Genomic DNA, 57,671 nt, shown 5'->3' with positions numbered 1-57,671 from the left:
CAATTTAGAGCAAGCCGCCAGTTAGGTGGGGGAGAGCCTGTGGACTGGTTGAGTGCCGACACCGAAGCGAGTGAAGCAGGAAGTAAGCATCAAGCTAAGTTTGACTACGGTTGATTAGCTTTGATTCGGTCTTATGTAACGGTCTTCAAGGGTCACGCGCCATGCCATCGAGGGTCTTCAAAACTCAAAACTCAAAACTCAAAACTCAAAAATTACTCCCTTAATGTTGTAATATAAAGTATTTGGGTAAAAATTAGTCAGGTACACAAGGAAGTTCTATGTCGCGATATCGAGGTCCGCGCCTGCGGATTGTCCGTCGTCTGGGCGATCTGCCCGGTTTGACTCGCAAATCCCCCCGTCGTTCATACCCACCCGGTCAACATGGTCAAGCTCGCCGGAAGCGGTCAGAATATGCGATTCGATTGGAAGAAAAACAGAAACTCCGCTACAACTACGGAGTCACAGAAAAGCAATTGCTTCGCTATGTTCGCAAAGCACGTAGGGCAACGGGTTCCACGGGTCAAGCGTTGCTAGAACTGCTAGAAATGCGACTGGATAACACCGTATTTCGTTTAGGAATGGCAGGTACTATTCCAGGTGCGCGTCAGCTTGTGAATCACGGTCATGTGACGGTCAATGGTAGGGAAGTGAATATCGCTAGCTACCAATGCCGTCCCGGTGATGTGATTATGGTTAAAGATAATGAGCGCTCTCGGGGTTTGGTGGCAAAAAATCTGGAATACCCCGGATTGGCAAATCTACCGAGCCATTTAGAGTTTGACAAGAAAACATTCACGGGTAAGGTCAATGGTGTGATTGAGCGTGAGTGGGTCGCTCTGCAAATTAACGAACTGCTGGTGGTTGAGTTCTATTCACGGAAAGCGTAGATTGGTCATTGGTCATTGGTCATTGGTCATTGGTTAATGCTTGATCACGTAAAAAACGTTGGTCACATTCACTACCAAGAAAAAACAAAGGACAAATGACGAATGACGATGACTATCCACCAATTTGTGACATGGTGCGAGTGTAGTAACCATCAGTGCCAGAGTCTCGCTGTTTAAAGTTGATATCTGGTTTAATCGCTAGTAACTGCTGCACTCGCGCTCTTAACTGGGCGAGATCAACGCCGCTACGCAGAGCGCTTTTTAAGTCAATCTGACCCGTTTCATTGAGTAAACAGGGGCGCAACCACCCATCAGCGGAGAGGCGCATCCGGTTACAGCGATCGCAAAAACATTCGGACATCTGACTGATAAAGCCGAGAGTCCCCAAGGCATTAGGAATCTGGAATACATCAGCCGGTCCATTTCCGCGCACATTTGACTCAACTAAGCCCCAGCGATCGCGGATTTGCTGGCGTAGTTCCTCAGAAGGAATCCAGGCGCGATCGTTAAATAATTCAGGATTGCCAATGGGCATAAACTCAATAAAGCGAATGTGCCAATGGCGCTCAAGGGTAAGTGCGGCTAAATCCAGGACTTCTGAGTCATTCACCCCTGGAATAACGACGATATTCAATTTCAGCGGATCAAACCCAACCCGATGTGCCGCCTGAATTCCGTCCCAAGTTTGCCGCCAGCGCGATCGCCCCCGATTCCCGATAATTTTGTCAAAGGTATCAGGATTGAGAGAGTCCAAGCTAATATTAATCCGCCGCAATCCCGCATCATACAAGTCTTGTGCCATGCCTGCGAGTAAAAAGGCATTCGTTGTCATCGCTAAATCTTCGGTTTGATCCAGTGCAGCAATTTCTCTGACCAACTCTACCACCCCTGGACGCAGTAGCGGTTCTCCACCCGTCAGGCGAAACTTTCTAAACCCCACCGGGATAAACACCTCTTTCAATAGCGTCAGCAGCTCCTCATGGGTGAGGAGTTCCTGTTGCAGGATATAGTCAAGTTCTGACCCGTCCGGCATACAGTAGTGACAGCGGAAGTTACAGCGGTCAATGAGGCTAATCCGGAGATAATCGACAGTGTTCATTATATTTTCTAGTTATCGTACAAGACTCCAGGGGCGAAAACTGCCAATATAATTCCCTCTCCCCCATCGATAAGCGGCTATTGTTCTATGATAGGTATCTTCAACTCATCGGAAGCTAAGGATTATGTATTCAATGCATAGAGCAGAACAAAAACTAAATTGGCACAATCCTGGCACACCTATCCTGTCGGTGTATGTAACTATTAACATGTGAACGTTGAGGCGCATCACTCCTATGTTAGGCAAGTTATTGGATGGTCGTTACCAAGTCAACCAAGTCCTCGGTGCAGGAGGATTTGGTCGCACGTACCTGGCACAAGATACCCGGCGTCCCGGTAGCCCGATTTGTGTGGTCAAACACCTTCAGCCGGCTAATCGTGACCCCAATTTCTTAGAAACTGCCCGACGCCTGTTCAACAGCGAAGCAGAAACCCTAGAAGTGCTGGGCAATCATGACCAGATCCCGCGTCTGCTTGCCTACTTTGAAGAAGACCAAGAATTTTATCTGGTTCAGGAATATATTGAAGGGCATCCCCTCAGCAAAGAGTTGATACCGGGTCAACCGTGGGATGAGACGCGAGTTATTGCTCTGCTGCAAGAACTCTTAGAGGTTTTAGAGTTTATTCATAATCGTGGCGTGATTCACCGGGATCTTAAGCCAGATAACTTAATTCGGCGTAATTTAGATAAAAAGTTAGTCTTATTGGACTTTGGGGCGGTTAAGCAAATCCGGACTCAACTGGCGACTTCTCAGATGCAGATGAGCAATACGGTTGCTGTGGGGACTCCGGGTTATATGTCCAGCGAACAGGCTTTGGGTCAACCGCGTCCCACCAGCGATATTTACGCCTTGGGAATTATTGGTATCCAGGCAATTACGGGTCGTATGCCTGCCGAATTGCAGGAAGATTTAAATACAGGCGAACTGATCTGGCAGCATTTTGCACCCGTGAGTCCAGGGTTGAAGAATATCCTGACCCGGATGGTGCGCTATCATTTCAAAGACCGCTACCAGTCAGCCACAGAAGCCTTGCAAGCGGTGCGATCGCTCACAGCCTCCCCTTCTACTCCGTACAGTCAGCAGATTCCGCCTTCTAGACCAACGCCACAACCCACACCCCTATCGGAACAAGGCACTCTGGCAGTTTCCCCAGCAGCACCACCTCGACAACCTGCCCCTCCTCCCCCTCCTCGCCCTCCTGAACCCACACCCCCATCTGAACCGAACCGCGCCCCATTAGTCATTGGTATTGGTTTAGCCGTGGCTATGGCAGCCGCAGGCATGGCGTATGGCATTCGTCAGGGTTTATCCGGTCAAGGAGTGGCACGAGGGAATTGTACGGTGACGGCTCAAACCTTGAACGTGCGGTCAAACCCCAATGCAGCGGTTGTTGGCACGGTTAATAAAGGCACAAACTTATCCCTAACTGGCACCAAGCAAGGGGATTGGGTGGAAATTCGTTCACCGAAACAAGGGTGGGTTTTTGGGCAGTATATCGATTGTGCCTCTGTGGATACCATTGCTGAACAACCTGCTAGCCCTACCCCAGAAGAAACTCAACCAAGTCCGACTCCAGTTGAGGCAAAACCCAGTCCCACCCCCGCCGAAAAACCAACTCCAACCCCGCAAAAATCCCCCGATCAACCCAAACCCGATAATGGGGCAAAGGTCTTGACAGAAGCGTCAGAAGAGTATCAACAGGGTAACTTAGATCGAGCGATCGCGGCGGCTCAATCGGTTCTCCCCAGTAGTCCGGCGTTTGAGGATGCTCAAAAGAAAATCGAGACTTGGCAAAAGGAATGGTCAGACGCTAAAACCAAATTCGATAAGATTGAGCAAGCCTACAATGAAGGGCGCTATGTTGATGTGATCATTTATGCCGCAGACAGCGATTTTCCGGAACAACGCTATTGGCGAGAAAAGTTGAATGAATTAGTGCGCCAAGCTACCCAGCGTAAAAATCAAGGGGATACAAATCAGCAAACCCCGCCGTCATCCGAACAGTCAAATCCCCAAAACCCTAAACCGGACACACAACAACCCGTTCAACCCTCACCTAAACCCACAGGGGACAATTCAGTGCCAATTTGTGAACCGGAAGCCGAAGAAGCCTGTTGATATAGCAGTAGACACATCGATTAGGACTTTCCGAACAGTGGTAGAGACGTTGCATGGAACGTCTCTACACGCAATTTTTCAGTTGCTCTACGTGGGTTTGATGTAGCTCTGTTAGTTCGCGCAGGCGGACGAAAGTTTGTGTAGCTGCTATTTCCTTTTCAACAGGGCTAAGAATAATACATTGGTGGGTTACGGCGGATATCTAATTAAAGGATTGGTTTTGTTCATTTAATTCCGCCTAACCCACCCTACTAGCTACTAGCGTGGCACACCTAAAATGGTGGATTAGTATTGTAGGGGCGCACGGTGTGCGCCCAATTTCACCGTCAAATCTATTCCACAATTTTAGCTGTGTCAGTCCACTACACCCAATACTGCTCGGATAAGCCTTGAGTACAAGGGCAGGTAGGTTGGTTTGAGGTAACGAAACCCAACGTTTTACTGGGTTTGTTGGGTAACGCTTGCGCTCTACCCAACAAACAATTTTTCTTAACCGAGCAGTATTGACCCTACACCTGTATAGTGTTTGTTCTCATTCTCTTAACTACCAAGGATTTCCCACCAGGGTAAACGCACTCCAATAATAAGGATGAGTTAAATTAAGATCACCTTGGTTTAGTAATTCCTCTGGTAAGGAAACCCTAACAGATGGCGTGACTAATTCATCTCCGTCTAATTTAACTTCCCCCCGCATCATTGCCAGTTGTGCTTGTCGCAAGGCTTCAGCTTTAATTGGGGCTTGTTTTAACTGTTGATAAAATGTGGTCATCAGTCCTAATGTCCCAGTATCACTGACATACCAGAGACTACCCAATGCCGATTTTACCCCAGCTTGTACCGCTAATCCGGTAAATCCTAACTCCGCTTGTTCATCCCCTAAAGCTGAACGACAGGCACTCAATACCATCAGTTCGACTGGGGGATTATCTAATTGCAACTCTCGCAACTTATCTAGGGTTAATCGAGTATTCCAAAACTGAATATAGGAGTTATTTGGTTTTCCCGGTTTAAATTCTCCATGGGTAGCGAGATGGAGAATACCAAACGGTTGATTAGCGCGGGCTTGTTTGAGATTTTCTAGGGTAAAGGTTTGGTTAAGAAAGGACGTACCTGACCACAACTGATTGGTAATCATCGATAACTCTTTGGGGACAGCAGGTAAAGGGTCTTGTTCCTCAAACTGAGACGCGCCCATGGCTAATATATCAGCATTTCGGATATCCACATACCGGGTATCGGTGAGGCTAAAACTGGGCATTAACCCCACGCTGTAGTTCTCGATAATAAATTGGTTTCCGTCATAAAGTGTAGCGATGGGGAGGGAACGCAAGCCACTATCCATAACGAAGCTAAGATTATTAATTTGTTGGGCTTGTAATTCTTCTGCGATGGGGGAAATTAACCAATCATAAAGTTGTTGTGCAGACGGTTTATAAGGACGAGGAATACGAACATCGGTGACAGCGCGACGTAATTGTTGCACTTGTTGCAGAACTTTCTCTCGTGTTGCGCCCGGTACGGGACGACGAATTACGTCTCCAGAGGCGGTAACTAGGACGAGTTCTAGTTGGTCAGTGGGTTGAGGATTGGGGTTACTGGAAAGTTGTTGGCGTTGAGGGGTGGAAGCATTAAATTGCCAGAGGATTTCGGTTTTGTCTTTGGGATTGGGTTTTTCGGGGGTGGGGGTTTGGGGTTTAAAGAAGGCGTAAATTAGGGCAGGTTTTATGCCAGTTTGTTGTTCAATTTGACCCAGTGTTGTTTGCACTTGTTCAGGCGTAGCCGTGGGGGTATTACTAATCCCTAGGTAACTTTCATAAGCATTTGTGAAATTGCCTTCTTGTTGAGTCAGTTCAGCTTCAGCCGTTGGGGTGGTAGTGTTGGTTGTGGATGAGACAGCGACTGGACTACTTTCGTCTGAAATGCTATCTTCCTCGGCAGATTCATTACTCTCAGTCGGTTGAGTGAGATCAACTGGATTTATCGGCGGTTCATCAATGGTAGTGGTGGGAATATCACCGCGAATAATCGCAATATTTCCTTCTCGGTGAGTTAGGGGAAAGGAACGCGGCGGGATAATACTAATGTCTCCGCTGGTGAGAACGCCAGCCGTACCATTAATTTCTGCATCACCGACTTTAAACGGTGTGAGTGCGTCACCCCCATGGCGAATGGTAATATCTCCTCCACCGTTACCACCAGCCGTGGAGATACTGGCGTCTATCCCATTTTGGTCAGTAAATGTATCTGTAGCGCGGAAGTATTTGCCTGCGGTGATATCGACGTTACCCCCTGTACCATTCTCCCCACCTTGAGCATTAATCGAAGTAACCTGAATATCACCGATAGGGTCAAGGGTCACATTACCACCGTCACCAGAACTTCCACTGGTATTAATTGCACCTGTGGTTATTTCAAATTCAGCTTGAACAACAATATCACCGCCACTCAATCCAGAACTAATCAGATTTCCGATCGCCAATTTACCCGAATTTGCGTTAAGATATATGACTCCCCCCTTTCCCGTGGGGTTATTGGTATTTAAGGTAACCCCACCCCCTTCAAAATCACTCGTGCTGATATTAATGTCTCCCCCACGGGTTTGCACGACGCCGGAACCGGAAAAGGCGATAGGATTAGAACTACTCACCGAAATATCACCGCCATTGGTTGTCAGCGCGATCGCACCTGCGGTAAGATTGCCTGTAGTAATCGCACCATTGTTGCTGGTGATGATAAGGGCGCGATCGCGATTGATAATGTCACCTGTAATAATATCCTGATTTGCCAGCAAGGTAATCGTTGCATTCCCCTCTCCCGTGATGGTTCCCCCGGTGGTATTGATGGAACCTGAACCCACGGGTGCTTGCAATGTGACAGGGGTTTGGAATGTAATATCATCGGTTAGGGTAATTGCACCACTGCTAGTTGTCCCCCCAATCGTGATTGAGGTAAACGTATTTTGTAGGGAATTAAGTTCCGGTGCGGTTAAATCTAAAATACTATTACTACCACTATCCACACCCCCTAGCTTAATCTCTTGGCTTGAGGTTAAAGGATGAAGGGTTAAATTCCCAGTTCCAGAGATATTTCCTGTAAAATTAAGCTCATCACCGATGAGGGTAAGATTTCCTGCACGCCCATCGATATTGCTGCTGATATTCGCTGCGTTATTGAATTGGAAGGTATCATCTGAGTTTCCACCCGTCAGGTTAGAAAAGCCACTAAAGTTAAGTCCGTTAACTGTACCGCTATTGCTTCCGGTAATCGTCCAATTATTCGCGGTGTTATTAGCAATTAACGTACTGGTTGCGTTGGCGGTTCCTGCAATCTGTTCAATATTTACCCCACCCAATGCGGCTAAGTTTACCGTTAGGGAACTGGTATAGGCGGAGTAGTCTAAGGTATCTATCCCCGCGCCACCGTCAACTGTTCCGGTAAAAGTTACCCCATCATTGAAGTTGAATGTATCATTATTATTGCCACCTCTTAGATTAGAGAAGGTGCTGAAATTAAGTGTGTCATTAATTGTGCCACTATTGCTATCTGTAATCGTCCAAGTATTCGCTGTGTTATTAGCAACTAGAGTGCTGGTAGCGTTGGCAGTTCCTGCAACCTGTTCGATATTTACCCCACCCAATGCGGCTAAGTTTACCGTTAGGGGACTGGTATAGGCGGAGTAATCTAAGGTATCTATCCCTGGCCCGCCGTCAACTGTTCCGGCAAAGGTGACGCCATTATTGAAACTAAATGTGTCGTTATTGTTGCCACCTGTTAGGTTGTTAATTGAGGTAAAGTTACTACCATTAATAATGCCAGCATTGGAGTTGGTTAAATTCCAGGTGTTCGGGGTGTTACTAGCAATTATTGTATTGTTGCCTCCACCTCCGTTAACGCTTCCCATAAAGGTAACGTTATCATTGAACTCAAATGTATCGTCACTACTCCCTCCGGTCAGATTTGAGAAAGTATTGAAATTAAGTGTGCCATTAATTGTGCCGCTATTGCTATTCGTAATCGTCCAATTATTCGCGGTGTTATTGGCAACTAAAGTACTGGTAGCGTTAGCAGTTCCTGTAACTTGTTCGATATTAACCCCACCCAATGTGGCTAAGTTGACGGTTAGGGGACTGGTATAGGCGGAGTAGTCTAAGGTATCTGTACCCGCACCGCCATCAATGGTTCCCGTCAATATAACACCATTGTTTAATTGGAAGATATCATTAGCATTACCACCACTCAGGTTGGTAAAATCGGAGAAACTAAAGGTTCCATTAACTGTTCCAGCATTATTAGCGGTAATATTCCACGTATTTGCTGTATTTGTGCCAATTAATGTGCTACCCGTATTACCAATCGCGGCTTCAATATTTTCACCGCCAATAGCGGCTAGATTAACGGTGACTGGATTTTGATTACTGGAGTAGTCCAGGGTATCTATACCCTCACCGCCATCAATCGTGCCGCTAATAGTCGCATTGTTCGTGAATCGAAATGTATCATCTCCATTACTGCCAATTAGGTTTTGAACATTCCTAAATGAAGAGATTCTACCACTTATTGCGTCGAGATCAAGGAATGTAGCATCACCAGCATTATCTTCCGTGATATTCCAACGGTTAATTGTATTACCAATCAGAGTATTGTTTCCACCGTCACCGTCAATATTCAGGTTAAAGAAACTTCCATTCCTGTTGAAAATGAAGGTGTTATCGCCAGAACCACCACCGATAGTAATTGAGCTAAACCCATCCCCTAGTCGATTCAGTTCTGTTTCTGTCAGATCTAATGCCGATGTATCATTGTTATCTCCACCAATAACAATATCTTGATCAGGTGTAAAAGGCTCAAGCCGAATAGTTCCGTCATTGCTACTTGCACCAATATCAATTTCATCGCTGGTGACAATAATATTCCCGCCACCTAAAGAACCTGTGGCATTGATATTGGTAATAATACTCGTTGCAGCTTCAAGAGTGACATCGCCACCTGTACTATTACCACCAGAACACTGATTGGCTACACCGGAACAGGAGAGTATTTGACCTCCAGTTCCCCCAAAAAACGTGGTGTCTATTGTGCCACCACTGGTGAGATTTATAGTTCCGCTACTTTGGGAACCAATTGACTGTATATCATCAGTGTAAATATTGCCGCCTGCATCAAAGGTAATATTGCCCCCATTACCATTATCAGTAAATGATAGAACATCAGTATTAATAGAAATATCACCACCCGCTTTGACAGCGATATCACCACCATTACCTGTTGTTGAACCTTGCCAAATCGTCAAAATTTGTGATGCAGTAATATCCCCTGAAGCTTCCAAATTGACAGAACCACCATTATCACCATTGGTTGTCGTGTTAGTTCTGATGCTTCCAGCTTCAATACTAGCGGCGGGTTGTGTGGGAGTACCTATGGTAATGGAACGACCGGGATTTGTGATATTTCCCGTGCGAATTGTTCCCCCAGATAGCAACGTAATCGTGGCATCGTCTGATCCAGTTATAGTACCACCTGTAGCGTTTATTGATCCGTTAGGCGATCGCCAGGTAACCGGGTCATTGAATGTAACATCACCAGCTAGGGTAATTGTACCACTACTGTCAGCTCTTCCGATAGTGATAGAAGCAAAACCATTAGTGATATTAGCGAGTTCATCAGTATTTAAGAAGGTTGTTATCGGATTACCTCCTCCACCGAGTTCTAGATCGAGATTTGCAGTTTCTGGTTGCAAAATGAGATTACCACTACCCACAAGTTCAGGATTACCAAAACCGCTCATTTCAATCCTATCAGCCGTGATAGTAACAGTCCCAGTCCCTGAATCAATTTGATTAAAAACCTCGATGCCGCTATCGCTAGGATTCTGGGTTGATCCTGTAAGGCGAATATCTCCACCTGCTGAGTTAAGGGAACCAACACTATCAAGTACAATACCATTACTCCCCTCAGAACTGTTGCCAGAACCAGTGATGGCAATCTCTCCTCCTCCTGAACTTACCAAGCTATCAATCCGAATACCAAGACTATCACTACTAGAGCCAATCAAGGTAATATTTCCCCCCTCGGAATTAATAGGATTATCGAAGGGATCTGTATTAATACCACGACTACCGATACTAGAACCAGTAAGGTTTATATTCCCACCTCCTGAATTGATTTGACCATTATCAAAGAGATTGATACCGTCTTCCCCATTTCCCGTTCCAGTTATGATAATATTTCCGCCACTTGTCGAAATTATCTCTCTGATTTCAACTCTACCTTCGGCATCATTATCCATATTTGCATTAAGGGTGACGTCACCTTGATTCGTTGTAATGCTAGCATTAACAAAGATATTGTTATTTGCCTCCGCTGTTAAACGTACGCCAGTAGTAGTAATATTAACCGGAGCATCAAAGGTAATATCATTCGTAGCTTGCAAAGTTACGTTGGCTGTTGCTGCATTGATTGTGCCATTGTTGATAGTGTTATTGACACCTGGATCGGTAAATTGGTCATTCGCTGCTAACTCCGGTGGATTATTTCCACCCGCTACAATCGTGATGTTAGTTGGGTCTAAAAGTAAAGTTCCAAATTGACCGTGATTTGCAGACAAGTTGGCTGTGCCAGCAAAGTCAAGAACTTCCTTACCCGACACTTCAGCAAAACCGCCATTACCAGAATTGCTGCCACCGCCTGCTGTAATTTTGCCGTAAAAACGGGTTGCTTGATCAGACCAAACAAATACATTTCCTCCATTCCCCTCATTTAAAGCATCAGCGTTAATCGTGGAATCTTTACTGACAAACGTGCGCTCGGCATTGGGTATAGTATCTTTACCTTGATACCCTCCACCAATCCGCACATTTCCTCCGCCATTAATACCAGAAGCCTCCACATTGGCGGATATTAAACCAACTTTATTTCCCAATACATTAACCTCACCCCCAGTTACCAATGAGGGCGCAAGGCTTTGCGCCCCTACAGCCCCTACATTTCCGCTGTTAGACACATCAATTGTGCCAGAAACGATCGCAACGCCTGTCTCTTTTGGTAAAGTTACTCCAGTATCGGCTAATTTCACCTCTCCCGATGGGGTCACATCAAGTCCAGTCTCAACAGTTTCTTCTTTACCCGTTAACAACTCGGCTAAACCTAAGGGCGTAACGGGTAGCGGTTCTCCCAAATCAGTCGTGGGTTGTTCAATTTCTAAAGACAGCAGTTTCCCTGGCTGAGATATCTTGACTAAATTGGAACCGGGAACCGCTGCAATGGTAACCCTTCCTCCTGGTGTTGTGAGTGTTCCAGTATTAATTACACTACCAGCAATTAACGCTAAATTTTTCCCTGGTGATATCGCTAATTCACCTGCATTAACAATACTTCCCGGCTGGGATACGTTAAAGGAAAATTGATTCGGTGTGCCAATTAAGGCTTGATAGTTATTCGCACCACTCGCATGAAACCAATTATTATTTTCAAAACCCATACCTGTGGCGGTGGTGGCGATAAAGTCAGCCGGGACGTTTAATCTAGCATCTGCACCAAAAATCATCCCCGCCGGATTCATTAAATATAAGTTGGGATTGCCGCCGGTGACTTGAATCAACCCGTTAATTACAGAGGCGTCACCACCCACGACGCGACCAAGGATATTGTTTAAATTAGGATTTGCTAGAAAGTTGGCGATTTGATTGGTATCTAAGCCAAACTGCTGGAAACTGTGGAATAAATTATTCCCATCTGCCGAAAGACTACCACCGGAAATATCATATTGGGTATCATTTTCTGTGATAATTGTACCTGTACCGTCTGCGGCTGGGGTGATGGATTGAGCTAGGGCGGCGGAATCCCCCATCAGTGAAGCCACGCCACAGAGAATCGATTGACATAGAGAAACAAGGGCAAACAAGCAGCAGAAACCCAACCCAGACGATTTCATGATTGACCACCCTTTTCGTGCTATTTTATGTAGTCTCGCTTATTCTCAATCGTTTGGGACTGATGTTTTAATAAAACGATACAACATTTATTTGTTTGTTATTAATCTTGTAGAGGCGCAAGGATGGTGTCTCTAAAATCATGGATTGGTGGGTTACGGCGGATAGGAAATCAAAAGGTTGGTTTTCTTAATTAAATCCCGCCTAACCCACCCGAAAAGACGACAATATGACAAACGGACATTTAAACCTATTAAGTATTCGCGATCGCCTTTTATCTCTAATCGGGTTGCTGTTCTCTCACCCAACTCCGAAACGCCCGTAATGTTGCGGTTTCTCCATCCGCTAAACTTTGCCGAATAAACCGAGGAATTGCTGCTAACGGTAGCCAGGGAAACGTCGGACTTCTCTCCACAGATTGATAACTCGTTGATTCTGGAGATAAAACAAACACATCGAGTTTACGTCCATCATAACGCCACAGTTCTGGTACACCAATCGCGGCATAAATTGGCAGTTTATCCATAGAACCACTGGTCATGTCAATTTCTAATACTAGATCGGGTGGCGGGTCATTCGCCAAATCAATCTCTTGTTTATGTCTAACCTTGGGTTCATTTTGGATGTAGTAACAGGAGTCAGGTTCTCCCCCTTTTTTTCGTTTTTCTCGCTTCAGAGTGAGAGAACCAAACCGTTTTAGGTTGAGATTTAGTTCATCTGCGATCGCGCCAATTAAGCTTTCAATAAAGCGGTTATTATTTTCATGAGATCCTAAGGGCGTCATAATTTCTAATACCCCGTCATTGTAAGCCAAACGAGCGCAGCGATTTTCCCCTAAGTCTGCGAGTAACTGCTCAAACGTTTGCCAACTGATATTTGACAGAATGACCCGATTTTCGGTTAGTTCAAACGTAGCTGTTGTCATCACCTATTCCTGAACAAATTATCCCTTTTGTAGAGACGTTACACCGGAACGTCTCTAACCTCTTAGAAGGGCGGGTTTAGTCAACTTATCGGTTGTGTCCAAAACGTTATGAGTAAAACCCGCCCCTACATTCCTGTTCGGCTTAAATTGAAATACCTAGCTTTAGACCGAGGACAATGTGAACAACGAGCAGGATCATAATCGTACTACCCAAATAAGCATGAGCAGTACGAAACAATTCCTTCTTGTCACCTCCAAAACCCGTTAAAGCGATTAGCGCGTTAATTCCTAACAAAATGACGGCAGAAGAACCTGTCCAAAAATGTGGACTTTCAAAGATAGGTTTATGCTGCATAACCAGGGAAAGAACCCCTCCGGTATAACCCAGCGCAATAAACAGGTACATCAACGGTGCAAGCTGACGGTGAGATGCACGACTTTTCGCCGCCACTTCCCCATCCTTTGTTAGGCGACTACGCCATCCCATATACGCGACAAAACTGCCGAGAACAACTATCACGATTCCCATCATGACAGGATGTCCCCAGTGAACAATTAGCTCAGGAATACCTATGCTGCGAAACCACGCAGCGAGAGGTTCTAGCGCTTGACTCAGTTGTTCTCCCATCGGTTTGAATTCATATTTATTTACATCTATCTATTTTGACACGCTTTTCGCTCCCAGCCACTTAAATGAGCGGCAAAAAACCTTGGACATAAGACAAATGACTAATCAGATAATCAGCCAAACTGCCAATCCCCAAAACGGGACATATCGCAACCAGCGCTCTTTTTTGTCCGAGGGAATGACGGCGGTTAATAATACACCCTGAAAAATGGAAAATAGCACCAAATCAACACAAAATGCTATAGTCACTCGGTTGCTCATCAGCAGTTCTCTAAAATAATGCGCCCTCTGTGCTAAATCTCCAAACTCCGGTCTTGCCACAAAACCCCATACAATTGCTAGAGTACCCACAATCAGCCCTATCCATCCGAAAAGGCGAGCTAACCAGCCTTTTTTAGGTTCATCCTTTTCTTGAGGAAGGGGAACGGTATAACGTAGCGCCATATAAGGAGTAAGAATAACATTGGTTAGGAACATTGCCACACTCCACATAAAAACCTTCGGTAAATGGCGTCCCCTTTTGTCAAGTAACAGCAAGGGGAGGAACATAAATATCCAGGCTTCGGCAAAGTTGAAGAGTGCTTCCAGGGTAGGGTGAACTGTCGGTGACTTCATATAATTAATGCCTACCGCATTTAAAATCGGTAAGATTAAGAAGAAATTTAACGACTCATCTAGAATTTCCTGTAAAGTTTCGGGTTGAATTGCCCAAATTGGTTCTCCGGGAAGAAGTTGATTGGATGGAGAGAGTAAGAGGACATAAGTATAGACTATCGCCAACAGTGCCAACGCGATCGCAACCCCAGGCTGAGGCTGTTCTGATTTAGCAGTAGCAGTGGTTTCTGGCTGACGTTTAAGTAATCGTCGTACCAAAGGAGTGACCAATCGGATAATCCAAAATGCAACTTTACCAGGTTTAATTGGCGGTTCAACCACATCACGGGCAAAAACTAACTTACCTGTGGTTTCAGACAGACGATAAAAGCTGACCCCTCGTCCATTGGGAAAGGGAATACCATCCAATTCAACATGCCAAAGGACACCCGTGGAAGATGGATCTCCTGTCGTAATATCATCAATAACAAAGAGTAAGTCATCGGGTACACCTCGAAAGGATTCTTCAAAAAGCTGCTGAACGGCGGCTTTCCCGCGAAAGGGTTTGGGAAAGTTGAGATCTTCATAGATGCACTCATCATCGATGCAGTCTATAGCGGCGGAAATATCCCTGCGGTTGATTGCCTGATACAGGGATTTAATCATCAAATGAGCAGGTTTTGTCATGTTGGCAGTTGGTGACTCTAATCAAACTATATCTGACATACTGCACCTGCTTTGTTGTTCCAACAAGAACGTTAGATTATTAGGTAAAGACAAAATCTGAAGCACTGAGTTGAGCTACATTCACACCTTCTAAGATAATTTGTGTCTGATCATGCCATTTCAACAAGGTACCGTTATCAGTGTCAGTGATTTTACCTGTGGATACCATCTGCGTGAACCAATGTCGGACATCCAACTTATTGTTCAATTTATGCCAGTTCTGAAATTTGATGGCATCTATACCAACCTCAAAATCTTTAATCACATCGTAGCTAGATTTCCAATTTTTTCCGAACCCTTTTTTCTGCCAATGGAAAACAAAGTGATCCAAACCCTCACCACCTGTGAGGACATTACTCCCTAAACCACCAATCAGGGTATCATTGCCAGAACCACCAATCAGAATATCATCACCCCAATCGCCAACCAAGGTATCATCCCCAAAACTGCCAACTAGGGTGTCATCACCAAAATCACCTTCTAGCCAATCATCGCCTTGACCCCCTTCGAGTAAATCATCACCATTCTTGCCTTTGAGGGTATCATCCCCTAGACTGCCGTACATATTATCGCTACGGTGGGTTCCCTGGAGCGAATCTGCCCAAATTGTGCCATAAATCACATCATCGCCCAGGTTCCCAATTAAGGTATCTCCGGTTAACTGAACTGCACTGCGATTGACTTGGACAATACTTAGGTGAATATCCTGTTGAAATGTGCGCTGATAGGTTCCCAACACTGTACCCGTCACCGAGTCAGTTTCATTGTTGCCGTATGTATCAATGGTTTTATCGGCGTCGATAATATTCAGATAGCGACTCATGCCAAACCCAACCTGACCGATGCGAGCAGACATGGATTTCTTGCCCAAGTTGTTTAATACATGGGTTAAATTTTTATTGACAATATTTGAGAGTCCTTTATTGGCATTACTCACTTCATCGGAAGAAATTAACGTTCCTTGGAGACCAAAATAATCGATCAGCTTTGGATTATTGATATCTGAGGTATCTAACACCAAAAAAGTGCTTTGTGACTGGGCTTTTACATATTCTGTATCGGGGTTTTCCACTTCTTTAGCTAGCACAGCTAAATCGGCGACAAAATCGAACGAGAAGAGTTGATGCGCGTCAACTGCAAAACTGGCGATGACTTGAGTCTCACTGTTACTGTTAACCTGAAAAGCACCATCATTGGCAACGGCAAAACTGTTGGTGAACAGAGTCGTGAAAGTCGGGTCAGTGATAAATGTCGCCTCAGCTTGGGCGATCGCCATAGCCACACCCCCTTTGACTAACGTCTCTGTTTCTGCGGATGTCAGACCCCTTGTCGCCGTTTGACTGTAGTTAAAAAAAACACCGCTCCCGGTGGCGTTGCCAAAGAGAGGATTGGGATTTAAGGTCGAATCAATGGGTTGCAAAAATAGAGTATCTGAGGTCATGAAATTTAAGCTTGTCAAGTATGAATCAAATGAATTGAGGATGAACTTCACCGAGTACAACCTCAATGTTCGGATTCTCGTATCTATCCGATTGATTTAGCCCAAACTCGATTCAGTGAAATAGTTCGCATAAATCACCAAGTCCAGTTAATTTAGCTTAACTATTTTTTACCTAATTTTCGACTCATTCCTGCCAAAATGGCAGGCTTATTGAAGAGGTGAACCGTATCTGGGTTAAGCGGTAGCCTCTCGATGTTGCTCTAAAAATGCGGCTACAGTTTGATTAAATTCTTCGGGCGCGACTAAAAAGGGCCAATGATTACCGGGAACCTGACAAACTTGTAAATTTTTCAAATAGGTTTTATAAGGTTTCAGTTGCCATTCTTGGCGATTCACCCCTTTTTCCGGTTGCACGAACAAGGTAGGGATATGAATCGGAACCGTTAATCCGGCGACGAGCATCACATCCTCAAACGTACCATCACGGGCAGCCACGGTAAACTTACTCCCCCAAGAACCATCGGGTTTTTGTTCAATACTGCCTTGAAAAACTTGCTGCTGTAAAGGAGTCCAATCTTGATATTGACTTAACTGACGTACTTTTTGTGCGGCGTCTTCATAACTCTCAAATGGACCCATCCCTTTGAGAAAAGGCAAAACCCGGTATAACAAAGGGAATGTTACCTTAAGCAGACTGGGCATTTTCCAGATAAAGATTGGATCAACTAAAATCATGCTGCGGAACCGTTGGGGATGCTGTTTTGCCCAAATCGGGGCTAATTTACCCGTCCAGGAATGTCCAATTATATGGGCTGATGACCATCCCAAGTGATCCAGGAGGGCTTCCAAGTCCGCGATCGCACTAGCAAAGGTATAATCATCTTCAGGTTTGCTACTTTCCCCATGACCCCGCATATCGGGAGCGATGATATGATAACTCTCAGCCAAATACTCTCCTAAATTTGACCACACTAAAGCGTGATCCGCTAAACCATGGAGCAGTAACAAGGGTTCTGAACCTTGATTCCACTCTAGATAAGACAATTGGATTCCAGATAAGGATACAGTTTGTCGTGTTGGTGTCATTTCGAGTTCCAGACGAGTCAATCCGAACGTAGAATAGCAAATATCAACAAAAGATAAAGCATTCTCCTGAGCAAGGATTAGGTCAGTAGAATCAAAACAAATCCTATTGGTTTGAGTAAACTTACGACTAATTGAGATTTAATAGAGGGAAACAATCGGTATGGCATTTACGGCTAGTGTTATTTCAACCAACGAATGGGGTGCTAAAGCTCCCAAACGGTGGCCCCAGCAAACGAGACCGCAATATATTATCATTCACCATACGGCGACTCCTAATCCTCCCAATGATCTATCCAGAGGAACATTGACAGGCGCCAAAACCTTGGCTCGCAGTATTCAAACCGCCCATATGGATGGCTTTGGCTGGATTGATTCCGGTCACAATTTTTTGAACACGACAGGTGGGTATTTGCTAGAAGGCAGACATGGAAGTCTGAATGCGGTTAAAAGGGGACGCAGTATCCGTTCATCCCATGCGGGTAGTAATAAAGGGAATGAGTCACCGGGTATTGAAAATGAAGGAACATTTACCACCTATCAAATGAATGCCAAACAGTGGGCTAGTTTGGTTGAGTTGTGCGCCTCGATTTGCTCAACCACTAAGATTAGCCCAGATAATATTCTCGGACATCGCGACTTTTCTCCCACTCAATGTCCTGGGGATTGGTTATATAGTCAATTACCTCGCTTGCGCCAGGAAGTACGTCAGCGACTGGGAACCTCTTTCCCAGCGATTTTGCGGGAAGGGGACACTGGACCCAGAGTCAAGGAACTCCAGCAAATTCTCAGCGCCCAAGGGTTTAAGGTGGGTCCAATTGATGGTATTTTTGGCGCAGGTACTGAAGATGCTGTAGTTTTGTTCCAAAAGTTTCATGGGTTAGATGCCGATGGTTTGGTCGGACCTGCGACGTGGAAGGTATTAGAACGGGTTTCTCAACCTACACCGCCACCTCCCACCGACACCGGTATTCCGACAGCGCCGGAGACAACAACAGGGGGAAGTACACCTTTGGGTTCACAAACCCCTTTCACCCAGGTTCAACTCCTCGATACCTATAAGTATTACCGGGAACTCCCCCACCAAATTCAAGCGATTCAGTGGTTACAAGGGCAAGTGTCGCAGGCGACATTGGTGGAGTTTTCCCAAAAATGGCGCAATCAACCGACAGACCCTTTTTTACCCCTCCAGGAAGGTTCCGTAGGTCCACAAGTGAAGCAAGCCCAAGAGATTTTGCGGCAAAAAGGCTTTGATCCAGGTCCTGCGGATGGGATCTATGGTGCCAAGACAAAAAGCGCTGTTATTGCGTTTCAGCGTTCAAAGGGAATGACAGCAGATGGGATTGTGGGGGCGGTTACTTGGTCTGTTCTGAATTTAGCTTAAGTGGAATGGTACTGACTTAAGGGTGGTGAGCAATGTCCACTCTACAGTATATCAAGAGTTTCGGCGAGCCAAAAATGCTTATTTCAGTACCATTCGGCTTCAAACTCACCAAGCAACAGTTAGTAAGTTTTCAATTTCCTGAAAGTTACCATCCCGGGTTACTAATGTCAAGTTATATTGGAGAGCAAGTGCAGCAATCCAAATATCGTTTTCAGGCAAAGGACGCCCTTTAAGACGTAACTTATTTTTGACGTCCCCGTAGTGACGAGCCGTTTGTGTATCACATCCAAGGACAGTACTGTTAGCGATTAATTCCTCAATCCGTTCTAAATTCTCTTTTGAATGTCCTGATTTTTTAGCACCATAACATAACTCGCCAACGGCGATACTGGGAACAAAGATTTCATCAGCTTGGATCAGGCTGTTTTTCACGGCTACTTCATCCGCAAAGAGCGCAATGATGATGTTAGTGTCTAATAAGTATCTACCACTCATTAAGGTCAACCTGTTCACAGTCTTGTTCTATGGCTTGGCGCATCAACTTAACATCATCGGGTGGGATTGAACCGGCAAAACGTAGTAATTGTTGCCCGGGGACGCCTTGAATTGGTGAATCGGCAATAGCGCGTGCAAATTCAAGCACTCGCCACTGCAAGTCTTGAGGCATAACTTTCAGTTGTTCAATTAGCTTATCCAGGATAGGTGTATCCATCTTGCTCTCGTGCCCAAAATTCTAAACTTATTCTAGTTTAGCTAGACCGCCAGTAAGCGTAATAGCGGTTTGTTCCAGACGAATATCTCTTTTAACCCGACTGAACCTACTATAGCGCAAAAAAAATGGCAAACTTTGTTCGCTGATAGCGAACTTATTTCGGATAGTCGGCTTTAAGTGAACTGTTGTGCATAAAATCGCGCATAACGTCCCTCTTTTTCTAATAATTCTGCATGGGTTCCCGACTCGATAATCTGTCCCTGTTCCATCACTAAAATACGGTCAGCACGGCGCACGGTGGTGAGGCGATGGGCGATGATAAATACGGTGCGCTCTTTCATAATCCGTTCTAAGGCTTCTTGGACTAAGGCTTCTGATTCTGAATCCAAGGCGGAGGTGGCTTCATCTAAGATGAGAATACTGGGATTGAGGAGAACCGCCCGCGCGATCGCAAGGCGTTGTCGTTGTCCTCCAGATAAGTTGATTCCCCGTTCTCCCACCCAGGTGTGATACCCTTGGGAGAATTGAATAATAAATTGGTGAGCATTGGCGATTTTGGCAGCCTCTTGAACCGCGTCTAAGTCAAAGTCTTTTTGACCAAAGGCAATATTCTGGGCAATGGTGCCAGAAAATAGGGTAGTTTCCTGGGGAACAATGCCAATTTGTCGCCGCAGGCTTTTGAGGGTAACATCTCGGATATTAATCCCATCGATCAGAATTTCTCCGGCTTGCGGATCGTAGAAACGGGGGAGTAAATTAACTAAAGTGGTTTTGCCAGCACCCGATGCCCCAACTAGCGCGATCGCGTCTCCTGGCATGGCAAGAAAACTCAAATCTTTCAGCACCCAAGGCGTTTTAACTGTAGAGACGTGCCATGGCGCGTCTTGCCATGGCGCGTCTTGATCTTTGGCGATTGATGATAACGTTTCTTCAAAACCCGCCCTTTCTAAGTTCTCTTGGGCTTGAGTGTAGGCAAAGCTAATCTGGCGATATTCCACTTTACCCGTAACTGGAGGTAGAATCATCGCCCTCTCTTTTTCAATCACCGTTGGCACAATCGCAAAAAGTTCAAAGATGCGATCAACTGATGCCTCACCCTGCTTAAATTCGTTATAGTTGCTAGTAACGATCGCGATCGGATCAATGAGCATGGCAACCGCCGCACCATAGCTGACAAATTCACTCCCAGTCAAGTTACCTTGGGCAATTTGCCATCCCCCCAGCAAAAAGACTAATAACAGGCACATCGCCTCCAGAAACCCCACCACGGGAAACTGAATCGCCTTTAACCGTTCCGCCGCATACTTGGCTTGACGATTGTTTTCTGCCTCTTGACTAAATCGCTCTAATGTGTACTCTTCAGCCGCAAAAGCTTGGACTAAACGAATCCCACTCAAGACTTCAATCAGCAACGCCGATAAATCTGACACCCGATTTTGACTACGCCGAGAAAACTGGCGCATCCGTTCGCCAAACCAGCCAATTAATAGACCCATTAACGGGGCAATGAGTACAATACCTAGGGTAAGTTGCCAGTTCAAGTAAATCACATAAGCGAAGACAGCAATTAACTGTAAGACGCTGGGGACAAACTGGTGAAAGAACTTGTTCACCACCTCACCAATGCGGTCAATATCCTCGGTGAGTCGATAGGATAAGTCCCCGGTTTTGGCAGTTTCAAAGTAGTCCAAACTCAGGGTTTGCAGGTGGGCGTAGACATTTTTCCGCAAATCCAGAGTAATAGACAAGGCAGCTTTTGCCATTAGGGTATCTTGCCCATACTGTGCCAGCTTCTGACCCAAGAAAATTAAAGCAGCAATTCCGGCAACTTGTGCGATCGCGCCCACATTTCCCTGTCCCACATAAGCCGCAATCCGCCCCGCTAGCCAAGCCAGGAGGGGCCACACGGCGACAAATCCCACAGTACAAGCTAAAGCTTGCCCAATGGTGAATCTTTGAGGGCGCAGATAAGGCAACAGTTGCCAGTAATGAGAACGGGTTTTCAATGTATAATCACCCAAATGCAATTTTCCTCTGTCTCACGCTATCAGCTTTGATCATTTCTACAAAGACTTTCCTGGAACCGGGGAAGTTTCTACTCCTTAAGTGTTTAAGGTATATCAATCAAAATGTAGGGGCGCAAGGCTTGCGCCCACACATAAATAACTCTTATGAGAAACCCGATACAATAATAGGACAGACTATTAAAGATTGAGGAGTTAGATTATGTCAACGGAAATGACTCAGACTCAGAGTTCCCCAACAACTCCCGTGGTTGACTGGGAACCCCAAATGCCGCCCACTGATTTAATTTTTGATGATGGAGAACCCTTGGAAAGTAACCGCCATCGCATTGCCATGAATCTGTTGATTCAGTTAGTCCATCAAGCCTTGGCACACCGCGAGGATTACTTTGTGGGTGGTAATATGTTCATTTATTACAGTCGCACCCAGGCACGAAATCGGGATTTCCGAGGACCTGATTTTTTTGTGGTGTTGAATGTGGATGGTACAGGTTCTCGCCAAGGTTGGGTAGTGTGGGATGAAGAGGGACGTTACCCGGATGTGATTATTGAACTGATGTCTGCTTCTACAGCTAATACTGATATTGGGACAAAAAAGGATATTTACGAAGGAACCTTTAGAACACCCGATTATTTCGTGTTTGACCCGTTTAACCCAAACTCTTTACAGGGATGGCGGTTGGATGCAAATTTACGTTATCAACCGTTGGTTCCGAATGAGTCAGGATGGTTATGGTGCGAAACTTTAGATTTATGGTTAGGAATTTGGCAAGGAACAATAAGCAGAGAAACAGCACCGTGGTTACGATTTTATGACCCAGAGGGGAATTTAGTTTTATTACCCGAAGAGGCTGAACATCAACGTGCTGAATCTGAACGTCAGGGGGCTGAATCTGAACATCAACGGGCAGAAACTGAACACCAACGCGCAGAAACTGAACACCAACGTGCCGAAACTGAACGCCAACGCGCCGAACGTTTAGCCGCACGATTGCGGGAGTTAGGAGAAGACCCAGATAATTAAGGAATATGGGGGACTCCCTATGCACCAGGAAATCCACTTGTAAAATAGAGATTTATCCTCAATGTCGATAGCCGATTAAAATCATGACACAGCAATTACAGCATCGCATCATCTGTTGGAGTTTAAGTTTAATTATCGCTAGTATTAGCTGCGTCTTTGGACTAACTGCCAGTGTAAATGCTCAGTCTATCTCAAACACTCATCCAACTCAAATCGCGACAGTATCAGCCAGCGAAGCCTTTCGCAATGCATACAATCAGCGCTATACCTGGGATGAAAATTTTCCGGGTTATTCCGCAGAGGTTTCGATTACTCATAAGGGAGATATTGACCAGGGAATCGTTCGGGTTAAACCGGATTTAACGGTGGAAGTCATCAATGTTGAACCGGAGGATTTGCGGGAGTTGATTGCCAATACTGTTAAGATGGAAATTATTCACCGCCGCCGAGTACCGTTTAAGCAGTTGCATGGTAACAATGACTTTGAGTTAAAGGGAAAAGACGAGTATGGCGCATTAAAAATCAATGAAGTGGGTGATAATTCCTACTATAAGGTGAAAGGTGATGTAATCACTCAAGTGAATCGCAGCTTTGGAGATGTAGCAGTAACGGTTGACACTCTAGGCACGAATAAAACTCCAGAGGGTTATTTAGTCAGTCACTTTAAAACCACGTTTCGCGATGCCCAAACAGGTGAAGTTCTGGAAAAAGAAGATGTGCGAGATTTTCATGAAAAGGTGGGCAAATACTATTTGCTAACGAACCGGATGATTCGATATGCCCAGGAGGAAAATCCTGAAGAAAAACCTGTGGCGGATACGAGGATTCGCTTTAATGATATTCAGCCGTTGTAACTAGAAAAAAATGATTGAGTGGGATCGAGTCGCTGAGTTGTATGATATCTATGTCCAGAGTGATATCGATATTTCCTTCTTTATTCGAGAAACCCGTAAAGTATCAGGTCAAGTTCTCGAATTGATGGCGGGAACGGGGCGCGTCTCGATTCCTTTATTAGAGGCTGGCGCTTCCCTGGTTTGTGTGGATGCTTCGGAACAAATGCTAGCTGTTTTGCAAAAAAAGCTGGCACAAAAGAGATTGTCGGCTACAATTCAGCAGGCTGATGTGCGAGAGTTAGATCTGCAAGAGTGTTTTGAATTAGCGATTATTCCGTTCAATTCATTTTCGGAACTTTTGTCAAAGAAAGACCAAAGGAATACACTCCGCTCAATTCACAACCATTTGCGTGAAGGTGGGCAACTTATCTGTACTCTACATAATCCTAATGTCCGGTTAAAATTGGTCGATGGTTCTCTGCGTCTAGAGGGAAAATACAGTCTGGAAAAGGAACAACTTCTGTTCTGGGGACTGGAAAAGCAGCAACCGAATCACTGTATTGTTGAGCGAACTCAGTTCTACGAAATCTATGATCAACATGGTTTTTTGCAATCCAAGCGCCTCCTAAATATGCATTTTTGCCTGATCAAAAAACAGGAATTTGAGGAAATGGCGCAGGAAAGTGGTTACAAAATAGTGGCATTATATGGCGATTATTCTTGTGCAGAATTCGATAGTGATACCAGTCTTTCCATGATTTTTATTTTGGAGAAATGATCAAAAAAGTAGATGGCAGATGCACAAGTAAAAAGTTATAAGTACCCGGACATAAATTTTGTCCAACTACTTATTAAATTTCACCATCATACTCAAAATACCAGTCTTCATGCATTTGAGCGACTTGTGCCAATTTACCATTTCGACCTAAGGCTTCATCGGCTAATTGTGCAATCCAAACATTCGGTACGGCTTGAGGTCTGTTTTCTAGAACTAGGGCTAAGGCTTCCTCCTCTTGACCCGCCCCCAAGAGGATGGCATAAATGGTTAAAGCGATCGCTGCGGATCGGCTGATCCCGGCTTGGCAATGAATGAGAACATCTCCGCCTTCCTGGGAAATTATCGGCACGAAGTCAATTACTTGACAAATATGCTCAGGTGTGCATAAAACGTAGAAAAAATTATCATTTAAAGCAACAATATCATCAAACTCTAACCGTAGTCGGTGAGGAACTTTGGTGTAACCTTTAGGAGGGGAAGTACCGGGTTCGCCAATCGAGATGATATGCGCGATCGCGTCTCCTGTCTCGGAAGCGAGAAGTTGGCTGGCTTCGGAATAGGACGCAATCCAGATTTTCGGTAAGTTGTTTGCTGTAAATTCAGTCACAATTGTTACTAATTTCATTTAGATTTTGTCCTAATTTTTCCATGAAACTCTCCCAACGGTTTACCGACGCCTTAACCTTTGCCACCGAACTACACGCCAACCAAATCCGCAAAGGGAATGGCGTTCCCTACATCGCCCACCTGCTAGCTGTTGCCAGTATTGCCTTAGAATATGGGGCAAATGAAGAGGAAGCGATCGCGGCGCTTCTCCATGATGCCATTGAAGACCAAGGCGGTGCAGCAACCCGTGAGGAAATTCGCCGCCGCTTTGGGGATACAATTACTGCGATTGTCGATGGTTGCACTGACGCTGACACCACACCCAAACCCCCTTGGCGTCAGCGCAAAGAAGCTTATATTGCACATATTCCCACAGCATCAGCTTCGGTTCGTTTAGTGTCTGCCGCCGATAAGCTGCATAATGCTTGGTCAATTCTTAAAGATTATCGTATTTTAGGGGATAAGGTGTGGCAACGCTTTCATGGGCGTAAAGAAGGTACACTTTGGTATTATCGTTCCTTGATTGAAGCCTTTCGCACCCAGGAGTCTATGCCGATTATTGACGAATTGGATCGGGTGGTGAGTGAATTAGAATTATTAGCAGGTGTAACTGATTAGAATTCTGAGTGGTGATCTGTGTAGGGGCGGGTTTTACCTCTATCATTGGTTGTCACCCGAATGTAAATAAACCCGCCCCAACTTGATGAACGGGTTTGTCACTAAACCTGCCTTTATCTGTATCTTACGGCTGCGATCGCATAAAACCCGTAACCCATTCACCCCATTATCATGCTATGAAACCAATACTTCTAACCACGGCTGCTATTTTCACCGCCATCACTCTGAATACCAGCGCCTTGGCTGAAAATCTACAAAATATCCAAAAGGTACTCTCCACCAAAAACTGTCCCGGATGTGATCTCACCGATGCGGGTCTAGTTATGGCAGAATTAGTCGGGGCAAACTTGAGTGGGGCAGATTTGAGTCGCGCTAATCTCAGTCGGGCAAATTTAGTGGGGGCGGATCTCACCGGCGCAAATCTCAGTGGCGCGTCTCTCAATGGTGCAAACCTAACTGGCGCAAATCTCAGTGGCGCTATTTTAGTGGGAACGGATCTGAGAAGTGCTTATCTCGTTAATGCTCAACTGTTTGGTACGGATCTCAGTAGCGCTTATATTCAAGGAACCATTGGTCTTCCTCAGTATGCCGGAACCGCTGAAGATTTTTATGCCTGGGGTGTGATTGAAGCAGAACGGGGAAACTATCAAGCTGCCATTGAACATTATAATCAAGCTCTGAATCTCAAAGCTGAATTTGCTCCCGCCTATTTAGCCCGGGGAATTGCCCGATTTCGCTTGAGTGATCACGGCGGTGCTAGCCGAGATGCTGAAGTTGCTAGTCAGCTTTTTACTAATCAAGAAAACTTAGTTGGTTTCCAAGCTTCACAGAACCTGATCCAAATGGTAGAAATTGCTCAAAATCCCCCCGAAGTTCGCTCTCGCCCATCTTTTGGAAATGCTCTTGTGGGTATTGGTTCATTACTGCTGCGGTTTTTGTCACCGCTTTGATGGTTAGATCCTGAGTGTCGAAATTTGGTTTTTTTAACGCAGAGAACGCAGAGGTTTACGCAGAGAACGCAGAGGGGTTTGGAGGATGGGGAGCAAATTTTTATCTGGTTTGTAAGGTGGGATAAATAATGTTATTTTCGATGGTTTTAATAGTTTTTTTTAACTATGACTAAAATACCTTCTAAAACTGAAAGTGAGCAAATGTTGAAGTGGCTGAATAAAAATCGGCACACTTTGTTGGATTTATATCGCAATCAATATGTGGCTTACAATGACCATCGTGTTATTGCTCATAGTGGAAATTTGCGCGAAGTTTTGGAGTTGGCTACAGCATCAGGGGAGATGTTTGCCATTTATTTAGTGCCACGCAGCACTGCTTCTATCCAGATTTTACCGATTCATTTTCGCACAGTGGCTCGCCATGACTGGTTGCCGAATTATCATGTCAGGCTTAAGCATAAGGATTTAGAGATTTCTACCACAATGTTAGTAGACTCTGGGGCAGAAATTAGCTTAATTTCTTTAAAGGTGGGTCAAGATTTAGGCTACGGCTTAGCGGATGCTGAATCAACGTTATTAGCGGAGACTATTGGGGGAACGGTTGAGTATGTTTTGCGTAATGTGGAAATGACAATTGATGGACACAGTTTTATCGCTCCTGTCGCTTGGTTACAAAGCATTACAGGTGCAGAACAATTGCTCCTGGGGCGGGAAGTTGTATTTGATCGGTTTAATATTGAGTTTAGACAAGCCGACGAGCAAATTCTGTTTACTTGGCGTGAATAGTTGTCGTAATGGACAATGATAATATAGCCTTTCTAAAACCGATTAGGTACACCTGACTGTAGGGGCGCAAGGCTTGCGCCCTTCCGGACATACCGCTCTCTGTTTTCTGCATAATTAATAATTTAAATAATGAACATCAAAGAATTAGAACCTCAATTACTTGCTCTAAAGCTGACTGAAAAAGCTCAAGCTATTCATAGATAGAGAGAGAATGGCAACCCGAATTCATCAAGCTATTTCCCGGGAAGAATCCTTACGGGGAAAAGTGATGCGAGTAAATCGTCCCGCCCAATAATTTTAAGTGTTACATCAGTAAACTTAATTGAGAACCTTGCTCGGTTTTTCGCACTTCAATTCTTGTCTGAAAGGCTTCCTTAAATTGGGGCATGTGGGTTACGGTTAAGATACAAGCAAAGTCGGACGCGATCGCGTTAATTGCGGCAATCAATCGCTCACACCCTTCAGCGTCTTGCGTACCAAAGCCTTCATCGACAATCAGCATTTGCAAGGAAGTTCCCGCTCTCTGCGCTAAGAGTCGGGCTAGGGCGAGGCGAATGGCAAAGTTAATCCGGAAGGCTTCCCCCCCAGAATAGGTTTCATAAGGGCGCGTTCCGCTGGCGTCGGCGATTAAAATATCTAGGGTGTCGATGAGTTTACTTTTGCGCTTTGATGCCCGTTTTCCGGCTTTTTGGGTGACAATTTGGACGTGTAACTGATTTCCGGTGAGTCGCGATAGAATTTGATTGGTTTCTGCCTCTAATTGGGGTAAAATGTTTTCAATCATCAGCGTCTGGATGCCATTTTTGCCAAAGGCTTTGGCTAGTTCCTGATGCACTCGATATTGCCGTTTTAGGGTTTTAACCTGTTCCTCTTGCTCTTGATATTGAGTTTGCAGGGTATCCAGTTGAGTTAAGCGCTGTTGTAATCGCCCGACTTGGGATAGGTGTTCGTCTAGTTGTCGGCGTCGCTGGAGGATGCGCTGTTCCAGTATTTGTATGTCGCGGCTGGTGTCGGGATACTGATCCAATTGCTTGACAATTTCGGCGAGTTGTGTATTTAGAGTTTCGCGATCGCCTTGTCGTTTGGCTAGGGTTTGATTGAGGCTGTCTAATCGTTGACAGATTTGAGGATAGTGTTCCTGGGCTTTGGTTAATTCTTGATGGCGTAGTTGCCAAGATTGAGCTTGTCGCAGGGAGGTGCACAGTTGGTTGTGTGTGTCTAAGTTGTAGCCAATTTCGCGAATTTGTGACTCGATCGCGTCGAGTTCCTGTTTTAGGGGAGAGGTGGTTTGTAACTCCTCTAGGGATTGGTTTAGCTGATCTAGTTGGGCTTGCAGTTGGGGTTTTTGTTCCTGAATTTTTTCTCGGCGTCGTTGGGCGTCTTCGAGTTTGGCTTGGCGGATTTCCGCCCAACGCCACCGATCGACTTCTCCCCGTGCGAGGGCGTGGGTTTGTTCGTTGTAGTTTAGCTGTTGTAGTTGGCTATCCAGAGTTTGCAGTTGGGTTTGGATATCTAGGGCGTAGGTTCCTTCACTTAGCGATCGCTCCAGTTGTTTCTTTTCTTCGGAGATATCATAAAGGCGATCATACACTTCATCGGTGGCTTCGAGTCGGGCTTCGAGTTGTCCCCGTTGTTCGAGTAATTGTTCAAACGGTGCCAATTCTTGGGAGAGTTGGGCGTATTCTTGACGTAAGACTTGCAGTTCCCGTTCACAAACCGCTAGCTGTTCTCGCACCACCCAGAATTGATCTTGGATTTCCTGTTGTTCTGTGGTAGTTTTCTGGATAACGTGGTGGGAATGGGTTTCATCTAAGGGGCGATCGCACAGGGGACAAACAGCGTCCTGAACCTGTAACATTTGGATTTTCTGGGTGAGTTCGGCGAGTTGTTTTTCATAACGGCGCTGGCTTTCTTGCAGTCGTTCTTGAAAGCTGCGGCGTTCGAGTCCTTTTTCTTGTACGCGCTGTTGATAAACTTTCTTTTTTTCTAAGGTACTGATTTCGGCGACAACGTGCAGAACTGTTTGTCGCAGTTGGGGAGTTGTGGCGATTTGGTGAGATAATTGATCTTCTGAGGCGTTGAGTTCATCTAAACGGGCGCTGAGGCGGGCGTGGATGCGATCTAATTCGCTTTGCAAGGCGGCGCGGCGTTGCAGGATGGGGGAAACGTCGAGTTGAAGTTGATCCAGGTGATTGAGGCGGGTACGGGCGGCGTTGAGTTTTTCCAAGGCTTCAGCTACGTCTGCAGAACGAGTGAGCATTTGGTGAATCTCTTGTTCTTGGGGACGCAGGGCGTCGAGTTGAGCTTGGGTTTGGCGGATTTGCAGATTCAATTCCTGAATCTGTTGGTTGAGTTGCTGTTGTAGCTGCTGTTTTTGTCGGTGGGCGTTTTGATCTGCGTGGAACTTTTGGCTGAGGCTCTCTTCTCGCTGTTGCAGGGTGAGATAATCGGCATAACCGGCAGTAATTTGGTCGTTTTGGTCGAGAATGGTGGCTAATTGCTGCTTTTGGGTTTCGGTGGTGGTAATATCCTGATGCAGGCGATCGCACTCTTGGCTGAGATTTTGGTATTGCTGGCGGACAAAGGTGAGTTGTTGTTCCCAGGTGTGGCGTTGGTGTTTGAGAGATTGCAGGTGGTGCAGTTGGCTTTGGTCGGTTTCGTGGTCAAGGCGTAGTTGGTTTAGGGTGGTTTGAGTGGCGTCTTGTTGCTCCTGCGTCGCGTCTCGTTCTTCTAATTGCTGCTGAATGCCTTGTAAACTAGATTCGAGTTGCTCGGCTTGACCTTTGAATTGGCGGGATAAATCCTTTGCTTGATCCGCTAGGGCTTCGTATTGATCCAGTTTCAATAAATCGGCTAAGATTTGTTTGCGTTCCGAGGGACGCCGTAGCATAAATTCATCCGCACGCCCCTGACGCAAGTAAGCGGAGTTAATAAAGGTATCATAATCCAGCTTAAGATGATGCAGGATAAGCTGTTGAGTCGCCCGTAATCCTTTTTCAGTTAAGGAACGAAATCCATCGGGCGTTTCAATTTGAAATTCCAGGGAACTGCTTTGTCCCCGTTGCTTGCTCCGAATCACCCGATGGGTTTGTTGGTTATTATGGAAGATGAAGTCTACCCGTACATTTTTTGCTCCGGCATGGATTAAATCATCTTCCGACGCAGCACGGCATTGTCCCCAAATCGCCCAGGTGATTGCTTCGAGGAGAGAAGATTTCCCAGCACCATTGGCGCCACAGATACAAGCCGTATGCAGTCCGCGAAAGTCGAGAGTCGCTTCACGGTAGCTTAAAAAATTTTTCAGGGTCAGTTTCAGGGGAATCATGCAGGCTGGAATGCCATTGAGACTAGGGATGCAAGAAAATTGTCAGTACATACGCACGCTCTCCATAGTTTATCGACGTAAGGATGCGGATTCCAGCCTTTTTCTCGACAAATTCACAATATTTAATATAATGGAGATTTAGGATAGGTCGATAATATCAATCAAGTATAGGTTTTCCTACCTGGCTCAAAGTGTAACTTTAGTCATAACCCAATCATTAAGCTTGTGGAAAGAAAATTTTTCTTGGCAAGAAAGTGGTGAGTATAGGTTAAGATATATACAACACACAATAGCCAGAGTCAAGATCATCAGCAGATCAGCCTAGGCACTCCTACTAGCTACCTACCTCAACGGTTCGGGTTATCCACCACACCCGGAAACATGACAACAGCAGCAGTTAGGAGACTCAGCATTTACTGTTTTTCAAGTGAGCCAGATGAAACCAGCCATACGCCGAATAAGTCAATCACTGGCAGCCATTTATAGTCTAACCGGACTTATAGGCTTTGCTGAGGTTGCCCAAGCCGAGGTTACTCAAGATAATACAGCGGGTAGCACAACGATTGTTACCCCAAATGGCGACGAATTTGACATTACAGGTGGCGTTGAAGCTGGCGATAATCTCATTCACAGCTTTGATCAGTTTAGTCTTGGCTCAGATCAAAGTGCTATTTTTAATGTCGATGCTAATATCCAGAATATTCTAAGTCGGGTTACAGGTGGTAATCTGTCTCAAATCAACGGACTCATCGAAGTTCTGGGAGGAACGGGCAGTACCAATCTGTTTTTGATGAATCCGGCGGGTATCGTTTTTGGTCAAGGTGCGAGTCTGAATGTACCAGGCTCCTTTACCGCCACAACTGCCACATCAATTGGTTTAGATTCAGGTTGGTTTAATGCGACAGGTCCAATTGATACAAGTCAGCTTGCCGGAACTCATAACAATTATTTTGCCTTCGATACATCTGAGCCAGGAGCGATTATTAACTCGGCTGATCTAGAGGTTCAGAATGGGAATTTAACCTTAATCGGTGGTACAGTTGCCAGTGAGGGGACTCTTTCAGCGCCCAATGGTCAAATTACTCTTGCAACCGTTCCCGGCGATAGTATAGTGCGCCTAACCCAACCCGGAATGGTGTTGAGTCTGGATATTGAACGCCCAGCTTACTCAGGTTCTGATCCAATTCCTCTGACTGATATACCAGCATTAATCACGGGTGGTAATTATATACAAAATGCGACAACTTTAGCCGTTGAGAATGGACAAGTCGTCTTAAGCGGTTCAGGTATCCAAAGTGGAGATGTTGTCGCCACTGATGCGATTACAGCATCGACAGGAATCAATATCAATTCAAATCGCAGCATTACAACAGCCAAGCTTGACACCAGTAATTCAGATCAGGATAGTGCGGGTTCAATCTCACTGTTTGCTCAACGGGATGTTACAACTGGCGAACTCAATGCAAACGATAACGGTGATGGATCAGCAGGTGATGTAACCTTGTATGTATCAGAACAAGGAAATATCACAACAGGTGACATAAGAGTGCAGAATCAGTCGGAAGGTGACGCTGGTGATGTAACTATATCCACAGATGACGGTAACATTGATATAAAAAATATTTTTGCCCAAAATCATGCGCCTACTTCTAGACCGGGCGGAAGTAGTTCCGTAGTCTTATCTACTGATACTGGCTCTATTACTATTGAAGGAAACATCAGGGTAAAAAACGATGCTGTAAATCAACAGAATCCTGGTGTTACCCATGGAACTGTAGAGTATTATAATCCGGAACCACCAGCGTCCAACTCCAACATCGATCCGAATAGCCCCAGCTACGATCCAAATATAATCCAGCCAGATGGCGTGGCTCCTGAAAAGCTGGATAGTCATTTCACTCCAGCAACTCCGCCACAGTCTTTGATAACGGAGAACCTACCACCTATAAATAACCCCAAGGACACTGGTGGTGGGCAACCCGACACTGGTGGTGGGCAACCCGACACTGGCGGTGGGCAAACAGGCACTGGCGGTGGGCAAACAGGCACTGGCGGTGAACAAACAATAGATATAGATGATGATGTCTTTGTTAGTGGTGGAACAAATGATGATGATAATTTAACTGATGGAGATGCAGCAGATAGTGGTGATGTCTTAGATAGTGGCGAGAACTCAGGTGACACAAATCCTGGTGGAGAAACTGTCAGTGGTGAGAACTCAGGTGGTGGAACTCCTGGTGGAGAAACTGCCAGTGGCGAGAATTTAGGTGATGGAACTCCTGGTGGAGAAACTGCCAGTGGTGATAACTTAGGTGGTGGAACTCCTGGTGGAGAAACTGCCAGTGGTGATAATTTAGGTGGTGGAACTCCTGGTGGAGAAACTGCCAGTGGTGATAATTTAGGTGGTGAAACTCCTGGTGGAGAAACTGCCAGTGGTGATAATTTAGGTGGTGGAACTCCTGGTGGAGAAACTGCCAGTGGTGATAATTTAGGTGCGATCGCGGATAATGGCAGCAATACTCAAACGGCAAATTCAGATACGCCAAACACCAGTAACAACAGCACTCCTGTAACCTACAGTAGCCTAACCTACAGTCGGTTTCCCAATCCCAACATTAATGACAACGACAAAGAAACTTGCGATCCAAATGATGCGAGTTGTCAAGAGAGTGGTGTAGCGAATCCGAACGCCCAGAGTGATAATTCTAATAGCGGAAATAATAACTCCGCTGCGACAACCTATAGCCGCCAACCGACTTCTACTAACACCAACAACACTCCCAATACTACGATCGCAGCTAATAATTCAGCGAGTAATGGCAGTCAAACCTACAGCCGTACTCCAACTCAACCCAGTAGTAACGCGATCGCAACACCGGATAGCACCACCGCGAATCCGGCTAATTCAGAGGTGGTTAACAATACGGCAAGTGACAGTACCACTCCGCCTGATATTCCCAGTTACGATACCAGCAATGATACGACGACTGGAGATAACATAGCCACCGCAAATCCAGCTAATACGGATAACGCGACTAGCAATACCCCAAGCGATAGCAGTTCTAATCCCACCAATATCAGTATCAGCGGTGGAAACAGCGACGTGGCGAACAACTCGGCTAACACGAGTAATCAAACCTATAGCCGCGTTCCCACCTCAAATAGCGATAGTTCAACTCCTCCAAGTACTGATAGCGGAAACAATAATTCCGTCATTGATAACGCTGTCAATACACCGAATCCCGATAGCGCTAACGATACGGCTACAAATAGCGGTTCTAATTCCACAGACAATAACAGCAGTGGCAATAGTGATATTGCCAACAATAACTCTGCTGACAATAACGACTCAACCTACAGTCGTGAACCCAGTACCGGAAATGGCGATATCGCGGACAATAGTGGTACAGATCCAGTAGATAACAGCAACGGAAACACCGATCCGGCGGATACAGATAACGCCAATACTGATACCACTGACAATAGCGACTCAACCTATAGCCGTGATCCGGATACCGGAAATGGCGATATCGCGGACAATAGCGGTACAGAGCCAGTAGATAACAGCAACGGAAACACCGATCCGGCGGATACAGATAACGCCAATACTGATACCACTGACAACGGCGACTCAACCTACAGTCGTGATCCGGATACCGGAAATGGCGATATCGCGGACAATAGCGGTACAGATCCCGTAGATAACAGCACGGGAAACACCGATACGGCGGATACAGATAACGCCAATACTGATACCACTGACAACGGCGACTCAACCTATAGCCGTGATCCGGATAACGGAAGTGATGCGGCGAATAACGGTGGCTCTAACCCCACCGACAACCCTGACAAATCGGATGTAGCTAACAATAACTCCAATACCCCTGAACCCTCTGGAGGAAACACCCCAGGGGTAAATAACGGGAATGGAATCCCCAGTGAGGCGCCTCAACAACAGGCTGCAAGCCAGGAAGAACCATCAATCTCGTCAGACACGAAGAATGTCAGCGATCGCGTGGCTCAACTCGAAGCTAATTTTACCCAAGAATTTGAAACCTATCTCCAACAACAATTGGTAACCAAGCGGCTGAATCTACAAGATATCAGTGAACGGACTCGCGACATTGAACAAGTCACCGGTTTGAAAACAGCCGTGATTTATGTCAGCTTTGTCCCTCCATCATTGAATGATGATGCCAATGCTTGTCAAGCTGAGTCTGCACCCGCCGGAGATCGCCGATTTGGTTATAGCCCCTCAGCATCAAGCAGTTGTTCAGCACAAGACAATAAACAACTAGAATTGCTGCTGATCACCGCCGATGGTAAAGCCATTCAACGTCGAGTCGAAAATGCTAATCGGGCTAAGGTTTTAGCACAGACTCAAAACTTCCAGCGATTGCTGAGTGATCCGCGCAACCTCGGATCGACGAACTATCTGGATTCAGCCCAGCAACTCTACCAATGGTTAATCGAACCCTTAGCGGACGATTTAGAGGCACACCAAATCCAAGGTTTAATGTTTGCCATGGATTCTGGGTTGCGATCGCTTCCCATCGCCGCCCTTCACGATGGAGACAAGTTCTTGATCGAGAACTATAGTGTCAACTTGATTCCTAGCTTCAGCTTAATGCAAGCTCGCAATCCCGACATTCGCTCGCGTCAAGTTCTAGCCATGGGGGCGTCAAAATTCTCAGATTTACAACCTTTGCCATTTGTCCCCATAGAACTATCCACCATTACAGAATATCTGTGGAAAGGCAAATCATTTCTCAACGAAAATTTCACCTTCCAGAATCTGCAAGAACAAATCAATCAGAACGAGTTTGGCATCATCCATCTAGCCACTCACGCCGAGTTCAAGCCGGGGAATCCAGAGAATTCCTACATTCAACTGTGGAATCGCAAACTACGGCTCAATGAACTCAAGGAACTAGGCTTATCCGATTCAGCCGTGAATTTATTAGTCCTAAGTGCTTGTCGAACCGCCCTAGGCAATGAAGACTCTGAACTCGGTTTTGCTGGCTCAGCATTACAAGCGGGTGTTGATTCTACCCTTGCCACCCTCTGGTACGTTAGCGATGAAGGCGCCTTAGGCATCACGACTGAATTTTATCGTCAATTAAGGCAAGTGCCGATTAAAAGTGAGGCATTACGCCGAGCGCAGCTTGCCATGGTTCGAGGCGAAGTTAGTATTGCGAATGGTCAATTAAATTATGGAGATAAGAATATAACCTTACCCCCAGAAATAGCGGAACGCGCCAAGGTAAAAAATCTCAACTTCTCTCATCCGTACTACTGGGCACCCTTTACCTTAATTGGTAATCCGCACTAGATAAGTGGGGAACAGGGAACAGGTACTATGGCTCCCCCTGCTCCCCCTGCTCCCCCTGCTCCCCCTGCTCCCTACCCCCACCAAAATACTTATTCAGCAGACCCTAATTATTCTTGGGCTGTAGGGGTACGGCACAGAAGAGCCCTCATATCATATTAATTCTCTCCTGGCTTATTTATGATGTTTCTCGTAAGCCTCAACAATGCGCTGAACCAGAGGATTACGAACCACATCTTGAGTGGAAAGTTCGCAAAAGGCAATTCCATCAACCGAGCGCAGAATTTTTTGTGCCACCGCTAATCCTGAATCTTGATTCGGCGGCAAATCGGTTTGGGTAATATCCCCAGTAACCACCATCCGAGAACCAAACCCCAAGCGAGTTAAGACCATTTTCATCTGTGCTGGGGTAGTATTTTGCGCTTCATCAACAATTACAAACGCATTACTAAGTGTCCGCCCTCGCATATAGGCTAACGGTGCCACTTCAATAATCCCCCGTTCCATTAAATTGGGAATTTTCTCCCCATCAATTAGTTCGTATAAGGCATCATAAAGCGGACGTAAAAACGGATTAACTTTCTGTTGTAAATCTCCCGGCAAAAATCCTAACTTTTCTCCCGCTTCTACAGCCGGTCGGGTTAAAATCAGGCGTTCATACTCATTTGCCAGTAATGCCCGGGTTGCCAATACCACCGCTAAAAAGGTTTTCCCGGTTCCCGCAGGTCCAATACAAAAAGTCAAATCATGATTAAGAACCGCTTTAACATATTGGCGCTGGCGAAAGGTTTTGGCACGAATCACATCACCGCGACGGGTACGCGCGAGTACCTCTTGATGTAAATCCTGAAGTTCATCCTGGCGGTGGGTATCTAAAGCATGAAAAGCAGTACGGACATCCGCCTCTTCAATCCGTCTACCTTCGAGCCAAAAAGGTTTAAGCGATCGCACCACGGACGAGATACGCTCAACTTGTTTTTGAGTTCCCGAAATTAGCAATTCCTGTCCCCGTAAAACCAGAGTCGCACCAGTCCGTTGAGAGAGCAACTTCAGGTTACTTTCGCGATCGCCCACCAGTACCATCGCACTCTGGACACTCGGTAATTCAATCTTTGTCGATACTTCACTCAAGGTTAATCATCAGGTATCAGTTATCAGTTATCAGTTATCAAGTATTAGCAGAGAGATAGAATAAAGGAAAGGTAGAAGGGTAGAAGGAGAAGGTTAGGAGGTTAATACTCCCTGATGAATCACATAAACATAAACAAATGAGGCAATAATCTCTTTTACAATCGAAATCATCCTCTGTTTATAGAGAACTAATTTGTCCGTGTAATCAGTGTGACTAACCTCTCACGCCCCTACCCCAATCTCTCCAATAAATCCGTGAAATCAGTGTTTTGACAAATGAAATAACGAATGACAAATCAAGAACGAGGCTTAGAGTTAGGTTTAGGCAAGGGTAAGCGTCGAGGCGAACCTTTCCTCCCCTGGGATCTATCCCCTGAAGGACTTTCACGGCGGGATGTGCCACCAGACTCATCATAGATATCCAAATAGACCGATTCACCGGCAATCTTAGCCATCCCTTGAATGACTTTGCGAATTGCCTGAATGTTACGACCACCTCGACCAAACACTCGCCCCTTGTCCTCTCCGTCAAAAGCCAGCCGAATCCAGACACGATCATTAGCATGGGCGCGTTCGCAGTCTAAACTCAGCGCCGTGGAAGACTCTAAAAACGGCTCAACCAAAAATCGAACCAGACCCCCATAATCCGGGCTGGTTTTCTGCCCAGTTTCAGACACTGACTTGTTCAAGGACATTGGCTTTCTTCAGAATACTGCGTACTGTATCCGTGGGCTGCGCTCCATTTTTCAGCCACTTGGCAATCGCGGGGGCATTCAGAGTGGTTTGATCGGTTCTGGGGTTGTAGAAGCCCAATTCTTCCAAGGGACGACCATCCCGACGGGCTTTACTCTCAATCGCCACAATGCGATAACTCACTTCACGCTTTTTGCCGAATCGTTTTAATCGAATTTTGACCATAGTTTCCAATAACTCACCTGTTTGATTTTACGCGATGATTAAGAATTTCGGGTAAATGAGGACTGGGGATTGGGGATTGGGCTCTCGCATTCGCGTTGGGATTTTGACATAAAACCGAAACATCGGGGCGCGAATGCGAGAGCCCCTACGAATCTGCCTCATAACTGACCAAACCCCTTCTTCTTCTTCGGCTTTTTCTTCTTCTTCGTCGGACCGCTACCGCGCCAACCGGTTTGGGAACGATTTCCCATCCCGCCACCAAACATATCGCCCATACCACCCATACCGCCCATACCAGGGAATCCGCCCATTTGACCTTGACCCATCTGCTGCATGAGCGATCGCATCTTGGTAAACTCACTGATTAGACTGCTCACTTCGCGCTCACTATGCCCTGAACCCTTAGCAATACGACGGCGACGACTGGGAGAACCTGCCAGCAAATCCGGATTACGGCGTTCCTCAGCCGTCATCGAATTAATCATCGCTTCCGTTTGCTTGAGCTTGCCTTCCCCTTTTTCCAGTTGATCCGAACTCAGCTTACCCATTCCCGGCATCAACTTCATCAACCCACCCAGGGAACCCATATTTTTCAACAGCCGCATTTGCTTCAAGAAATCGCTGAAGTCAAACTGAGCATTGAGCATTTTCTCCTGCATCTGGGCGGCGTCAGCCATGTCAATTTCTTCTTGAGCTTTTTCCACCAGCGTCAGCACATCGCCCATACCCAGAATCCGCGATGCCATGCGATCGGGATAAAATGGCTGTAGTGCTTCTACCTTTTCACCCACACCGACAAATTTAATCGGCTGACCCGATACTTGGCGCACAGACAAAGCTGCACCCCCTCTAGTATCCCCATCCAGCTTGGTCAGAATTGCCCCAGTAATCCCAATCTGTTCATTAAACGTATGGGTTAGCGTTGCCGCCTCTTGACCCGTCATCGCGTCAACAACCAGCAGAACCTCATGAGGTTTAACATTGTCCTTAATCTGGGCAAGTTCCGCCATCATCTCGGCGTCGATTTGCAATCGTCCCGCCGTATCGATAATTACGGTATCTACACCCGTTTCCTGGGCACGGGCAACCCCCTGACGGGCAATTTCCACAGGGTTAGTATCTGTCCCCATTTCAAATACAGGGATATTAATCTGTTCACCCAATGTCACCAACTGGTCAATCGCCGCAGGGCGATAAACGTCCGTCGCCACCATCAAACAACTGCGGTTTTCCTTCCCCAGGTGTAAGGCTAATTTAGCCGTAGCCGTGGTTTTCCCGGTTCCCTGTAAACCTGCCATCAGTATGATAGTGGGCGATGTATCTGCCTTAGCCAAGGGGACATTACTTTCCCCCATCACCTGCACCAGTTCATCGTAGACAATCTTGATAAACTGTTGGTCAGGGCGGACGCCAGCGATGACATCAGCGCCCATGGCATTGCTTTCAACGTCAGCAACAAATTTTTTGACAACTTGCAGGTTCACATCTGCCGACAGCAAAGCCCGACGCACCTCTTTCAGGGCGTCTTGAATATTGGCTTGAGATATCTTGTCTTGACCGCGTAGTTTCTTCCATGCGTCTTCTAAGCGTTCGGCGAGAGCATCAAACATAGTTAACGTTAGTCTAAAAGTTTAGAGTTACGAAAGATAGGGGAGATTGCCGTGACTTCTTACACAATAACGCTTGAGGGGATTTTTCTACCAGTTCCTTTCCTCGATTGGGTTGTCGAGGTAGACACCATAAACCTTATCTCACTATTCACGGTATGTGGCGCAATGTGTGTAGGGGCGGGTTTCACTACTATCTCTTCGGTTGTACCCAGATCTAACTAAACCCGCCCCGACTCTTCCAGAATTACCATTGATCCGGATCAATTCCCGCATCTCGCCGTCGCTGTTCTAAGCGTTGAATCCGAATTTCTACCTGTTGCGCTCATCAATAGATTATTGCTGCCCCATTGGGATCTATCCACGGCTAGGATAACACGGGAAGAATAGGGAATTTGAGTTCTTAATATATATTTAATTAAAGGAAACCAGATTAAGGGTAGACTAAGATTGGGGAGAACTAAAAATCTTTGTAGATGTCTTCTCCTACTTTCATAGAGGATGGGTACAGGAAATAGCGCGGCTAATCTCTCAATCTTGACTTCTTTGTGTACTTGCAGCAGCCAAATTAAAATTTCCAGGGTGAGGAGTTGAGACTCACTTAAGTAATTATTTAGGCAACTGTGATAGAATTGTGGTATCATTATTAGTTGAGCGGTTGACTGGAATAAACATAGACCGCTCCTTTTTACCACAAAATAAACCCATTTCTTGTTAATTTTTGGAAAAAGTCAAAAATTTATTTTCTATTGCTTTTACTCTGAGCGATACGTTCCTTCTTACTGAAGTTCCCCCAGCCGAAAAATCGCTTCGCGATCGCAAGAGTTACTTCTGTACGATTTTTGAGGGGGTTAGCGCTCAAACCACTACGGGATAAGGCTTTAGCCTTGGTATAGTACATTGGCAGAGGGAAACTTCAGATTTCGTTTTGGTAGGCGAGCTGACACTCACTCTTTCTTTTTCAGTTAATTATTATCATTATCATTCGTCTCGTCATTCTCAATAAACCTGTCAATAAGCCCTCGTCTTTTTAAGGCTTGAGGGGGGGGGAATGCAATGTAAGCCAAGCTTTTGAGCTGCTTGTCACCCCTTCAGGATTTTGAGTTAAAAAAATATGATATCGTTCCATTTTTATTTGGATAAAGCTATCAACATTGGCATTCATGATAACCTGGTCAACGTGAGTTTCATTATTCCTTGAAAGCCTACAAAAATACTGTAGAGACGTTGCATGCAACGTCTCTACAATCGAGGCTGAGCAATGGTTTATTTTAGCGGATGTGATATCCACACCTATGATTTTTTACGTTTGCGTTTTGGGATGATTAATCTTCAGGGCTTCTCCTCACTAGAATTAACGTTTCTTTTCAGAATCAAACCTAGACCGAGTAAACATAAGCTGGTTAATGTACTGGGTTCTGGAACACTTTTAGAAGTAAGTTCGAGGGGGTCATCAGTCGTGAAATCAATCTCACCTGTATAATCATAACTGTGCGTCAGTACAGTTGGATTGCAGTAAGTACCAATCATAGTATCCGTACAATAGCGGTAATATACATCTATGTGCTGGTTAAACTGTTCCCCATTAATAAAAAGATTGTTAGATTCAACATATGTTTCCCTAAAAGCTAGACGCATTATTCCCGGATATGAACTATAATTAGTGCTATTAGTATTAGTTGATAACTTGAGTTCTAGACCCACTAATTCATTGGAGTTAAAAGTAAATATTGGATCGCTAATTAGTTTTGCTTCCGTCCAACTTCCACTCCCTCCGATATGGAGACTTGGGGGAGGATCTGGGGGAGCAAATGGGGGCAAGAAAGACGAGGGAAATCCAGAATAAGCATATCCCTGATAATCAAAGTCAAATTTTACATCTGATGCGACTGACTTCAACTCTTCCAAGCTAACTTGTTTGACTCCATCACCGGCGAATAAAGTTTGGATTTGATTGAGATTATCATCCGCTACATTAAAAGATAAATTACCTCCACCAAACTGTTCAAATGTAAATCCAAACTCGGCATGATCATAAAATTCAGCGGCTTTTACTGGTTTAGACTCTAAGGCTAAAACGCCTAAAATGGCACTAGCGGTTATTGCTGCTATTCTTTGAGGAATGTTAAGCATAGAAACGATGCACTCCTTCCCAGACGTTGGCTTGCTGGAATTTTTATCATAAACATATAGTACCGTAAACTCAAACCGAAAATCTTGATTAACTTGAAGTTTTACACAGTTTTCACATCGGTAAAAATTAACCTCACTTATCAAGGTAAAAAAATATTATTTTTTATTAGATTAATTCACTCGACGCTTTGACAATTTAGCCAGCTATAATCTGTTAGCTTCCGACAAATACCCTGAAAAAATATTACAAAACTTAAATCAATACTCATCATATACCTGCCAGATTGCCTCGAACCGATAATTTAACTTAATACTTGTTCCAGGCGGGAGTAGAAGTCCTAGCTTCATGCAATCTTTACAAAAGACCGTGTGGCTCTAGACGCTGATGAATTGTTGCGGCGAACTTTGTGAGTGTAGCCAAAACGTCCAATCCGTCCTGCTGATGACCATGGATCACATCCAACCTTTGGGTATCGTTGTCACCCCGGCTGACTGCTACATTCAACCTGCTGTTAGCGCCACGCGCAAAATTTTAGACCTAATCGGATGTTCTCATATCCCCGTTGCCGAGAGTACAGTACGCGGGATTAATCCCTTTCCTCCCCTTTACCGCCGGGATGCGTTTATTGTGGATCATCTGCCGATTCTTAACCAAAATGACGCCATCCAAACCCCTCTGTTGAAGGAAAGCGGTCAAGAGTTTATTGTGCGATCGCTGCAAACGGCTGACCAACCCGTTACCCTAATGGTGACAGGACCTCTCACCACTGTCGCCACCGCCCTCAATCTCGCCCCCGATATCGCAGCGAAGATTGAGCAAATCGTCTGGATGGGGGGTGCAATTCACGTTCCCGGTAACGTGGAAGTGAGCCTGGAACCGGGACAAGACGGTTCAGCCGAATGGAACGCCTATTGGGACCCCCTCGCCGTACATCAGATCTGGCAAACTCAGATTCCCATTGTTCTTTGTCCTCTTGACTTGACAAATACTGTCCCCGTTACCTCTGAGTTTGTTTACCAACTGGGGAAACAGCGTCGCTATCCCATTTCCGATTTTGCGGGTCAGTGTTACGCCTTAGTGATTCCCCAAGACTATTATTTCTGGGATGTTCTCGCCACCACCTATCTGGCTCATCCCGAGTTCTTTACCTGGCAAAACTGGGAAACCACCGTGATTCCCCAAGGTATCAGCCAAGGATGTATCCAGGTTGAGGCGGGAGGAAAACGAATTCGGGTTCTGGATACCGTCGATAAGAAAAAATACTACTCCTATATTTTACATCAGTGGGCAAGGTAACATAGAAACTGTGATCCCAGTCACTTTAATCACTCTCAGCCCAGTTATCTGAGAATAATGCCTCCCCCACCCCGTCCACGGTTAACCCTTTCCTAGAAGGCAATCGACAGGTTATCCCCTGTCACTCCCACCAGTTTGGTGAAAACTAAATGAGAATGGTTTATTTCTTTTAATAATTGTGACTTTCCTGTATTATGAATGATAAAAACAGCAAAAATATGACAGAAGCGATTTGTGAGCAGAGTCGTTATCGCCACTCGAACCCCTCCTTGTCAGGGAAAAGGGTTCAGAGGTAGACTCTGCTCTTTTAAAGTTTCTATATAACATCCGACTTTTTTTAACGCCGAGAGGATAGATAATGAGTACTGATTGACACTCACCTGTCAAAAGGTGAGACATAGGGCTTTTTGCATCCTCTCCATTGAAGGGAAATGAGAGTGTAGCAGGATTTTTACCATGACTTATTCTATCGCGTCCACAGAGCGTTCCTTGTCCCAGCCGACACAGCGTCAGCGTTCCACTGTTGAGAAAACACCCAACTCGTCAACATCGAACGTTCATTCCTTGGCGGTGCTTTGGGCAAAGAAATACTATACCGCTGTCACCAACCAAGATGACTCAGCCTCCACATTAGCGGCGGCGGATCTTAAAGAAAGTGCATCAATCGAAGGCAGACAAAGCACGGCAGAGAAAATGATGCAAAAGCTCAACTTTGCCAGCGCCCAAGCTTGGTCATTGACTGAAACGCTGCTATCGGAGGAAATTCGGCGTCATGGTATTAATCCTGAATTAGTCAATCCCTTAGAAATTGCTGCCGATACTCGTTGTCTGTTCCAAAAGACGGCGAATGCTTATGCTCAAAGGGCAACACCACGACGCTTATCGGTGATTGTCGGCAAAGATTTTGGTAAAGTGCGCCAAAAATATACTAGCGTTGATCGCCGTGCGATCGGTTTTGTCAGTATGCAGTTCCACTATACGGGTCAAAAGATACTCGATTGGCTCTCGCCAGCGGAACAAAAACTGTGGCTTCCTTATTTAAAGGTAATGGATGACCACATGTATATGCCCCTACAAGCGGCCTATGATGCGGCGGCTAATCATCCCTACAATTCACCGGCGCTATTAGCCGTGCAAAATCTGTTACCCATCAGCACGAAACTAGCTATTTCCGTTTGCCAACAAGTTTGCCGTCAAAAGCCTAAGTATGAAACCTACAGCGGTCCTTTGATGAGCAAAACGGTGAGAATTGCCAGTATCCGCGATGTGGAAATGTTTCAGGTTTATCTGTGTCTGTGTGTCTTAGAAGATGATATTCGGGCGGTGCAGCGAGAACTGTTTCCCTTATGTGTCATGCTTTATCCGCGTCTGCGTGTGGGCTGGCGTTTAGTGCAAGATATGCTCAAAGCGATTGGTTGGGAAATGTACAATCGCCTACCTCCCGAAAATATGGCAACCTTTTTACCCTATCTGCGGACATTAACGGAGATGTTCTCCTGTGACGTATTTCAAGAACCATAATAGCCTGGTAGAGACGTTGCATGCAACGTCTCTACCATCTGGAAAAGAAGGGTTCTATAATTTTATAATTTTATCGTTAAGTCTGCGTTTAAAACTGGGCTTGTGTGAAGAGAAGCGAGTATGACGAATGACAAACCACAAAGCAACAGCAACTCTCAAAACTAGATTGCTTAAATGATTCCCTGTTTTAGTTAATCCTATCTGGAGTCGCACTAAAAATCAACTTTTAAGTGCTTTATCTCCCTAGTTAGTAATTTTAGGAAATCTGAGCAATTTGTTGAGCGTTGCTGTTACTTATTACTGAAGAAATAGAGATGGAATTTGTCAGTCGGTTTTATGCCTCCTAGTTTGATTGTGTTGTTTAACTTCTGTCATTAGAAGCCTTGGTGCTTCAATTTCTAATGTAATCACTTTTACCGGAAAGCACAAGCAAATGACATGGAAGTTTACTTTTTGATGATTAAATGCTGTCGTTTGTGTTACAAAAAATTTACGAATCAGCTTCTGTGAGTAAATTGATGATGTTGTTGGTAAAGTCGAAAAACCTAACCCCCCAGCCCCCTCATTCCCCCCTACAAGGAGGGAAGCCAGGGGATGCGGGAGCTTTTGTTGCACGGAAGGGGGAGCTTGAAAGCCCCTTCCCGGAACGGAGAGAGGTTTTTTCCCTAGTTAATTGACCAATCGTATCATTGATAAGTTAGCTTGGATATACAGACTTTTTCCATCCGCAAACAGGAGTAGCCAATGAATCGGAAGCAATTCTTTCGGGTTGTTTATCTCAGTTTGGCAATGATGATTCCCTTGGGGATAATCAGCAGTAATCCAGTTACTGGGCAGACATCCATAAACTTAGGTACAGTTCGCAGCACAGCCCTGTCTAAGCACAATACCTATCGGAACACTCATCATAGTCCTTCTATGACCCTGAGTAGTTCCCTCAACAGTAGCGCTCAAACTTGGGCGAATTATCTGGCGACTAATGGCGTGTTTAAACATAGTAGCCGCAGTCAACGTAATAATGCAGGAGAAAACTTGTACGCTGTCTATACAACGGCATCTTCGATAGACTCGGCTACTTTGGCAAACCAAACGGTGACTAAGTGGTATAACGAGGTTTCAGCATATAACTATGACAATCCAGGGTTTTCTTCAGCAACAGGGCATTTTACTCAGGTGGTGTGGAAAAAGAGTACCCAATTAGGTTGTGGTGCGGCACGGGGGGTCAAAACCTTTGGCGGTACTCAGTATAACGCCTTTTATGTCGTCTGCCATTATGCGCCTGCGGGTAATGTGACTGGACAGTTTGCTGAGAACGTTTTGGCGCCGTAGTTATTTGAGTCTAGTCTGAGTAGCAGTTTTCCCCCAGCAGATCCCCGACTTCTTCAAGAAGTCGGGGATCTAATAGGTGTAGGTAGATTTATTAGTCGGAACGAGAGTTGCGATCGCGCGTTTCCAATCTTTTTTGTACACCTTGGGTTTTGATAATCAGTTCAATACCCTGAGTGATCATCCCTGGGATAACATCTAGTATAGGTTGACCTGAGAGTACATCAAGATTGCCATTCACACCGATAAGTGTAGCTTGCGCGACGAGGGCGCCAGTTATGACTCGCCGCACAAACTTTTGTTGTTTTTGTTGACTTTTGTCATTTTTTGTGATCTCCGTGCCATTGGTCGATTGGGTTCGTTGAGAGTTGTTCATGGTGAGAACCTTGAAATGGTGTTGAATCAAGGCTCTCTTTGGGGTCGTAGAGCAAAGCAACTGCCATTGTGTCATGGCTAGAAGCCTTTTGAAATCGAGGTTAAAATAGGTTTGGGGTAGATCCTTGGTTTGAGGTAGCCCAAACTTTTTTTAGAACTATATAGACTTCGCTCATGCGCCAACCGACCAAGGGAAGAGTTCTGCAAGAGCGCGTGTGGCGCTTTATAGAAGTTCTACTGACTCAAGCTGAGAATTCGTCTAATTTTGAAATTAAATGGGAAACTGATAAAGATACTGGCAGACCTAATTTTGTAGTGAAAACAAGGCGGAGATTCCTTGAGAGTCTGGCGCAATTAAAAAAACATGAATTAACCGAAGTTATCAAAAGCCTAGAAAATCTCCAAATTTGGGACGACAGACGCCTTAAACGAGGGAAAGGTTCAGAAATCGGGTCTTTCGCGCTCAAGCTTTGGAGTACAGACGCACAAAGAAATCGGGAAGAGTTTGAGCGAGTGTGGGATAGTAGCAGAACAGCTAAATCCAAAGCGTTAGAGGCGACTTACAAGAAATCAAAGGATCACGATGAAGCTTCACAGGATAAACTTGATTGGCAAGACTATTGCCGTAAAATGCTTCCGGCAGAGTTATCCATTAATCCCCTGCTACATGGGGATGATGTGGAACTAACCCTTGATGATATCGTGCCATTGGAATTGGTAGAGCGCAAACAGCGACCTCAGCTAAAGGACGATTTATCACCCGATAATTTCTACAAAGAAGCCCTGAAAAATACATAAAATTTCCCATTAAAAATGTTAAAATTTCCATTAGCGGCTTAAGGGGGTTTGTTCAACAAAAAAAGATTGAAGATGATATAATTAACTTTAAGAAAGAAGTTAAAAATGCCGTTCAAATTCGTCGCTTATATATTATTGAAATCATGAAAATAAGTCATGGTCATCCTGATCTCGTTATGGCGGCTTTAAGGAAAGTAATATACGATAGTCAGGACGAGCATACTTATCGACTGTTTGCTATTCTCATAGAACAAGTTTATCCCCAAAACCTAGAAGTATTTTACGTTTTAATGGATTTATTGGAAAAGAGCAAAGATCAATCAACCAGATCTATAGTTGTGAATAGACTGATAAGAACAATCCTAAATACGAATCATTCTTTCATTTTTACTGCTTTTGAGTGGTTGAAAGAGCGTATAACCATTTACAAGAACGATCCAGAAATCTACAATTACTACTTGCTATTCCTCGGCTATTGCGCTGAAAACATGACTTACCCAGCCTTCCATAAAGCTTGGCACCCGCAAGAAGAAGTAGAGAAGACAACGACCCCCAAGACCCAAACCCTCAACCAAGCTGACTTACCCCAAAGCCTTCAGAGTGCCATTACCAACGACCTCCAACTAAGCCAAATTATCCACCTAATTTACATCGACAGTAGCCAATTCATCGAACCCGATAACCCCGCTGAAATATACGACCAGATGCTTGACCAAAACTGCCCAGAGTGCGACTCAGTACCCGAAAAAATGCCAGCACTCAAGCTGTATTGGAACTCTCTCAAGCGCAACAGCAATAAACGCCCCTTTTTAGTCTTTTACGCATCATCTATCCATCCCTATAACGAGACATTTCTCACAGCTTTGAGCAAATTCGGACGTGAAATTCGTGTGATCACAGAGCAACCCATTGACTACATTCCCCTAAAATACTTCACACCAAGCCAATCAATCAAAGACATCCTGGAGTGGATACGCACAAACTAGTGGCGTGACCCAGCTAAAATGGTGGTATAGATTGTAGGTTGGGTTGAGGAACTAAGCCCAACAAAAGATAGGGCTAAAGCCCTTACTACGAACCCAAGCTAATCTATCAAATTAGGTGTGCCACGCCACTAAAATTAATCCAGATGTACCAATTGATATCCCTTTTTTCAGGTTAACCAGACTATGAAACTAGCCAACTTATCAACAAACACTCTCGAAAAAATTAAATCAGTCCGCTGGGACAGAATTATCGAAAAGCACGAAAGTCCCGAAAAGTGGGAATCAGTTCTCAGATATTACGAACCTGAATTTATGGAAATTGAGGGGCGTTGGGTACTTCTGCCTATATCGCATCCTCCTGGCAGAACAATATCCAGAATACATTCTAGATCTTGCTGTACCACTAGATACCTATACTTCCTTTTTCGCTACCCAACTTGCCCAAGGCATCATTAATAGTCAACAATTAAAATTAATTGTTGACAAACCACAACAGGAGGTTATTGACCAATGGCTACACTAGATCAGTACCGTGAAATAGTGCAGAAACTCCTGCAAGATTATGCCGCCTTTAGTCGTAACGATCAAGAGGTTGAAACTGAACTTATTTTCGACACGACTAGAGATCACTACCAACTTGTGCATATTGGTTGGCAGGGCGAACGACGGATCTATGGTTGTATTTTACATCTTAATATTAAAGACGGAAAAATCTGGCTTCAACACAACGGTACAGAAAACGACATTGCAGCCGAACTCGTAGAAATGGGAATCCCGAAAAGCGATATCGTAATCGGCTTTCACTCCCCCTTTAAACGCCAATTCACCGAATATGCTGTTAATTAGGGTCTGCTGAATAAGTCTTGTGGTGAGGGGAGGGAACAGTTTCAAACCTGATCCCGTTAGGCTTGGTTTTTGTCGCCAGGATTATGGCACTTAGTCGGGGCGGGTTTAGTTACATCAGGGTGACAACAAATGTTAGTAGTTAAACCCGCCCCTACAAAAGGGTGGATTTAGTGAAATTAAGGTGACAAAAGATGTTATACAAAATTCGAGTTAGCCACCCCTGTTATAACCCAGTCCGCGTAGGCGGACGAAAGGCAAGTGTAGCAGCGATTTTAATCGCCGTGGTAAACGAGGGTTACAAAGGCAGATTTAGTTCTCGTAGGTTGGGTAGAGCGTAAGCGAAACCCAACAGGCTAACGATGATGTTGGGTTTCGTTCCTCAACCCAACCTACAAAGATGACATAATTCCGATTTTAATCGCCGTGGTAAAAGGGGGTGACAAACATCTATGCGGGTAATGTCCAAATTAAATAGGATGCCCATATCGCCGCCACTACAGCCAGAATCACTAACCATAACGGATAATGAGCGCGACTGATTTTCCCATCTGATGTACTCAATGTTTCCACATCAATCCACGGCGTAACTCCCCGCCGAAACCAACCCATTACCGTCACCGATTCACCGACTAAATCACTGGGGCGAGTTCCCAGGGGGAGTAAGTTTCCCAGAGAACCTAAAATTGAAAAGTAATGCAGTTTCACTAAACCGCTATCCGTTTCAATAATTAAATCCACGCCTAACCAATTCTGCAATCCCCGCCGCCCTAAAAGTTTACCTGTAAATTCCACAGGTTGATGGGTAGAGGGTAACGCATTCGGATCAGCTAACATTTGTTCTAAGCTGGGTTGGTGACGAATCGCCGCAGGTTTGATATCGGGAAAGTAACGATTAATCCAGAGAATAATACTTAAACTAAATGCAATTAGGATACAAGCATCGAGAAATGACCCAGCGTTGTGTAACCAGATTAGCCGCCAGAATCCACTTATCCACTGGCGAGATAACCAATCACTGAGAATACCGAGTAGCCAGAATACCACTCGCAGCACAACACCGACAACGAATCCAGTTAATAGGACACTTTGAAATAAGGGAAAGGCTTTATAACTATCAATTAGTTTCAACCAGCGTGTTTTATTATCCCGTATGGGCGGTGGTGGTATGGGTAAATCCAATTCTGTACCCAACCGCCACTCATAAGCATAACGGGCGCACAAATGCAAGCGATCGCCTAATAAAGGATGAGCGGCTGTGATAATTAACCAGTGACGGTAAGGGTTGGTACATTCCCACTGTAAAACCCGTTCAAAGGGGACATGGGGCGAACAACTGCTTAAAAGTAATCCTTGTCGGTATCCTACGGGTAATACTAAATCAAAGCTTTCCCATAAGGGGCGGGTTTGTTCGGCTTGATGGATTGCATCACTCATTCCTAAGCCGATTTTCAATAGCGCCCGGGTTAAGCCGTTGGGATTTCCGGTGGTTTCTATCGCCACGCGATCGCTATAGTAAATTCTAATCCGGGAAAACCAGAGCAGGGGGAGGCGCAGTAGCCAGTAGGTAGCGTAACCTAAGCTGGAAATAATACTGCTAATTCCTAAACACAGAGGCGGTAACACTCGTTGGGTGGCGGGGTATTTGCCCCGAATCCACTCCGCTAACTGTTCTCCCCCTTGAGCAACATATATATATAGGAGATAGGGAAACTGGAGAATTAATGTGCCTAGAGAACTTAAGATAAAGTCCCTGTTTACAATATGCCCTAACTGAGCCGCATAAATCGTGGCGATTTCATCTTCAGCGAGTTGTGTCAATAAGCCCTCACTGACGACAATTCGAGCCGTGCGAGGCAAATTACCATAGGTTATCGCTAAAGGCGCTTGTGTGGGTAAAATACCCAGCGTCGGTAACGGTAAATGGCGTTTACGGCAAAAGCGTTGGATAGTTTTAGCCGATTCTGAGGATCGCGCCGCCAGTTGGCTTACGGAAAGAGGTTCTAATCCATACACCTGTCTTAATAGCCAATCCATTAACCAGGGAGAGACGATTAGCGTCACAATCCCTAAGACAGCTAAAACCTGAGTAGGATCACGGTAGAACCATTGAATCGGTGATAATAGCGGCAATTGCACCAAAATAGTGTTGGTGGTTGCCATTAAAAACTCTAACCAGAAACGCAGCAACCAAGCAAACGCGATCGCACTTCCTACCCCAATTAACCCCAATCGCCTTAATTTCGGGCGTTTGAAGGGACTCCAGTTTTCCGCACGCCCTAAGTTACGAAACCGAGGGCTAGCGGAAAAGACAGAGGGTGCTGAAGGGGGTGTGAAAGCAACCGGGAGTTGGGATGAGGGTTGAGGAGGAGGTTGATTTACTGAAGAGTGTTGTCGCGATTTGCCACCTGCAAACAAGCGTTTAGCAGAATCAGTTAACCGCTGTTTAACCGTTCCAGGTTTGGCGGGGGAGGAGGGGGAGTGTAGGGGAACAAATCCGGTAGTATCGGATGCGGAGGGAGTAGTCGATGTTTCTTCTACAGGCGTAAAACCCGTATGATTGGCTGGAGGCGGGGATTCCGCCATGAGTTCCGGTAAGGTATTTGTCGCCCATTGTTGAACCTTAGGATTGAGATCTTGGGTGAGGGTTTGGCAAAGCGCGATCGCGTTTTGGGTATCACCACTTTGGCGATAAGCCTTGACTAGGGCGACACTGGCGCGGGAGACGATGGCTTCATCTAACTCAATCTCGCAGACACCTTCTAGCTGTTCGATCGCCGCCGCGTAATTGCCCTGTTTGAGAGCCGCTAAACCCGCATCGAGGGAGGGATTGGGAACAGATGCCATAATCTTTACATTCTACCCTGCTCTTTTAGAATAAGCTGTCCTGCCTGGAATGTTTCATCCGGCGGATAAATCGCGTTCTTGTAAAGTTTTGTTTAGGATCGGGTTTCACGTTTATCGTTTCTTCGTCAGTATTTTTCCACAACTTTATATAAAGTTTACTTTAACCTTACATTAAACCCAAAAGATTCATCGTAACTTCACAATTCAACCTTTCACTAGAGAAAAAAACTGGCTATACTCAAAACTGTTGAAACAATTAGCATAGTTGTGTGGGCGCTAATGAGTTTAATTCTGTGATTGTAGTGATATGATTTACGCCTAAAAGAATGGGAACTATTTTAACGGTGAACTAGCCATAAACATTTTCGGATTTCACATTCAGGGTCAATGCTTTTCCGAATTAATCGAGGAACTTATTTTTTCAATTCCTGGATAAGTTTCCTGTGGCTAAAGTCCCGTCAGTCCCATTTTTTCCCTATTGACGACGGATCAAAACAGTTCATATGTCCCAAGGTAAAAGAGAGTTTGAGGTTAACGGAGAATGAAATTACTCAATATTGCGCCTAATGCCTTCTGGGGGCTTGCTATACTGTCAGCCACTACCGCCTTTTCAGTCACAACCCCTTCAGCGACGGCGATAACAATTAGCGGGAGTAGTGTTCAAGACATTAGTGCTGCTGATATCGGTGAATCTTTTACCGTTTTGTTTGGCGGTAAGATAGATGGAAAAGAGACAGATGGGTTGTTGTCCAAAGCTCTCTTTAAAGTAGCGGGCTTTGAAACAGTAACTCGGATGCTCAACAATATCACACAGCAGGTGACAGAAATAAAATTTGATGTTCAGCTCAGTAATACATCTGATCCAAGCATTTTGCAAAGTCGGACATCCGGATTTGGATTTGATGTCAGTGAAACGTTAATCGGTGCAAGTGTTCAGGCAATTAACGAGGCATCAAACCTCCTATTTCAACAAGCAAATTTAGATCAAAAATTGTTGGATGGCAGGGATGGAAGCGTTGATGTCTGCTATAGCGATCAAAAGAACAACTGTAGAGGTGGGAAAAGTGGTGGAGTAACCACGGGAAATGTAGGTAGTTTTTCAACAACGCTTACTTTAAGTTCCGCGACTAAAACAATTGATCTCAATAACTTCGGAGTCCGTTATCAAAGTATTGATTTAGCGGGAACAAAACGAATTGAGGATTTGAGTGGTACAGGTTATGCAGTTACTGTCGCACCAGGGGGTAGCAAGGATTGGGCAGAGGAAAATTGTCAAGATTGTCATATGCGATAAGCAATTGTTAAACCCTAACTGCAATGCTGTAAAAACATAATAACCTGTAGGGTGTAGGGGCAAGTCGCTGCACAAATGTTCGAGGCGAGAATTAACCTATCTCGACTCGCCCCCGTCTAAATGTATGCGGTTTCAGATGATAACCGATAACCGACACAGAGCGACCCGACATAATTAAAGGTTGGGTGGTGTTAATTAAATCCGGCGGGTCGCCCCTACAGGGGGACAAACCGATAAAATTAAGCAAGAGGAGGCGATTGAAATCGCTGCTACACAAACAAAGTCCGCCTGCGCGGACTAGGTTATAACGGGGGTAGCGTTACCCGGATTTGGTATGGAAATATATCGCCTTAACTCAGTTAAATTTTAGGACAAGTCAACTATTTCCCCTCTGGAAACTGTCGCTCTCGCACATCATGACTATAGTCTTGCACCGCCTGAGTAATCACTTGCCGCAAATTTGCATATAACTTGGCAAAGGGTGGCTGACGTTCCGAAAGTCCGAGTAAATCGGCGGTGACTAATACCTGTCCGTCGCAATCGACTCCAGCACCAATCCCAATCGTGGGAATGGTTAAGGTTTGTGTAATCTTCCTAGCCAAATCTGCCGGAATATGCTCTAAAACCAGGGCAAAAACACCCGCTTGCTCAAGCGCGATCGCTTCTGCCAAAATCCGTTCCGCCGCCTCTTCTGTTTTCCCTTGCTGACGATAACCGAGAAGATGTACCGACTGCGGTGTCAAACCCAGATGACCCATAACCGGAATTCCCGCCGCCGTTAAATGGGCTACAGTTTGGACAATGGCAGGATGTCCGCCTTCTAACTTCACCGCCTGCGCCCCTGTTTCCTTCAATACCCGACCCGCCGAATGCATCGCTTGTTGTAGACTTTCCTGATAACTCAAAAAGGGTAGATCGCACACCAAGAACGCCTGTTTTACACCCCGACGCACGGCTTTAGCATGGTGTAGCATCTCGTCCAAGGTCACGGGTAATGTCGTCTCATACCCCAAGGTGACCATTCCCAAGGAATCCCCAACCAGAATAATATCAACTCCAGCCGCATCTAGTAATTGCGCGATCGCGTAGTCCCAAGCGGTCAAGACGACCAACGGACGCCCTTGTTGTTTCCATTGTTTCAGTTGCTGGATATTTACCATTAGGGGAGTTTTGATCCTTCGCGATCCTCGATGACATGGTGTGTGATTGTGTAGGGGCGGGTTTTACCGATAACGTTTAAACTCAAACCACTACCGGAACTAAACCCGCCCCGTCTAAATTATGAATGATGACTTCCTAAATAAATGACTAAAACGTCTCTGGCGGATTCTTAACAAACGCTAAATGGGGTCTAACTTGACCCGTGGATAGGCTGACCCAGGCTAGTCCTTCCGTCGTTCCCACCCATAATTTATTCCCAATATCTGGGGACAAGGAAAGAACATAGTCTGAGGGAAGATTCGACAGTTCACCCAATACCGCTCCCGTTTCCGCTCGGATTTTTAACAAGCCACTTTCCGTACCTACCCAAACGCTACCATCTAGAGCAAAGCGCACCGCTGTTACACTACGCCCCCGTAACGGAGTCACCGAACGCGGTTCACCAAAGGGATTGTTGGGGTCAATTACCAAAAGACTACTGGGAGTACCCACCCACAATTTGCCATCAGGTCCTGTGGTTAGGGATTGGACAATGGTTCCGGGTAAATTACCAACACGCTGAAGGATAAGAGCACTGGCGGTATCGACTTGCACTAATCCTTCTAATGTACCCACCCAAAGTTGACCCTCTTCATCTAATGTCAGAGCATTGGCGCTGACGCCGGGGAGTTCTTGCACCGTGGTCATCAATAATCCTTTGTCGGGACTAATCATAGCCAAACCGCGATCGCTTCCTACCCAGAGATACCCACGCTGATCTATTTGTAAGGATAAGACTCGATTCGAGGGTAATGTAAAGTTTTGTGCGGTAACCTCGTTACTGCGGGGATCTACTCGTAACAATCCTTCATAAGTTCCCAGCCAAATTCGTCCTACCCGGTCTTGGGCTAAGGCGTCAATGGTGTAGTTTGGTAAATCAACACGGGCTTTCATGCGTCCGGTGTTCGGGTCAATTCGGGCAAGTCCTGAGTAGGTTCCCACCCAGAGGTCACCTGTGTAGTCGGGTTGCAACGCGGGGACGCGAAAATCGATGGATAGGGGTTCTACTTCTCGTCGCAAGCGTTCGGGAGGTAACGGAGCGCCTCCAGGGGGAGGGGGCGCACCTTGATAGTCGGGGGCTGTCCCCAGCTCGGTTTGAGCTAGGGTCACTTGTGCCAGTACCTGGTTCGGCTCAATCCCCATCCATAGAGGAGCGGTTAAGCTTGCCAGGGGCAACCCTAACCCTAGCAGGGTAGCACCGATGAAAAGACGAATCGGGGCATTCAAAGACGCCATGTTGTCTGAGACTATTGGGATAGTTTTTCTATATCTATATCTATATTAGTCGGAGTGATGTTTCATCCTGGACTATAAAATCCTTACCTCAATACGTCCCAGATTGGTTATTCTGTAACGGAAAATTAATAATATTTAACATTTCGTTGATTTATAATAGTACCTTATACAATTCTCAAGAATATTTGAAGTTAAACTTATTGAATTCTTTGGTATATTAACAGGGTTGCTGAAAATTTCACTTGTATGGCAAGGAGCTGCACGTCGTGCCGCTTCGCGAACACGCTATAATTTTTAAATTTGGCGTGAAATGAATCGCCACAAGGATGCCACCTAAAGCCATAAGGGGAGAGAAACCCATATCAAGCAATAGTTTGGTGCTGTGGGATAATTGCTCTTATCCTGATCCGCTCAATAAAAAAATGTCTTGGCTGAGTCAAGTTTTTTGACCCAAAATGGCGGATAATAGGTAATTCAGAAACCAAAAACCAAAATGAGCAGGTTGGGTGTGGGGATGCACCCAATCCGGGCTAATTTTCAGAGTCATTTTAGCGATTTTAGTCTTTAAGTAAGGTCATAAAATCGTTAATAATGCATAAGGAGTTAGCTTGTCGCAACATTCAGTACGTTCCTAAGGAAGGAAAACATGTCTTACGCTAAAACAAAAACTCAGTCAAAAGCTGGGTATGATGCCGGGGTCAAGGATTATAAATTAACGTATTACACTCCGGATTACACTCCTAAAGATACAGATATTCTGGCAGCTTTTCGGATGACCCCGCAGCCTGGGGTACCTCCAGAAGAAGCGGGTGCAGCGGTAGCGGCTGAGTCTTCCACCGGAACTTGGACAACGGTTTGGACAGACCTGTTGACAGACCTGGATCGCTACAAAGGTCGTTGCTATGAAGTTGAGCCAGTCCGTGGGGAAGATAATCAATATATCTGCTACGTCGCTTACCCATTGGATCTGTTTGAAGAAGGTTCTGTAACCAACATGCTGACCTCCATCGTGGGGAACGTGTTTGGTTTTAAAGCCCTGAAAGCCCTGCGTCTAGAAGATATGCGGATTCCAGTGGCTTATCTGAAGACCTTCCAAGGACCGCCTCACGGGATCGTGGTTGAGCGCGATAAGTTGAACAAGTACGGGCGTCCCTTATTGGGTTGCACGATTAAGCCCAAGTTGGGTTTGTCGGCGAAGAACTATGGTCGTGCCGTTTATGAGTGTCTGCGCGGCGGTCTAGACTTCACCAAAGACGACGAAAACATTAACTCCCAGCCCTTCATGCGCTGGCGCGATCGCTTCCTATTCGTGCAAGAGGCAATTGAAAAATCCCAAGCCGAAACCGGTGAAATGAAAGGTCACTACCTGAATGTCACCGCCCCCACCTGCGAACAAATGATGGAGCGGGCGGAGTTCGCCAAGGAAATCGGTACGCCGATTATCATGCATGATTACCTGACGGGTGGCTTCACGGCGAACACCACGTTGGCGCAATGGTGTCGTCGCAACGGTGTACTACTACACATCCACCGGGCGATGCACGCGGTAATCGACCGTCAGAAGATCCACGGCATTCACTTCCGGGTGCTTGCCAAATGTCTGCGGATGTCCGGTGGTGACCACCTGCACTCCGGTACGGTTGTGGGTAAGCTCGAAGGTGAAAAAGGCATCACCATGGGTTTTGTTGACCTGATGCGGGAAGATCATATTGAGCGCGATCGCGAACGCGGCATTTACTTCACCCAAGACTGGGCATCCATGCCCGGTGTAATGCCCGTCGCTTCCGGTGGTATCCACGTTTGGCACATGCCAGCGCTGGTGGAAATCTTTGGCGATGATTCCTGCCTGCAATTCGGTGGTGGTACTCTGGGTCACCCCTGGGGTAACGCTCCCGGTGCAACGGCTAACCGTGTCGCCTTAGAAGCTTGCATCCAAGCCCGTAATGAAGGACGCAACCTGATGCGTGAAGGCGGCGATGTTATCCGCGAAGCCTGTAAATGGAGTCCTGAATTAGCCGCCGCTTGCGAACTGTGGAAGGAAATCAAGTTCGAGTATGAAGCGGTTGATACCGTCTGATACCCGGTAAGCAACCCCGGTCTAAAGCTTGCCCGATAAGCGAAGCGAAGGGACACGGAGCTTTAGCCAAGTAAGTTAAAGCTGTGCTTACCAGCCTAAGTGCTAAGCGCACTACGTTATCGGCAAGTGTTAAAGACCTACCAGTAGATGCGATAGCCAGTCTACTGCTCTAGAACCAAAAAGTTAAACAGTTTTAAGGTCACTGAAACAGTGCTTTTGGATAGTTACCGACTGATAACATTGGCGAGGCTAACTTTACCCCAGAAATGGGAGACAATTGGAG

The 57,671-nt window shown here is 45.6% G+C and carries 44 protein-coding genes (1 of these 44 running past the window's edge); 21 read left to right on the top strand and 23 right to left on the bottom strand.

Annotated features, from left to right (window positions below; translation table 11 throughout):
* Positions 1–25, top strand: partial view of an RNA-guided endonuclease InsQ/TnpB family protein gene (locus RIM23_RS01965; protein WP_446363994.1) — the 3' portion only. It extends 1,064 nt beyond the left edge of the window; 25 of the gene's 1,089 nt are visible here — the last part of the coding sequence; its start codon lies beyond the left edge, outside the window; its stop codon occupies positions 23–25.
* A gap of 253 nt (positions 26–278) precedes the next feature.
* Entirely contained in the window at positions 279–887 is a 609-nt protein-coding gene (gene rpsD / locus RIM23_RS01960) for a 30S ribosomal protein S4 (protein ID WP_446363992.1), read from the top strand.
* Positions 888–999: 112 nt separating this feature from the next.
* On the opposite strand, the gene moaA is transcribed toward rpsD, so the two are convergent.
* Positions 1,000–1,986 carry a GTP 3',8-cyclase MoaA gene (gene moaA, locus RIM23_RS01955; RefSeq protein ID WP_446363990.1) on the bottom strand — a complete coding sequence of 329 codons (987 nt, stop codon included), beginning with the start codon at positions 1,984–1,986 and terminating at the stop codon, positions 1,000–1,002.
* Between the two features lie 235 nt (positions 1,987–2,221).
* Here moaA and RIM23_RS01950 point away from each other — a divergent pair, with 235 nt between their 5' ends.
* On the top strand, positions 2,222–4,105 hold the full coding sequence (locus RIM23_RS01950; protein ID WP_446363988.1) for a protein kinase domain-containing protein: 1,884 nt from the start codon (positions 2,222–2,224) through the stop codon (positions 4,103–4,105).
* A 544-nt stretch (positions 4,106–4,649) separates the two neighbouring features.
* Here RIM23_RS01950 and RIM23_RS01945 read toward each other — a convergent pair.
* From RIM23_RS01945 to RIM23_RS01920, 6 genes are all read right to left on the bottom strand, one after another.
* On the bottom strand, positions 4,650–12,035 hold the full coding sequence (locus RIM23_RS01945) for a CHAT domain-containing protein (protein ID WP_446363986.1): 7,386 nt from the start codon (positions 12,033–12,035) through the stop codon (positions 4,650–4,652).
* Between the two features lie 278 nt (positions 12,036–12,313).
* Positions 12,314–12,958 carry a Uma2 family endonuclease gene (locus tag RIM23_RS01940; RefSeq protein WP_446363984.1) on the bottom strand — a complete coding sequence of 215 codons (645 nt, stop codon included), beginning with the start codon at positions 12,956–12,958 and terminating at the stop codon, positions 12,314–12,316.
* A gap of 142 nt (positions 12,959–13,100) precedes the next feature.
* Positions 13,101–13,586 (bottom strand): DUF4079 domain-containing protein, encoded by a 486-nt coding sequence (locus tag RIM23_RS01935; protein WP_446363982.1) that lies wholly within the window; start codon positions 13,584–13,586, stop codon positions 13,101–13,103.
* A gap of 105 nt (positions 13,587–13,691) precedes the next feature.
* On the bottom strand, positions 13,692–14,867 hold the full coding sequence (locus tag RIM23_RS01930) for a nuclear transport factor 2 family protein (RefSeq protein WP_446363980.1): 1,176 nt from the start codon (positions 14,865–14,867) through the stop codon (positions 13,692–13,694).
* Between the two features lie 79 nt (positions 14,868–14,946).
* Positions 14,947–16,347, bottom strand: a complete 1,401-nt coding sequence (locus RIM23_RS01925; protein WP_446363978.1) for a calcium-binding protein — start codon at positions 16,345–16,347, stop codon at positions 14,947–14,949.
* A gap of 234 nt (positions 16,348–16,581) precedes the next feature.
* Positions 16,582–17,433, bottom strand: coding sequence for an alpha/beta fold hydrolase (locus RIM23_RS01920; RefSeq protein WP_446364050.1), 852 nt, complete (start codon positions 17,431–17,433; stop codon positions 16,582–16,584).
* Between the two features lie 160 nt (positions 17,434–17,593).
* On the opposite strand from RIM23_RS01920, the gene RIM23_RS01915 reads away from it, so the two are divergent.
* Positions 17,594–18,814 (top strand): peptidoglycan recognition protein family protein, encoded by a 1,221-nt coding sequence (locus RIM23_RS01915; RefSeq protein ID WP_446363976.1) that lies wholly within the window; start codon positions 17,594–17,596, stop codon positions 18,812–18,814.
* Between the two features lie 105 nt (positions 18,815–18,919).
* On the opposite strand, the gene RIM23_RS01910 is transcribed toward RIM23_RS01915, so the two are convergent.
* The 3 genes from RIM23_RS01910 to RIM23_RS01900 form a co-directional block, all read right to left on the bottom strand.
* Complete coding sequence (locus tag RIM23_RS01910; protein ID WP_446363974.1) at positions 18,920–19,309, bottom strand: PIN domain-containing protein; 390 nt, start codon at positions 19,307–19,309, stop codon at positions 18,920–18,922.
* On the bottom strand, positions 19,299–19,526 hold the full coding sequence (locus RIM23_RS01905) for a hypothetical protein (RefSeq protein ID WP_446363972.1): 228 nt from the start codon (positions 19,524–19,526) through the stop codon (positions 19,299–19,301). Before RIM23_RS01905 ends, RIM23_RS01910 begins: the two co-directional genes overlap by 11 nt.
* Before the next feature lie 173 nt (positions 19,527–19,699).
* Positions 19,700–21,532, bottom strand: coding sequence for an ABC transporter ATP-binding protein (locus tag RIM23_RS01900; RefSeq protein WP_446364048.1), 1,833 nt, complete (start codon positions 21,530–21,532; stop codon positions 19,700–19,702).
* Between the two features lie 220 nt (positions 21,533–21,752).
* On the opposite strand from RIM23_RS01900, the gene RIM23_RS01895 reads away from it, so the two are divergent.
* The 3 genes from RIM23_RS01895 to RIM23_RS01885 all read left to right on the top strand — a co-directional run bounded on the left by RIM23_RS01895 (position 21,753) and on the right by RIM23_RS01885 (position 24,185).
* Complete coding sequence (locus tag RIM23_RS01895; RefSeq protein ID WP_446363970.1) at positions 21,753–22,574, top strand: Uma2 family endonuclease; 822 nt, start codon at positions 21,753–21,755, stop codon at positions 22,572–22,574.
* Positions 22,575–22,657: 83 nt separating this feature from the next.
* Positions 22,658–23,428 (top strand): DUF3386 family protein, encoded by a 771-nt coding sequence (locus RIM23_RS01890; RefSeq protein WP_446363968.1) that lies wholly within the window; start codon positions 22,658–22,660, stop codon positions 23,426–23,428.
* Positions 23,429–23,438: 10 nt separating this feature from the next.
* Complete coding sequence (locus RIM23_RS01885; RefSeq protein ID WP_446363966.1) at positions 23,439–24,185, top strand: class I SAM-dependent methyltransferase; 747 nt, start codon at positions 23,439–23,441, stop codon at positions 24,183–24,185.
* A gap of 73 nt (positions 24,186–24,258) precedes the next feature.
* On the opposite strand, the gene RIM23_RS01880 is transcribed toward RIM23_RS01885, so the two are convergent.
* Complete coding sequence (locus RIM23_RS01880) at positions 24,259–24,810, bottom strand: dual specificity protein phosphatase family protein (RefSeq protein ID WP_446363964.1); 552 nt, start codon at positions 24,808–24,810, stop codon at positions 24,259–24,261.
* Between the two features lie 23 nt (positions 24,811–24,833).
* Here RIM23_RS01880 and RIM23_RS01875 point away from each other — a divergent pair, with 23 nt between their 5' ends.
* The 3 genes from RIM23_RS01875 (at position 24,834) to RIM23_RS01865 (ending at position 27,145) form a co-directional block, all read left to right on the top strand.
* On the top strand, positions 24,834–25,409 hold the full coding sequence (locus tag RIM23_RS01875; RefSeq protein WP_446363962.1) for an HD domain-containing protein: 576 nt from the start codon (positions 24,834–24,836) through the stop codon (positions 25,407–25,409).
* A gap of 176 nt (positions 25,410–25,585) precedes the next feature.
* A complete protein-coding gene (locus RIM23_RS01870; protein ID WP_446356938.1) occupies positions 25,586–26,359 on the top strand; it encodes a pentapeptide repeat-containing protein in 774 nt (257 codons plus the stop codon).
* A 165-nt stretch (positions 26,360–26,524) separates the two neighbouring features.
* The gene (locus RIM23_RS01865) at positions 26,525–27,145 is read left to right on the top strand and encodes a DUF5678 domain-containing protein (RefSeq protein WP_446363960.1); all 621 of its coding nucleotides are present in this window, start codon (positions 26,525–26,527) and stop codon (positions 27,143–27,145) included.
* 304 nt (positions 27,146–27,449) lie between these two features.
* Here the strand turns inward: RIM23_RS01865 and sbcC are convergent, their stop codons facing one another.
* Positions 27,450–30,470 (bottom strand): exonuclease subunit SbcC, encoded by a 3,021-nt coding sequence (gene sbcC, locus RIM23_RS01860; RefSeq protein ID WP_446363958.1) that lies wholly within the window; start codon positions 30,468–30,470, stop codon positions 27,450–27,452.
* A gap of 436 nt (positions 30,471–30,906) precedes the next feature.
* Here sbcC and RIM23_RS01855 point away from each other — a divergent pair, with 436 nt between their 5' ends.
* Positions 30,907–35,802, top strand: a complete 4,896-nt coding sequence (locus tag RIM23_RS01855; RefSeq protein WP_446363956.1) for a CHAT domain-containing protein — start codon at positions 30,907–30,909, stop codon at positions 35,800–35,802.
* A 171-nt stretch (positions 35,803–35,973) separates the two neighbouring features.
* Here RIM23_RS01855 and RIM23_RS01850 read toward each other — a convergent pair whose 3' ends face one another.
* From RIM23_RS01850 to RIM23_RS01830, 5 genes are all read right to left on the bottom strand, one after another.
* A complete protein-coding gene (locus tag RIM23_RS01850; RefSeq protein WP_446363954.1) occupies positions 35,974–36,930 on the bottom strand; it encodes a PhoH family protein in 957 nt (318 codons plus the stop codon).
* A 296-nt stretch (positions 36,931–37,226) separates the two neighbouring features.
* On the bottom strand, positions 37,227–37,625 hold the full coding sequence (locus tag RIM23_RS01845) for a KH domain-containing protein (protein WP_446363952.1): 399 nt from the start codon (positions 37,623–37,625) through the stop codon (positions 37,227–37,229).
* Positions 37,600–37,848, bottom strand: coding sequence for a 30S ribosomal protein S16 (rpsP, locus tag RIM23_RS01840; protein WP_446333979.1), 249 nt, complete (start codon positions 37,846–37,848; stop codon positions 37,600–37,602). The genes RIM23_RS01845 and rpsP overlap by 26 nt, the downstream gene beginning before the upstream one ends.
* 158 nt (positions 37,849–38,006) lie before the next feature.
* A complete protein-coding gene (gene ffh / locus RIM23_RS01835; RefSeq protein WP_446363951.1) occupies positions 38,007–39,458 on the bottom strand; it encodes a signal recognition particle protein in 1,452 nt (483 codons plus the stop codon).
* A 260-nt stretch (positions 39,459–39,718) separates the two neighbouring features.
* On the bottom strand, positions 39,719–40,099 hold the full coding sequence (locus RIM23_RS01830; RefSeq protein WP_446363949.1) for a hypothetical protein: 381 nt from the start codon (positions 40,097–40,099) through the stop codon (positions 39,719–39,721).
* Between the two features lie 77 nt (positions 40,100–40,176).
* Here RIM23_RS01830 and RIM23_RS01825 point away from each other — a divergent pair, with 77 nt between their 5' ends.
* Complete coding sequence (locus tag RIM23_RS01825; protein WP_446363947.1) at positions 40,177–40,332, top strand: hypothetical protein; 156 nt, start codon at positions 40,177–40,179, stop codon at positions 40,330–40,332.
* Positions 40,333–40,787: 455 nt separating this feature from the next.
* On the opposite strand, the gene RIM23_RS01820 is transcribed toward RIM23_RS01825, so the two are convergent.
* Positions 40,788–41,588: a PEP-CTERM sorting domain-containing protein gene (locus RIM23_RS01820; protein ID WP_446363945.1), complete on the bottom strand. Its 801-nt coding sequence runs from the start codon at positions 41,586–41,588 to the stop codon at positions 40,788–40,790.
* A gap of 442 nt (positions 41,589–42,030) precedes the next feature.
* Here RIM23_RS01820 and RIM23_RS01815 point away from each other — a divergent pair, with 442 nt between their 5' ends.
* Positions 42,031–42,885: a nucleoside hydrolase gene (locus tag RIM23_RS01815; RefSeq protein ID WP_446363943.1), complete on the top strand. Its 855-nt coding sequence runs from the start codon at positions 42,031–42,033 to the stop codon at positions 42,883–42,885.
* A 92-nt stretch (positions 42,886–42,977) separates the two neighbouring features.
* On the opposite strand, the gene RIM23_RS01810 is transcribed toward RIM23_RS01815, so the two are convergent.
* Entirely contained in the window at positions 42,978–43,142 is a 165-nt protein-coding gene (locus RIM23_RS01810; protein ID WP_446363941.1) for a hypothetical protein, read from the bottom strand.
* A gap of 199 nt (positions 43,143–43,341) precedes the next feature.
* Between RIM23_RS01810 and RIM23_RS01805 the strand changes: the two genes are divergently transcribed.
* Positions 43,342–44,406 carry a hypothetical protein gene (locus RIM23_RS01805; protein WP_446363939.1) on the top strand — a complete coding sequence of 355 codons (1,065 nt, stop codon included), beginning with the start codon at positions 43,342–43,344 and terminating at the stop codon, positions 44,404–44,406.
* A gap of 744 nt (positions 44,407–45,150) precedes the next feature.
* Entirely contained in the window at positions 45,151–45,735 is a 585-nt protein-coding gene (locus tag RIM23_RS01800) for a CAP family protein (protein ID WP_446363937.1), read from the top strand.
* Between the two features lie 91 nt (positions 45,736–45,826).
* Here RIM23_RS01800 and RIM23_RS01795 read toward each other — a convergent pair whose 3' ends face one another.
* A complete protein-coding gene (locus RIM23_RS01795) occupies positions 45,827–46,108 on the bottom strand; it encodes a hypothetical protein (RefSeq protein ID WP_446363935.1) in 282 nt (93 codons plus the stop codon).
* Positions 46,109–46,281: 173 nt separating this feature from the next.
* Between RIM23_RS01795 and RIM23_RS01790 the strand changes: the two genes are divergently transcribed.
* The 4 genes from RIM23_RS01790 to RIM23_RS01775 all read left to right on the top strand — a co-directional run bounded on the left by RIM23_RS01790 (position 46,282) and on the right by RIM23_RS01775 (position 48,737).
* Entirely contained in the window at positions 46,282–46,905 is a 624-nt protein-coding gene (locus tag RIM23_RS01790) for a hypothetical protein (protein ID WP_446363933.1), read from the top strand.
* A gap of 143 nt (positions 46,906–47,048) precedes the next feature.
* Positions 47,049–47,891 carry an NACHT C-terminal alpha/beta 1 domain-containing protein gene (locus RIM23_RS01785; RefSeq protein ID WP_446363931.1) on the top strand — a complete coding sequence of 281 codons (843 nt, stop codon included), beginning with the start codon at positions 47,049–47,051 and terminating at the stop codon, positions 47,889–47,891.
* A 319-nt stretch (positions 47,892–48,210) separates the two neighbouring features.
* Positions 48,211–48,414: an element excision factor XisH family protein gene (locus RIM23_RS01780; protein WP_446363929.1), complete on the top strand. Its 204-nt coding sequence runs from the start codon at positions 48,211–48,213 to the stop codon at positions 48,412–48,414.
* Entirely contained in the window at positions 48,402–48,737 is a 336-nt protein-coding gene (locus RIM23_RS01775) for an element excision factor XisI family protein (RefSeq protein WP_446363927.1), read from the top strand. The genes RIM23_RS01780 and RIM23_RS01775 overlap by 13 nt, the downstream gene beginning before the upstream one ends.
* 447 nt (positions 48,738–49,184) lie before the next feature.
* On the opposite strand, the gene RIM23_RS01770 is transcribed toward RIM23_RS01775, so the two are convergent.
* A complete protein-coding gene (locus RIM23_RS01770) occupies positions 49,185–51,581 on the bottom strand; it encodes a zinc metalloprotease HtpX (RefSeq protein WP_446363925.1) in 2,397 nt (798 codons plus the stop codon).
* A 541-nt stretch (positions 51,582–52,122) separates the two neighbouring features.
* Here RIM23_RS01770 and RIM23_RS01765 point away from each other — a divergent pair.
* Entirely contained in the window at positions 52,123–52,875 is a 753-nt protein-coding gene (locus RIM23_RS01765; RefSeq protein ID WP_446363923.1) for a cistern family PEP-CTERM protein, read from the top strand.
* A 380-nt stretch (positions 52,876–53,255) separates the two neighbouring features.
* On the opposite strand, the gene panB is transcribed toward RIM23_RS01765, so the two are convergent.
* Positions 53,256–54,035, bottom strand: coding sequence for a 3-methyl-2-oxobutanoate hydroxymethyltransferase (panB, locus tag RIM23_RS01760; RefSeq protein ID WP_446363921.1), 780 nt, complete (start codon positions 54,033–54,035; stop codon positions 53,256–53,258).
* 148 nt (positions 54,036–54,183) lie between these two features.
* Positions 54,184–55,311 (bottom strand): ligand-binding sensor domain-containing protein, encoded by a 1,128-nt coding sequence (locus RIM23_RS01755; RefSeq protein WP_446363919.1) that lies wholly within the window; start codon positions 55,309–55,311, stop codon positions 54,184–54,186.
* Positions 55,312–55,957: 646 nt separating this feature from the next.
* On the opposite strand from RIM23_RS01755, the gene RIM23_RS01750 reads away from it, so the two are divergent.
* Complete coding sequence (locus RIM23_RS01750) at positions 55,958–57,388, top strand: form I ribulose bisphosphate carboxylase large subunit (protein ID WP_446333964.1); 1,431 nt, start codon at positions 55,958–55,960, stop codon at positions 57,386–57,388.
* Positions 57,389–57,671 lie beyond the last annotated feature (283 nt).

The sequence above is a fragment of the Coleofasciculus sp. G3-WIS-01 genome (assembly GCF_040223135.1).
GTDB lineage: Bacteria > Cyanobacteriota > Cyanobacteriia > Cyanobacteriales > Coleofasciculaceae > Coleofasciculus.
This window is presented reverse-complemented; position numbering and strand designations above follow the sequence as displayed.

Excerpts from the sequence above, each read along its gene's own strand:
- RIM23_RS01920 (WP_446364050.1), bottom strand. The coding sequence starts at position 17,433 with ATGACACCAACACGACAAACTGTATCCTTATCTGGAATCCAATTGTCT.
- RIM23_RS01880 (WP_446363964.1), bottom strand. The coding sequence starts at position 24,810 with ATGAAATTAGTAACAATTGTGACTGAATTTACAGCAAACAACTTACCG.
- RIM23_RS01930 (WP_446363980.1), bottom strand. The coding sequence starts at position 14,867 with ATGACAAAACCTGCTCATTTGATGATTAAATCCCTGTATCAGGCAATC.
- RIM23_RS01950 (WP_446363988.1), top strand. The coding sequence starts at position 2,222 with ATGTTAGGCAAGTTATTGGATGGTCGTTACCAAGTCAACCAAGTCCTC.
- RIM23_RS01945 (WP_446363986.1), bottom strand. The coding sequence starts at position 12,035 with ATGAAATCGTCTGGGTTGGGTTTCTGCTGCTTGTTTGCCCTTGTTTCT.
- RIM23_RS01755 (WP_446363919.1), bottom strand. The coding sequence starts at position 55,311 with ATGGCGTCTTTGAATGCCCCGATTCGTCTTTTCATCGGTGCTACCCTG.
- RIM23_RS01795 (WP_446363935.1), bottom strand. The coding sequence starts at position 46,108 with ATGAACAACTCTCAACGAACCCAATCGACCAATGGCACGGAGATCACA.
- RIM23_RS01855 (WP_446363956.1), top strand. The coding sequence starts at position 30,907 with ATGAAACCAGCCATACGCCGAATAAGTCAATCACTGGCAGCCATTTAT.
- RIM23_RS01915 (WP_446363976.1), top strand. The coding sequence starts at position 17,594 with ATGGCATTTACGGCTAGTGTTATTTCAACCAACGAATGGGGTGCTAAA.
- RIM23_RS01925 (WP_446363978.1), bottom strand. The coding sequence starts at position 16,347 with ATGACCTCAGATACTCTATTTTTGCAACCCATTGATTCGACCTTAAAT.
- RIM23_RS01750 (WP_446333964.1), top strand. The coding sequence starts at position 55,958 with ATGTCTTACGCTAAAACAAAAACTCAGTCAAAAGCTGGGTATGATGCC.
- ffh (WP_446363951.1), bottom strand. The coding sequence starts at position 39,458 with ATGTTTGATGCTCTCGCCGAACGCTTAGAAGACGCATGGAAGAAACTA.
- RIM23_RS01885 (WP_446363966.1), top strand. The coding sequence starts at position 23,439 with ATGATTGAGTGGGATCGAGTCGCTGAGTTGTATGATATCTATGTCCAG.
- rpsD (WP_446363992.1), top strand. The coding sequence starts at position 279 with ATGTCGCGATATCGAGGTCCGCGCCTGCGGATTGTCCGTCGTCTGGGC.
- RIM23_RS01815 (WP_446363943.1), top strand. The coding sequence starts at position 42,031 with ATGACCATGGATCACATCCAACCTTTGGGTATCGTTGTCACCCCGGCT.
- rpsP (WP_446333979.1), bottom strand. The coding sequence starts at position 37,848 with ATGGTCAAAATTCGATTAAAACGATTCGGCAAAAAGCGTGAAGTGAGT.
- RIM23_RS01830 (WP_446363949.1), bottom strand. The coding sequence starts at position 40,099 with ATGATACCACAATTCTATCACAGTTGCCTAAATAATTACTTAAGTGAG.
- RIM23_RS01775 (WP_446363927.1), top strand. The coding sequence starts at position 48,402 with ATGGCTACACTAGATCAGTACCGTGAAATAGTGCAGAAACTCCTGCAA.
- RIM23_RS01770 (WP_446363925.1), bottom strand. The coding sequence starts at position 51,581 with ATGGCATCTGTTCCCAATCCCTCCCTCGATGCGGGTTTAGCGGCTCTC.
- RIM23_RS01845 (WP_446363952.1), bottom strand. The coding sequence starts at position 37,625 with ATGTCCTTGAACAAGTCAGTGTCTGAAACTGGGCAGAAAACCAGCCCG.
- RIM23_RS01910 (WP_446363974.1), bottom strand. The coding sequence starts at position 19,309 with ATGAGTGGTAGATACTTATTAGACACTAACATCATCATTGCGCTCTTT.
- RIM23_RS01935 (WP_446363982.1), bottom strand. The coding sequence starts at position 13,586 with ATGGGAGAACAACTGAGTCAAGCGCTAGAACCTCTCGCTGCGTGGTTT.
- RIM23_RS01940 (WP_446363984.1), bottom strand. The coding sequence starts at position 12,958 with ATGACAACAGCTACGTTTGAACTAACCGAAAATCGGGTCATTCTGTCA.
- panB (WP_446363921.1), bottom strand. The coding sequence starts at position 54,035 with ATGGTAAATATCCAGCAACTGAAACAATGGAAACAACAAGGGCGTCCG.
- RIM23_RS01895 (WP_446363970.1), top strand. The coding sequence starts at position 21,753 with ATGTCAACGGAAATGACTCAGACTCAGAGTTCCCCAACAACTCCCGTG.
- RIM23_RS01805 (WP_446363939.1), top strand. The coding sequence starts at position 43,342 with ATGACTTATTCTATCGCGTCCACAGAGCGTTCCTTGTCCCAGCCGACA.
- RIM23_RS01790 (WP_446363933.1), top strand. The coding sequence starts at position 46,282 with ATGCGCCAACCGACCAAGGGAAGAGTTCTGCAAGAGCGCGTGTGGCGC.
- sbcC (WP_446363958.1), bottom strand. The coding sequence starts at position 30,470 with ATGATTCCCCTGAAACTGACCCTGAAAAATTTTTTAAGCTACCGTGAA.
- moaA (WP_446363990.1), bottom strand. The coding sequence starts at position 1,986 with ATGAACACTGTCGATTATCTCCGGATTAGCCTCATTGACCGCTGTAAC.
- RIM23_RS01800 (WP_446363937.1), top strand. The coding sequence starts at position 45,151 with ATGAATCGGAAGCAATTCTTTCGGGTTGTTTATCTCAGTTTGGCAATG.
- RIM23_RS01785 (WP_446363931.1), top strand. The coding sequence starts at position 47,049 with ATGAAAATAAGTCATGGTCATCCTGATCTCGTTATGGCGGCTTTAAGG.
- RIM23_RS01870 (WP_446356938.1), top strand. The coding sequence starts at position 25,586 with ATGAAACCAATACTTCTAACCACGGCTGCTATTTTCACCGCCATCACT.
- RIM23_RS01765 (WP_446363923.1), top strand. The coding sequence starts at position 52,123 with ATGAAATTACTCAATATTGCGCCTAATGCCTTCTGGGGGCTTGCTATA.
- RIM23_RS01865 (WP_446363960.1), top strand. The coding sequence starts at position 26,525 with ATGACTAAAATACCTTCTAAAACTGAAAGTGAGCAAATGTTGAAGTGG.
- RIM23_RS01875 (WP_446363962.1), top strand. The coding sequence starts at position 24,834 with ATGAAACTCTCCCAACGGTTTACCGACGCCTTAACCTTTGCCACCGAA.
- RIM23_RS01890 (WP_446363968.1), top strand. The coding sequence starts at position 22,658 with ATGACACAGCAATTACAGCATCGCATCATCTGTTGGAGTTTAAGTTTA.
- RIM23_RS01905 (WP_446363972.1), bottom strand. The coding sequence starts at position 19,526 with ATGGATACACCTATCCTGGATAAGCTAATTGAACAACTGAAAGTTATG.
- RIM23_RS01820 (WP_446363945.1), bottom strand. The coding sequence starts at position 41,588 with ATGCTTAACATTCCTCAAAGAATAGCAGCAATAACCGCTAGTGCCATT.